The following is a 41,974-nucleotide window of genomic DNA, read 5'->3' on the forward strand; positions in this document are numbered from 1 at the left end:
TGGGAAGATGTTCTTCCTAATTTACGATATTTTGCCATTTTAATAGCCCTCCATTATTGTGGTTCATCCGGCAACGCTCTTTGGACTTAGATACCGAATGTGATGCGGGGAGACAGCTGTCTGCCCTGTTGATATTCCTCCACTCATGAATGACGACAGATTAACGCCCATCGGTCTTATATTCTCTGCCGATTAATGAGTTATTATAAAAGAATTATTCTACTCTTCGCCCTGGTTGAGCTGTAAGCCTAACTCTTTTAATTTTGCCAGTACTTCTTCTAAAGACTTGCGTCCAAGATTACGAACTTTCATCATGTCTTCCGGTGTTCTGTTTGTCAACTCTTCTACAGTGTTGATTCCAGCTCTCTTCAGGCAGTTGTAAGAACGAACGGATAATTCAAGTTCATCAATGTTCATTTCCAGAACTTTCTCTTTTGCGTTGTCTTCTTTCTCAATCATGACTTCTGCTGTCTTAGCATTCTCAGACAGGTCGATGAAGAGATTCAGATGCTCGCTTAATACTTTTGCTGCAAGGCTGACAGCCTCATCCGGCTCAAGTGTTCCGTTTGTATGAACATCTAATGTAAGTTTATCATAGTCAGTGATCTGACCTACACGTGTATTCTGAATTGTCAGGTTTACACGATCAACCGGTGTGTAGATTGCATCTACAGCGATAACGCCGATCGGTACATCTTCGCCTTTGTTTTTATCTGAGCTTACGTATCCACGTCCTTTTGTAATTGTCAGTTCCATGTATAACTTGGAATCTACACCACCGTTTAAGTGAGCAATTACAAGATCCGGGTTCATGATCTGGATATCCGGATCAGCCTGGATATCAGCTGCAGTAACAACGCCTTCACCTTCAAATTCAATGTAAGCAACTTTAGATTCATTTGTCGGACTGGTATTCTTTAAAGCCAAATTTTTGATGTTCATGATGATCTCAGTAACATCCTCTTTAACACCTGGGATTGAGCTGAACTCATGTAAAACACCATCAATCTTTACCTGACTAACTGCTGCTCCCGGCAATGAAGAAAGCATGATTCTTCTCAGGGAATTACCAAGAGTAATGCCGTAACCTCTTTCGAGCGGCTCTACGACAAATTTGCCATACTTTTTGTCTTCTGAAATTTCAGCAATCTCAATTTTTGGTTTTTCGAAATCGAACACTGTACGTCCCTCCTTAAATTTTATACTAATCAGTGCTTTTATTTTAAGACACAAAAATCATCCGCCTGCATGATGCCATGAAGCGTCTGATTTTTGTGCAAATTCGGCACTGCTCGTTGCCTACATGATTATTTAGAATATAACTCGACGATAAGCATCTCGTCTACCGGTACATCGATCATCTCGCGTGTCGGTAACTCTTTAACTTCGCCTTTCAGGTTCTCCTGATCAACATCAAGCCATTCCGGAACGAGACGACCTGCTGTTACCTCAAGGATATCTTTATATCTCTGAGAGCTTTTAGCGTTCTCTTTGATTTCGATTGTGTCACCAGCTTTTACTAAGTAAGACGGAATGTTTACGCATTTGCCGTTTACTAATACATGCTTGTGATCTACGATCTGTCTAGCTTCTTTTCTTGTTCTAGCTAATCCAAGACGGAATACTACGTTGTCAAGTCTGCTCTCAAGAATTGTCATGAGGTTTGCACCAGTCATGCCTTTCATTCTATCAGCTTTCTCATAGTAGTTGTGGAAAGGTTTCTCCAGAACTCCGTAGATGAATTTTGCTTTCTGTTTTTCTCTTAACTGAAGACCATACTCAGAGATCTTCTTGTTTGCTCTTTTTGACTGTCTATTTGATTTTTTATCAATTCCTAAATAAATCGGATCCATACCAAGGGATCTGCATCTTTTAAGAACAGGTACTCTATTTACTGCCATCTCAGACTACACCTCCTAATTAGACTCTTCTACGTTTTGGCGGACGACAACCGTTGTGAGGTACCGGAGTAACGTCTGTGATACTTGTTACTTCAAGGCCGCTTGCGGAAAGAGCACGGATAGCTGCTTCTCTTCCTGAACCCGGTCCTTTTACGAATACGTCTACTGTTTTAAGACCATGAATGAGCGCTGCTTTTGTAGCAGTCTCTGCTGCCATCTGTGCAGCATAAGGAGTAGATTTTCTTGAACCTCTAAATCCAAGACCACCGGCACTTGCCCATGATAAAGCATTGCCTTCAGCGTCTGTCAATGTAACGATTGTATTATTGAAAGAAGACTGAATATGTGCCTGTCCACGTTCAACGTTTTTCTTTACACGCTTTTTAGTCACTTTCTTTGTAACTTTCTTAGCCATAATTAAACTAACCTACTTTCTACAGATTTTTGTCAAAATGCATTGCGGTCTGTCTTCAGGACGACCTCTCTATCTCAATGCATTATTTTTTCTTGTTTGCTACTGTTCTCTTCGGACCTTTTCTTGTTCTAGCATTGGTCTTTGTTTTCTGACCACGAACCGGAAGTCCTTTTCTGTGACGGATACCACGATAGCATCCAATCTCCTGAAGTCTCTTGATGTTCATAGCAACTTCTCTTCTTAAGTCACCTTCTACTGTCTGAGACTCATCGATTACTGCACTGATTCTCTTAACATCATCATCTGTTAAGTCTTTGCAGCGGATATTAGGATCAACTTTTGCTTCTGCAAGAATACGATTGGAACTTGCAACGCCAATACCATAAATATAAGTCAAGCCAATCTCTACACGTTTTTCTCTTGGTAAATCTACACCTGCGATACGAGCCATGTGTGTTTACACCTCCATAATGATTTCGTTTTCTTAGTTACATTCCGATACATTTTATGCAGCTCCGGATTACCCGGCCTGAAATGTGTGCACAACCTGTATCAGCTGTTCATTAATGCTTCTATATTATAATAGAAACATTACAGTGTCGTTTTATCTTCCGCCATGAACAGCAAAATTCAGAGGGAATCTTGCTGCAGCCGCACATCCGGAAAATTTCAGGAGACGCTGTAATCCCTTCTGATTCAAACAGATCCTGTTCCAAATTGGTACTCTGTGGCAGAGTGCTCCACGGAGGAACGGATTAGCAGTTTCGCGTTGTCTCCAACCTGCTCTCATCATCTATTTAAAGAATGATTAACCCTGTCTCTGTTTGTGCTTCGGATTTTCACAGATAATTCTGATGCTTCCTTTTCTTTTAATTACTTTGCATTTTTCGCAAATAGGTTTAACTGATGATCTTACCTTCACAGCAAATCCTCCTTTCCTTAAACAAAAAAACTCCATACTATAAAGCTTTTTCGTTTTGTGAATAGAAGCCAGGAAATATACATAATATTCCCTTGGTTCTCCAAAAGCGTCATTAAGCATTATAGCATGGAGTATTCATGATTGCAAGATTTTTTTCTAAGATTTTTTCATTCTTTTTGTACGAAAATAAGTACTCTTACTTATCTCTCCAGGTAATTCTGCCCTTTGTCAGATCATACGGAGAAAGTGCTACTTTCACCTGATCACCCGGTAAAATACGGATAAAGTTAGTACGCAGTTTACCACTGATATGAGCAAGTACCTGATGACCATTCTCTAATTCTACCTGAAACATCGCATTCGGAAGTTTCTCTACAACGGTTCCGGTCATTTCAATTACATCTGCTTTTGACATTGATTTGCCTCCTGTTATTATTCTGCTGTAAATCTACTCGGCTCTGATTGATTTTATTCTGCCTCATTTAAATACTGTTTATACAGTTTGAGTGCCCGCTTAACGTTCAGATCGCTCCAGGACTCTTCTTTCTGAAATATCTCCTCTACCTCGGCAGGCAGTCTACGGATCAGCTGGATATGTCTACGGTTTTTGCGCTTTGGCTGCGCACACAGCTTCAGCGTACCATCCGCAACATAGACAAAATTGCCCTCTTCTCCGGTGATAACATAATAATGTCCCTTATCATGTCCCGCCATTGACAATGCCAGTTCTACATGCATCCCAGTCCTCCGTTCTGCATCAGAATGCGCTCATCCTCTGTCAGTGTTAGAATTTCCGGCTCACCGTCTGTGATCAGAATTGTATTCTCGTAATGAGCAGACAGAGAACCATCCTCTGTGATAACAGTCCAGTCATCATCCGTCCATTCTACATCATAACGTCCGGCATTTACCATTGGCTCAATAGCCAGTGTCATACCCGGACGCAGACGGATGCCTCTGCTTTTCTGGATAAAATTCGGAATCTGTGGATCTTCATGTAATTCACAGCCTACACCGTGTCCTACCAGATCTCTGACCACGCCGTATCCGAATTTCTCACAATATGCACCGATGGCATTGGAAATCTCATGTAAATGATTGCCAGCCTTGGCGTATTTGATTCCTTCAAAAAAGCTCTGTCTGGTACGTTCGATCAATAACCGCGCTTCTTCTGAAACTTCACCGATCGCATGAGTTCTTGCAGCATCTGAATGATAGCCTTTATAGATACATCCCATATCAAGACTTACAATATCACCGTCTTTGATGATTCTTTTTGCTGACGGGATACCATGTACTACCTCATTATTAATGGAAACACACACGGATCCCGGAAAGCCACCATAATTTTTAAAATTCGGTACACAGCCGCAGCTTCGGATCATATCTTCTGCAATGCTGTCTACTTCCAGGGTGGACATTCCTGCTTTCAGCTCTTTTCCAAGATCCTGATGAATCTTGGCAATGATATGGCAAGACTTGCGGATCAACTCAATTTCACGTTCAGATTTAATAGTTACTGACATCTCATCCTCCATTCTGGAGCCTTAAGCTTCTAACATTTTCACAATTTCCTCAAAAACAGTTTCCATCGGCTGCGTGCCGTCTACTGTCTTCAAGATCCCCTGATCACCATAATAGTCGATCAGCGGTTTTGTCTGTGCATGGTATACATCCAGACGTTTTTTTACGGTCTCCGGTTTGTCATCATCACGGAGAACTACAGGCTCACCGCAACGATCACAAATTCCAGGTTTCTTCGTTGGAATATTGACAATATGATATGTTGCACCACAATTTAAGCATGCTCGTCTACCGGACATTCTGGAAATAATGTTCTCATCCGGAACATCTACATTGACCGCATAGTCCATTTTCTCATTGCGCTCATTTAAGGCTTCTGTCAGACACTCTGCCTGCGGAATTGTTCTTGGAAAACCATCCAGGATGAATCCGTTTTTGCAGTCATCCTCGGAAATACGGTCAACAACCAGATCACATGTCAGTTCATCCGGAACAAGAAGTCCCTCATCCATGTATGTTTTGGCCTTTTTACCAAGTTCTGTACCATTTTTGATATTTGCACGGAAAATATCTCCTGTGGAAATATGCGGAATATCAAATTTGTCTGAAATTTTCTTTGCCTGTGTTCCTTTTCCGGCACCTGGTGCCCCTAGCATAATTATTTTCATCTTTTTCCTCCTCCGATTTCTGAGCCGTCCCTTATCGCTCTCTCTACATTTTACAGGATAGATTGCTTTTTGAAAATATATGTTTTTATAAAATTACTGTAAAACACAATTGGAGATACCTGTAGTTCAAGTATCTCCAACTGTACATTAATCGTTTAAAAATCCTTTATAATTCCGAACTAACATCCGGGATTCGATCTGCTTTAAGGTCTCGATGATAACACCAACGATGATGATCAGAGATGTTCCACCAAATGAGATAGATGCATTGAATGCTCCCTCAAAGAAGATTGGAATAACTGCAACAATTACCAGGCCTACGGCACCGATAAAGATGATGTAGTTTAAGATTTTTGTCAGATAGTCACTGGTCGGTTTACCTGGACGGATGCCCGGGATAAATCCTCCCTGTTTTTTCATATTGTCTGCAATTTCCAGCGGATTGAATGTAATAGATGTATAGAAATATGCAAATGCAATAACTAATACAATATATACAATTAATCCAATAGAGTAAATCGGTTCATTGAAATCGCACCAGTTGGACTGATTTAACATTTTAAGAATTGTACCGCCAATTCCGTTTCCACCTGATTTACCAAGCAGCTGCATGATGATCAGAGGGAACATGAACAGGGACTGTGCAAAGATGATTGGAATAACTCCGGCTGTATTCACTTTTAATGGAATATAGGAGGACTGTCCGCCAATCTGCTTTCTTCCCTGAACCTTTCTGGAATACTGTACCGGAATTCTCCGCTCAGCACCCTGTAAAGTTACAGTCAGTACGGTTACCGCAATGATAATTGCAACGATGATTGCAAGGTTCAGTACCTGGAATGCAATTTCTTTTCCTTTTACAAACTGTTCAAATAATAATGTAAGATCCTGCGGAATTCTGGAGATAATATTGATTGTCAATACAATGGAAATACCATTTCCTACACCATTCTCCGTAATTCTCTCACCAATCCACATAATAACTGTGGATCCAGCTGTTAATGTAACAACGGCTGTGATGATATTTAATGCATTATACTCCAGAAGCAGACCACTTTTACCGAATCCAATTGCCATAGCTAAGGATTCCATTAATGCAAGTGCAACTGTAAGATAACGCGTGATCGCAGTCATCTTTTTACGACCTTCTTCTCCGTCTTTCTGCAGTTCTTCCAGTTTTGGAATCGCAATTGTTAAAAGCTGGATAATGATAGAAGACGTAATGTATGGAGTAATATTTAATGCAAATACCGACATCTTCTCAAAAGAACCGCCGGTAATTGCATCAAAAAATCCGAAAGCGCTGCCTGAGTTTCCTGAAAACCATTCTGAGAAATAGTTTCCATTTACTCCCGGAATCGGAAGCTGTGTACCGATTCGTACCACAACTAACATGAGCAGGGTATAAATGATACGGCTTCTGATTTCCTTGAGTTTAAATGCGTTACGGACTGTTTCAAGCATTAGATCACCTCTGCATTTCCGCCAAGTGCCTCAATTTTTTCTTTTGCTGATGCACTGAAAGCGTTTGCCTGAACTGTAAGTTTCTTTGTCAGTTCACCGTTACCAAGGATTTTAACGCCATCTCTTGGGTTTTTAACGATTCCTGCCTCGATCAGAGTATCTACAGTTACAACTGTATCATTCTCAAATCTCTCAAGTGCGGAAACGTTTACAGAAACGATTTCTTTAGAGTTTCTGCAAGTGAATCCTCTTTTCGGGATTCTTCTGTATAATGGCATCTGACCACCTTCAAAGCCTGGTCTTGGAGCTCCGGAACGAGCTTTCTGTCCTTTATGGCCTTTACCTGCTGTCTTACCATTTCCTGAACCGTGTCCACGGCCTCTTCTGAAGTTATCGCTGTGTTTTGAACCTTCTGCTGGTTTTAAGTTTGATAAATCCATCGTGGCACCTCCTAACTATTAGATTTCTTCTACTTTTACTAAATGTCTAACCTGCTGAATCATACCACGAACTGCTGCGTTATCCGGCATTTCTACAGTTTTGTTTACTTTTCTTAAACCTAAAGCTTCAACTGTTTTAACATGTTTCGGAACTGCACCGATTGTAGATTTCACAAGTGTGATTTTTAATTTACCTGCCATCTTATATCCCTCCTTAACCCAGGATCTCTTCTACGGATTTACCGCGAAGTCTAGCTACTTCTTCCGGGGATTTTAACTGGCTGAGCGCATTGATTGTAGCAAGTACAACGTTCTGCTTGTTATTGGATCCCAGAGATTTTGTACGGATGTTTTTGATACCAGCGAGCTCGCACACGTTACGTGCCGGACCACCAGCGATAACTCCAGTACCTTCCGGAGATCTTTTTAATAATACAGATGCACCTGTATGTTTACCAGTTGTATCATGTGTAATACTGTTGTTCTCGTCTAATTTAACCTCGATGAGTTTCTTCATTGCATCTTCTTTTCCTTTGCGGATTGCTTCCGGAATTTCAGTTGCTTTTCCTAAACCTGCACCAACATGACCGTTGCCATCGCCGACTACGACTAAAGCTGTAAAACGCATGTTACGTCCACCTTTAACAACTTTGGTTACACGTTTAATTGATACCACTTTTTCATTTAATTCCAACTGGCTGGGATCAATGATTGTACGTTTCATGTATTGTTTCCTCCTTGTTAAAAGTTTAATCCAGCTTCACGTGCTGCGTCTGCTAATGCCTGAATTTTTCCCTGATAAATGAAACCACCTCTGTCAAATACAACAGTTGTGATGCCTTTCTCAAGTGCCTTCTTAGCGATTGCTGTACCAACCTGAGCTGCTGCATCTACGTTATTTGTTTTCTCACAAGCTGCTTTTACATCTTTGTCCATTGTAGAAGCTGCACAAAGTGTATTTCCAACTGTATCATCAATAATCTGGGCGTACATATGATTATTGCTTCTAAAAACAGCTAAACGTGGTCTTTCAGCAGTACCTGCTAAATGATTACGCACTCTTTTGTGCTTTTTAACGCGAACTTCTGTTCTTGATTTCTTACTAACCATTACCTGTCACACCTCCAATTATTTCTTACCAGTCTTACCAACTTTACGTCTGATAACTTCATCAGCATATTTGATACCTTTTCCTTTGTAAGGCTCAGGTCTTCTCTTATCTCTGATTTCTGCTGCGTACTGGCCAACTTTTTCTTTATCAATACCTTTTACAATGATTTTGTTTCCATCAACAACTGCTTCTAAGCCTTCTGGATCAACCATCTCTACCGGATGAGAATATCCAAGGTTTAATGTCAGTTTGTTTCCAGATTTGGATGCTCTGTAACCAACACCGTTAACTTCCAGTGTTTTCTCGTAACCAGCTGTTACACCGATTACCATGTTGTGGATCAGAGTTCTTGTTAAACCATGTAAAGATTTCATTTTCTTTAAATCATTTGGTCTGGTTACAATGATCTCAGAACCTTCCTGTTTGATATCCATCTCTGCAGGTAACACTCTCTCAAGTGTTCCTTTAGGACCTTTTACAGTCACCTGATTATTTTCTGCGATTGTTACGGTTACTCCGTCCGGAATCGCGATTGGCATTCTTCCTATACGTGACATGCCCGTACCTCCTATATTCTGTATTGGTCGGCATCTGCCGACATGCATTGTTACACAGTATGTTCCACTTTTGCAGTGGAATTATACTTTTGGATCGTTTTTATATCTGTACCACCTTACAGCATTGTCTGTAAAGAGGTCTCTTAGTTCCCCTTTCAGAGAGCTAAGGAAGTTCTGCAAGCCACTCTCTGGCTCCAGAACTCTTCTGCTCGCTAAGCTCAAGCTACACCTTTGGCTTGCTTTCGCTAATCTCCCAGAAGGGCCTCGCACTAACCTCAATCTGCGCCTATGGCTTGATTTCGCTAAGTGGCTTCCGGCCTACCATACAAATGCTAATACTTCTCCGCCAACCTGAAGTTTTCTAGCTTCTTTGTCAGTGATAACGCCCTGGTTTGTAGAAAGGATTGCTGTTCCTAAACCACCCAGAACTTTCGGGATCTCGTTTTTGCTTGCATATACACGCAGACCCGGTTTGGAGATTCTCTTGATACCTGTGATGATTTTTTCGTTTTTATCAGCACCGTATTTCAGTGTAACACGGATTGTTTTGAAATTACCATCTTCAATGATCTCGTATTTTGCAATATATCCTTCGTTGAATAAAATCTCTGCGATAGCATTTTTCATTTTGGATGAAGGAATATCTACTGTATCATGTTTAGCAGTATTTGCATTACGGATTCTTGTAAGCATATCTGCGATTGGATCACTCATTGTCATGTTGTGTTTCCTCCTGTATTTTTACTCAGCTGCTTTCGGTCTACCAGCTTGCTTTCTTAACGCCCGGAATCTCACCTTTGTAAGCTAATTCACGGAAACATACTCTGCAGATACCATATTTCTTTAATACAGAATGCGGACGTCCACAGATATTGCAGCGTGTATATGCTCTGGTAGAGAATTTAGGTGTACGCTGCTGTTTGATTTTCATTGATTTCTTAGCCATTAAAGTCCCCTCCTGTTATTTAGCGAATGGCATGTTGAACATTGTCAGTAATTCACGTGCTTCTTCATCTGTGTTAGCTGTTGTAACGAAGATGATATCCATACCTCTTACTTTGTCAACTTTATCATACTCAATTTCAGGGAAAATTAACTGCTCTTTGATACCAAGTGCATAGTTACCTCTGCCGTCAAATGCATTTGCATTTACACCACGGAAGTCACGTACACGCGGTAATGCAAGGTTTACAAGACGATCAAGGAACTCATACATTTTCTCGCCTCTTAAAGTAACTTTGCATCCAATCGGCATACCTTCTCTGATTTTGAAGTTAGCGATGGAATTTTTAGCTTTTGTTGTAATCGGTTTCTGTCCTGCGATGATCTCAAGATCTTTCATAGCGGATTCAAGAATCTTTGCATTCTCTTTTGCCTCACCAACACCCATGTTGATAACAATTTTGTCAAGTTTCGGCACTTCCATGATATTTTTATATCCAAATTTTTTGATCATAGCATCTACGATCTCATTCTGATATGTCTCTTTCAGTCTACTCAACTTGCTGGACCTCCTCTCTTTGATTAATCAATCACTTCGCCAGTTGATTTAGCGAAACGAACTTTTTTGTCGCCGTCCATCTTGAAGCCTACACGTGTAGCTGCTCCTTTGTGAACATACATAACGTTAGAAATATCAATCGGTCCTTCCTGCTGAACGATACCGCCTGCCTGGTTAGCCATACTTGGTTTTGTATGTTTTGTAACCATGTTGATACCTTCAACAGTAACTGTGTTTTTCTTAGCGTTAACAGCGATTACTTTGCCTTCTTTGTCTTTATCTTTTCCAGCGATTACTTTAACTGTATCACCTTTTTTAATTTTCAGCATTAATCGGTACCTCCTATAATACTTCCGGAGCGAGGGAAACAATCTTCATGAACTGTTTCTCACGAAGTTCTCTTGCAACCGGTCCAAAAATACGAGTTCCTCTTGGAGTTTTGTCATCTTTGATGATAACAGCAGCGTTCTCATCAAATCTGATGTAGGAACCGTCTTTACGACGTGCGCCTCTTTTTGTACGAACAACTACAGCTTTTACAACGTCGCCTTTTTTAACAACTCCGCCTGGTGTTGCATCTTTAACTGTAGCTACAATAACATCACCAATGTTAGCATATCTTCTTGTAGAACCGCCCATAACACGGATGCAAAGTAATTCTTTTGCTCCTGTATTATCAGCTACTCTAAGTCTGCTTTCCTGTTGAATCATGCTGGCAGCCTCCTTCTTATTTTGCTTTCTCCATAATCTCTACAAGTCTCCATCTTTTATCTTTAGATAAAGGTCTTGTTTCCATAACTCTGACTGTATCACCGATACCACATTCATTGTTCTCGTCATGAGCTTTTAATTTATAAGTTTTTTTCACGATTTTGTTGTAAAGAGGATGTCTTACATTATCCTGGATAGCTACAACGATTGTTTTGTCCATCTTGTCGCTTACAACTTTACCAACACGTGTTTTTCTAAGATTTCTTTCTTCCACGATGCGTTCTCCTTTCATGGGTTACTCGCCAGGGGAATTACTCCGCTTTCTCAGTGATAACGGTCTGAATTCTGGCAATATTTTTTCTAACTTCTTTGATTCTTCCAGTATTGTCCAACTGATTTGTTGCGTTCTGGAATCTAAGATTGAAAAGTTCTTTTTTTGCAGCTACTAACTGTTCCTGTAACTGAGCAGCGCTCTGTGTTCTTAACTCTTTTAAATATTCACTAGATTTCATTCTTATTCACCGCCTTCTAAGTCTGCACGGGAAACGATTTTGCACTTGCATGGTAATTTGTGAGTTGCAAGTCTTAATGCTTCACGAGCAATTTCTTCAGACACACCGGAAATCTCGAATAATACGCGACCCGGTTTAACTACAGCTACCCAATATTCCAAAGCACCTTTTCCGGAACCCATACGTGTCTCAGCCGGTTTAGCTGTAACTGGTTTATCCGGGAAAATTTTAATCCAAACTTTACCACCACGTTTGATGTAACGTGTCATGGCAACACGGGCTGCCTCAATCTGGTTAGATTTGATCCAGCATGGCTCGAGAGCAACGATACCGTATTCACCGTTTGTAATCTTATTGCCTCTTAACGCTTTACCAGCCATTGTGCCACGGAACTGTTTACGTCTTTTAACTCTTTTTGGCATTAACATTATTTATCGCTCCCTTCCACTGCCTTTTTCGGAAGTACTTCACCTTTGTAGATCCATACTTTAACGCCTACTTTACCGTAGGTTGTATCTGCTTCTGCGAAACCGTAGTCGATATCAGCTCTCAGTGTCTGAAGCGGAATAGTACCTTCGCTGTAGAACTCTGTACGAGCCATATCTGCTCCACCAAGACGTCCGGAAACGGATGTTTTGATACCTTTAACGCCAGCTTTCATACTTCTGCCCATGCAGGATTTCATAGCACGACGGAAAGATACACGGTTCTCAAGCTGTGCTGCAATATTCTCTGCAACGAGCTGAGCGTCTTTGTCCGGTCTCTTAACTTCTTTGATATCTACGATTAATTTCTTATCTGTATATTTCTGAAGCTCTTTTTTCACTTTCTCGATCTCAGCTCCGCCTTTACCGATTACAACACCCGGTTTAGCTGTGTAAACGATAACTTTAACGCGGTCAGAAGCTCTCTCGATCTCGATTTTAGCGATTCCTGCGCTGTATAATTTTTTCTTTAAAAATTTTCTGATATTGTAATCTTCAACTAAGAGATCTGCAAAATTGCCTTCTGCATACCATTTAGAACTCCAGTCTTTGATAACACCGACTCTCAAGCCATGAGGATTAACTTTCTGTCCCATGTTTTACCTCCTATCTTTCATTAAGCACGATTGTGATGTGGCTCATTCTCTTCTCGATTCTATAAGCTCTACCCTGTGCTCTCGGATGAATTCTCTTCATTGTAGGTCCTTTATTTGCGTAGCACTCTTCTACATAAAGGTCATCAACTTTCATTCCGTTGTTGTTCTCAGCATTAGCAATTGCTGATTTTAATAATTTTTCAATAACGCTTGATGCGTATCTTGGATTGTACATTACGATAGCTAAAGCTGTTTTTACATCTTTGCCACGGATTGCATCCAGTACGAAGCAAGCTTTCTGTACAGACATTCTAGCATATGATAATTTTGCTGAAGGTCTGGTATCTTTCTGTGCATTTCTCTCTCTTTTAATTTGGGATCTATGTCCTTTTGCCATGGATATAACCTCCTTCCAAAATTATCTTACTTTAGATTTCTTTTCGTCTTTTCCATGTCCTCTGTATGTTCTGGTTGCAACGAACTCACCGAGTTTGTGTCCAACCATATCTTCTGTAACATATACAGGCACATGTTTTCTTCCATCATGAACTGCGATTGTATGTCCAACCATCTGCGGGAAGATTGTGGAACGGCGGGACCAGGTTTTGATTACCTGTTTGTCTCCTGCAGCGTTCATAGCATCAATCTTTTTCAGTAAGCTTTCATCAGCAAATGGTCCTTTTTTTAATGAACGAGCCATATTAAACCTCCTATTTGATTGCTTTACCGTCTCTTCTTCTTACGATAAGTTTGTTAGACTGTTTGTTTTTCTTTCTTGTCTTCAAGCCAAGAGCAGGTTTGCCCCAAGGTGTACATGGACCTGGACGACCGATACTTGTCTTGCCTTCACCACCACCGTGTGGATGGTCATTCGGGTTCATAACAGAACCACGTACTGTTGGGCGGATACCCATGTGACGTTTACGTCCTGCTTTACCGATGTTGATCAGGCTGTGGTCACCGTTTCCGATAACACCTACTGTTGCACGGCAATTAATAGGAACCATTCTCATCTCTCCGGACGGAAGTCTTAAAGTAGCATATTTGCCCTCTTTTGCCATAAGCTGTGCGCTCATTCCTGCGGAACGAACCAGCTGTCCGCCTTTACCCGGATGTAACTCAATATTGTGAACCTGTGTACCAACTGGGATGTTTGCCAGCGGTAAGCAGTTACCTACGCGAACCTCTGCTTCCGGTCCGTTCATAACTTTCATACCATCTGTAAGTCCAGCCGGTGCAAGGATATATGCTTTCTGACCATCAGCGTAGCTGATCAGAGCGATATTAGCTGTTCTGTTCGGATCGTACTCGATACCGATAACAGTTGCCGGAATACCATCTTTATTTCTCTTGAAATCGATGATTCTGTATTTTTTCTTAGCTCCGCCTCCGCGGTGTCTAACAGTGATTTTACCCTGATTATTACGTCCAGAATTTTTATTTAAGGAAACCAGTAAGGATTTCTCAGGAGTCTTTTTTGTGATCTCAGAGAAGTCAGAACCAGTCATGTTTCTTCTGGAAGGTGTATATGGGTTATATGTTTTGATTCCCATAATGAATCTCCTTTCAATACTGTGTTTTATTATCGCACTTTACTGTGCTTAACCAACTGCTAAGTCGCTTTCGGTCTACAGACCTGCAAAGATCTCGATATCTTTGCTATCCTCTGTTAACTGAACGATAGCTTTTTTTGTTTTAGCAGTTTTACCAAAAGTCATTCCACGTCTTTTTGTTTTGCCTTCGCAATTCATTGTGTTAACTTTTGCAACTTTAACGCCGTCGAACATTTTCTCAACAGCTTCTTTGATCATAGCTTTGTTAGCTTCCGGATGAACCAGGAAAGTATATTTTTTCTCAGCCATGATATTCATGCTTTTCTCTGTAATAACCGGTTTGAGGATTACATCGTAGTACTGAACGTTTGCCATTATGCGTATACCTCCTCGATTTTCTCTACAGCTGCTTTTGTTGTGATTACGGTATCATATTTCAGAATATCGTATACGTTTAACAGTGTAGCCTGTGTTGTTTTTACATCCGGAACGTTTGCTGCGGATTTCTCAACAACTACATCTTTGTCTCCCATAACAACAAGTGCTTTGGAAACATTTAAGTTATTTAATACTTTAACAAAATCTTTTGTTTTGATTGCGTCTAATTTTAACTCATCTAAAACAACAAATTTCTGAGCCTCTACTCTGGATGTCAGAGCGGATTTTAAAGCTGCTCTTTTCTCTTTTTTGTTGATTTTGAAAGAGTAATCTCTCGGTACCGGAGCGAATACTACTCCACCACCTGTCCACTGCGGAGCTCTTGTTGAACCCTGTCTTGCATGACCGGTTCCTTTCTGTCTCCAAGGTTTTCTTCCACCGCCGCTAACTTCAGAACGTGTTTTTGCTTTCTGAGTTCCCTGACGATTATTTGCAAGCTGCTGTACAACTGCCATGTGTACTAAATGCTCGTTAACTTCTACACCGAAAACTGCGTCATTCAGTTCCATGGAGCCCACTTCGTTGCCTTCCATATTATAAACAGATACGTTAGCCATCTGTGTGTCCTCCTTTCCTAATCAAGTAAAACTTAAGCTTTTACTGTTTCCTTGATTGTTACTAAAGATTTCTTAGGTCCTGGTACGGAACCCTTCACTAAAAGTAAATTGTTCTCAGCATCTACACGAACAACTTCAAGGTTCTGAACTGTAACCTTTACGCTACCCATGTGTCCCGGCATTCCTTTTCCTTTGAATACTTTACTCGGAGAAGAACAAGCGCCGTTGGAACCCTGATGACGATGGAATTTAGAACCATGAGCCATAGGTCCTCTGTGCTGGCCAAATCTCTTAATTGCGCCCTGGAAACCTTTACCTTTGGAAATTGCTGTTGCATCGATCTTGTCGCCTTCTGCGAAGATATCAGCTTTGATTACATCTGCAAGGTTGTATTCCTCAGCATTGTCAAATTTGAACTCGCGAACGAATCTCTTACCGGATACGCCTGCTTTGTCAAAGTGACCTTTCTCTGCTTTGTTTACACCATGTCTGTTTCTGATTTCTTTTTTACCGTTGGCATCTTTGCTGACAACTTTCTCTTTTTTGTCAACGAAACCAACCTGTACAGCGCTGTATCCATCGTTATCAACAGTTTTGATCTGTGTAACGTAGCACGGACCAGCCTGTAATACAGTAACCGGAACTAAAACTCCGTCTGCGTTGAAGATTTGAGTCATTCCGACTTTTGTAGCTAAAATAGCTTTCTTCATCTCATTTACCTCCTGTTTACTCTACAGCGGAGCGCTTTATGCGCTCATCCTAGAACAGTGATATATAAGTGGAACATTGAATCCATTGTTGTTTTGCAACGTGGGTTAAAACGGATTCGAAGAATGCTGCTTCTATATATAACCCTTCAGGATTTTACCTTAATCATGTTGCTTCCTATTATATAAGGAAGACTTTTCATCAGATGAATTATTTGTTTTTCATCTTGATGTCGATGCTGACACCAGCCGGCATCTCTAATCTTGACAGTGCATCAACAGTTTTCTGTGTTGGTGCTACGATGTCGATCAGTCTTTTGTGTGTTCTCTGTTCGAACTGCTCTCTGGAATCTTTGTATTTGTGAACCGCTCTTAAGATTGTTACAACCTCTTTCTTAGTAGGAAGTGGTACCGGTCCGCTCACCTGTGATCCGTTTTTCTTTACAGTTTCGATAATTTTCTTTGCTGATGCATCCACCATCTCGTGGTCATAAGCCTTGAGAATGATTCTCATTACTTGACTTGCCATAAAAAAAGTCGCCTCCTTTTCGCACTTTTGATTAGTACGACAAGCGGTGACTGTACACTCTCCCGTGTGTGTCATTCAATTTCACACACGTTGTTTTCAACCATTTCATGGTCTTCAGTTTCAGTACAGTGACTTGTCGTCAGTTTCCTAACTTGACATTCGCTCCACGGAAAACCTGCCACTTGGGCAGCAACCTCGCGCTTCATTGCTATCATGTCACAGCAATTGCTAGTATAAGAGATTTTTTTCGGAATTGCAAGTAGTTTTTTCAATTTTTTTCAAAATATACGTGTTTTTCTTGTACTTTTATAAATACATTGGATTTTTGGGCTTTTTCAAGTGTTTTGACGACGGAGAGTTTGTTATATAGGCGGCAATGAAAGAAACATGCGACCAGACACGGATAATTTTCTGTTTCCGCTGCGCCGCTTATCTCCGCCTCCTCCCGCGAACTCGCCTCCAGCAAAACCGGCTGTCGGCTCAGACACACTTCCTGAGGCACGGGAATCCTTATTCTGCAGTAAAGTAAATTAATTGCTAAATACATTAGGTGCTATTCTCATTTATAGTTTCTTGACGAAAGACCTGGAAGCATCTATAATCATAGAGACATACAGTTATAAGTTATACAAGAAAGTGTGCTATCACACACTTACGCGTTTAAAATTATCAATCTTTCTTGCCCGCGCCGAGCACGCTTGCAAAGCAAGAATCTCTTCTCGTGCGAATGCGCATCATTTGCACAAAGTACACAAGTATAACATTATAATAGGTAGAAACAGAATTCATATCATGCGAAAGTAGAGGAAAATAGACAATGTGGATAGCAAAGAACTGGAAAGATTATCAGGTGATTGATTGTTCCCAGGGTGAGAAACTGGAGCGATGGGGAAAATACCTCCTCGTTCGTCCGGACCCGCAGGTCATCTGGGATACACCAAAGGTAGAAAAAGGATGGCACAAACATAATGCTCATTATCACAGAAGTAAAAAAGGCGGTGGTGAATGGGAATTTTTCGATCTGCCGGAACAGTGGACCATTCATTACAATGATCTGACCTTCAACTTAAAACCATTTAGCTTCAAGCATACAGGATTATTCCCGGAACAGGCTGCAAACTGGGACTGGTTCGGTGACAAGATCCGCAAAGCGGGCCGTCCGGTCAAAGTATTAAACCTGTTTGCCTATACCGGTGGTGCAACCCTTGCCGCTGCAGCTGCCGGCGCCCAGGTCACACATGTGGATGCTTCCAAAGGAATGGTTCAGTGGGCAAAGGAAAATGCTGCTTCTTCCGGCCTCTCTGACAAACCGATTCGTTGGCTTGTGGATGACTGCGTTAAATTTGTAGAGCGCGAAATCCGCCGTGGCAATCATTACGATGCCATTATCATGGATCCTCCATCTTACGGCAGAGGTCCGAAAGGCGAAATCTGGAAAATCGAAGAATCTGTTTACCCCCTGGTTAAACTGTGTACACAGATCCTTTCCGATGATCCGCTGTTCTTCCTGATCAACTCCTACACCACAGGACTTCAGCCTGCGGTACTGGCATATATGCTCGGAACCGTTATGAAAAAATATGACGGTATTGTAACTGCTGATGAAATCGGTCTTCCGGTGTCTTCAAACGGACTTGTACTTCCATGTGGAGCCTCCGGTCGTTGGGAATCTAGCAAATAATATCTTTCCTGTGTAAAGAACGAAACAGATTACCACCATGTTACATCTGCCACTGTGCAGCAAAATGTAAATAAAATGAGAAAGAAAAAACGATATCACAAGACGGTAGAGCAATTTTCGTCATCGGAGCGAGCATAGTTTCGCCTCCGCGAGTGTGTCTGAGCACGCTGATTTTGCGTGCGAGTTCGCGGGAGGAGGCGAAAATGGGCGGCGCAGCGCAGATAGAAAATTGTCCGTGTCTGTGATATCGTTTTTTCTTCATTTTTATTACATTTTGCGACCGTTTGATTATTTCTTTTAATCTTCCCGCAAGGATTTCTTATACTCCATTGGGCTCACATTATAAATCTGCTTAAAAGCATCTACAAAACGGCGAACATTATTATAACCAACCTTTTCTCCGATCTCATATGTTTTAAGATCCGTGGTCCGAAGCAGTTTGATAGCCTCTTCCATACGGATAGATGTCAGATATGCTTTATAATTCTGTCCGGTTTCCTTTTTAAACAGTGCACTGAAATAATTCTGGCTGACACAGGCCACATCTGCCAGCTCTTTGATAGACATATCTTCGGCATAATGCGCTTTGATATAATCTTTGACTTGCTCAATCATTACCTTATCTTTGGATTTTCCATTTTTATCCAGCAAAATCCAGAGATTCTGGTAATACTGCCGAATACATTCACGCAGGGCGCGGAATGTTTTCCGCTGTTCAGTATCTTTCTGCAGTTTCTCCTGCATCTCGTTATAATCACCCTCGACAAGCTGATACTGGAATAATTTTGTACCTATTTCAGCCACAAAATACAACACCCTGGAGAGTGCCGCATTTTTATTTCCATAATGAATGGCCTCTACCTTATCCATGATCTTGTCGATTTTTTCCAGATAGGAATCGTCATGCGCAATGATTGCATGGTAAGCCTCATCCACACTTTTTGCATAGTCTTCAAAGGATACGGTATAATCTTTATGGATTTCTCTGAAATCAATCAGCGGCTTTTCTTCAAAATAATACAGTTCAAATGCAAACTTTGCCGTTTTGTAAGCATTTTTCAGTTGCTTTGCATCGGTAGAATACATACCGATCCCGACTGATAAATCTGTATGTACCTGCGCTGACACCTGCTGTACTACCGGCATCACATATGTATCTACAAACGTGTCTTCCTCTCCACAGGGGAACACGCCCATCAGATGCAATGCACAGTCATCCTTACGAAGTACAAATGCTTTTCCCCGTAGCTTCTGACTGATCTGATTATAAATAGAAAAGCGCACCAGATTAAAACGTTCAAAGGAATCATGAGCCATATCTGATGCCACATCCGGGCGGATTCCAATGCAGATTCCAACAAAAAAATGGTTTGCAAAATCTATCTCTTCCGCCGCAAATAACTGGTACAATTCGTCATTTTCAAAGCCTTGTCCATCATTGATCTCCCGGAACAGTTTCTGCATTTCATCGTCTTCTTCTTTGAATATTTCAATCGTATTCTGCTCTTTCAGTTTTTGAATTGCTTTGCGCACTGCATCCTCAAGATCCTTGCGTGCTACTGGTTTCAGCAAATAATCCACAGCTCCGCTCTGCAGGGCTTCTTTTGCATATGTAAACTCCTGATATCCACTGATAAAAATAAACTTCGCATGCACATGTGCTTCATTACACCAGCGGAGTATATCAAGCCCCGTCATGTAAGGCATTTTAATATCTGTAATGACAATATCTGGTACTGTATCCTCTATTACTCTTTTGAGCTGCTGTCCGTCCCGTGCTTCCCCCACGAGTTCTATATCCAAGTTCTTCCAGTCAATCAGTTTCTTTAACCCCTGTAAGATAACTCCCTCGTCATCCGCGATCACTACTTTCCACATCTTCAGGCTCCTCCCAAATCGGCAAATGATAGGTTACAATCGTTCCAACGCCAAGGAAACTTTCAATCCTAAATCCATACTCTTTGCCGCAATTCAGCTTTATTCTGTCATAAACATTTTTCATACCAACACTCAGACGACCGTTTGCATCTGCTTTTCCGATTTCCGGATGATCCAGTGTCTCCTGCATGATCCGTACCTGCTCCTCATCCATTCCAACGCCATCGTCCATCACAACAATTTCCAAATAATTTTCTTTACGCTCTACACGAATAGCTACCGTTCCTTCGCCATCTTTTTCACGAAGTCCATGGCGGATCGCATTTTCCACCACTGGTTGAAGCAACAATTTTGGAATATAAAGTTGTGTATCTTCGTCTGACACCTGAATGCTTAATCCGATGCGGCCTTCATACCGTACTTTCATAATGACAAAGTACTCACGCAATGCCTGTAATTCATCCTGCAATACGATACAGTCGGTATGTTCTCCCATCACATACCGAAGCTGATGTGCCAGGCATTCCAACAGTTCCGCCGTCTTTTCATCGTTTTCTTCCAGTGCCGTCATCCGGATCACATCCAGAGTATTGTACAGATAATGCGGCTGAATCTGCATTTTCAGTGCATTCAGTTCTGCATCTTTCTGGCAGATTCTGGCTACATACACCTGATTGATATAATCATTCAGGCGCTCCACCATCTTGTTGAATCCATCTGCGATGATTTCCATTTCATCATGGGAATTAATCTCCAGACACACATCCATCTGACCATTCTCTACCTGCTTCATGGCTTCCTGCACCTTCCGGACCGGTTCAGTCATCCTGTTCGAAAATATAATATACAAAAGTATTAGGAAAATACAGGAAAACAGCAAAATTACAACCATCATCGTACGGTTACTGAAATAATATCCCATTGCTTCCGCATCACTCAATGCCAGTACTGCATATTCCTCCGTTCCTGTAATCTTTGCATAAAATATCCAGTTATCATCTATTTTTTCATACCCTTCGTCATCTGTCAAATGAGCCATCACTTTTTTGCCAAGGGGATTTCTTCCATCCAGATAATCCTTTCTGTCCTGGCTGTATACATAATGCGATTCTTTCGGATTACAAATATAAAGTTTCCCTTTTTCCAGTCCAATCTTCTTTACCAGATCATCCAAAACATCCACATTAACATCCGCAAACAATGTGCCCAGTGCTGTATTACATGCGCGATTCATAGATGTGGTGTCCATATAATTACGCACCAGAACGAAAATGAAATCATCTGTATTGATACAGATATTACTCTCTTCTGTCGTTCCTAATACTCTCAGATCCCGCAATCGATCCTTCGGAATAATACTCATCTGCGTATAATATTCTGCATCATTTCGCAGTGTTTTTTCCTGATTATAATATACACTGTATATATGTCCATTAAAATCCACAAAACGGGTAGATGCGATATGCTTACTCTGTGACATAACGCTGTTCAGAGCATTCACTACTTCCAATGCCCGCTCACCATCACTGCGTTCCGTATCCTTCAATACCGTAGCCAGACTTTCTCCCCGATCTGTCTCGTATTCGTATAAATCGGCCATAGCATCATCCGCAGATTCTATAATGTCACCGACATTTCGGGCAAAATACCCGTTGATCTGCGCATAGTTGCGGATCATTGTCTCTCTGACACTGTCTGTAAATCTGGAAAAAAACAGAATACTCAGCAGGAGCAGCGGAATCACGCCCAAAAATACATAAGCCACTGTCAGCTTTCCGAAGGTTGTATCAAATAATTTCTTTCTCATTATTTTTCCTCCTGGCTTAGCTCACTGTCTTCCCAAAGCTGCTGTAAACTGATGGCTGTCTCCTCCACAGATAGTTCTCCACCTAATTCCCCACGCAAAAGAAGCAGCATACTTTTTTCGAATTCTACCGGCGTATCCTTGTCTCCGATATAGGTTGCAATCTGTTCGTCGCTGCTGCGGAACGCCCGCTCTGTTTCTTCCTGAAATTTCACTCCGGTCGTAGCAATCCACTCCTTTGTCAACGGAAAACCACAAATAGATTCACAAACCAGCGTATAGTTTTCTTCTGAATAAAAATATTTCAGAAATGTCATGGCGGCCTCATACCTTTGCGGATCACTCTCACACTCTTTTGTCACAGACCAGAATGTATCCAGATTGTCGCCGGCATAGGTTGCTCCATTTTCATCCGGCACATAAAACCACCCAAGCTCCATATCTTCATTTAACTTCTGAATGGCAAAAGATGTCCATGGTCCGGTATACATCATCGCAATCTCGCCCTCTGCCATTTTATATGGCAGATTTCCATCTCTGGTTGTCTGCCAGTCTTTGTTAACATAATCTGCTTCGAACAGCCCACTTAAATCCGTCAGCATTTTCATTGGTTCCGCATCTGTCCATGACACCACTCCATCCGCACAATCACTGAGCCAGTTCCTGTTTTTTGCCAGCACATCCGTACGGAAAAAGTGATTTACCCAGTATTCCATATGCCACAGATCACTTCCAGCCACACCGATGGGTGTAATACCACGCCGTTTCAGTACTTTGCAGACATTCAGAAATTCTTCATAGGTTTGTGGCTCCTGCAGGTGATATCTTTCAAAAATTTCCTTGTTATAGATAATACCGGAAGTGGACTCTACCGCTCCCACTCCGTAGACTTTTCCATCTACATCGTAAGTATATTTTACCAGATCCGTCACCTCTTCCGAGATTTCACCAAGTGTATCACTGCTGGCATACATTCCAGGTGTCTTTAACTGTACAATATCACCAAGCTCATCTCTGGCAATTTTTTTAATCAGAATATCCTCGTATACTTTATCCAGATAGTTTACTTCATAATTCACTTTAATATTCGGATACAGTTCTTCAAAATTGCGCACCGTGGCCTCAATGGCCGAATTCCACTGTGGATTCTGGTATGCATATACCAGCTCTATTTCAACCCGATCCTCATCATCTTCTTTGTCTTTTTTAGCAGCTTCCCTGTTTCGCATACTGTCGTAAAACAATGTGCCACACAGGGCAGCAAGCACTGATACCAGAACAATGATCGTAACTATGATCAGTATTCGCTTGCGTCCCTCTTTCATCTCTTTTCCTCAGTCTTCCTGTTCCACTTTTTTCATGCGTATCATGTATCTTTCTTTGGGATCTATGCTGGAATGCCATTGCATCGTGCATAGATACGACTAAAAGCGGTTCCCCCAACACAGGGGCACCGCTTAAAATTTTACAACTCTCAATCAAACAATTTTTCTTATTTATTCTCAATAAACTCGATCAGAACACCGTTGCAGTCGCGAACAAACATAACGGAATTGCCTTCCATACATACTTCATGTGCAATATCAACACCATTCTCTACAAAGCCGGCTTTTAATGCTGCCATATCATCTGTCTCAAATGCGATATGTTTTGTTCCTACTGTCTGAAGGTCAGAGTTCGGTGTCAGACGATCTTCCGGAATTTTCTTCGGCTCATCATACTCAAATAACTCTAACTGAAATCCATCTTTCTCAAGGAACACAATGGTAGCTTTCAGTGGCGGTACATATCCATCCTCTTTCAATACTTCAAAACCAAGATTCTTTTTGTACCACTCAATAGACTCTTTCATGTTGTAAACACTGATTCCTGCATGCAATACTTTTTTTACATTTGTTGTCATTTCATCCACCTCATACATTTTTTATTAACTATTCAGAGCCCATTCGCAAAAGAGCTCGCTTGCGAGCGATACTTCTTGAACTTGCTTCAAGAAGGCTAAAATTACTACTTTTACTCATGTTGGCTTCTCGCCAAATAGGTTTCCGAGAAAAAATGTTCATTCATGCAGGCATGATTCGCATTTTTCCGTAAACCTGCCTGGCTCTGAATAGTTGCATATCCTATGGTTTTAGTATACTATATTTCTACTGGTTTGACCAGTCTTAACCCTGCATTTTCTTATGCTGTAACAATTAATTTTCCACCGCTTGCCAGTGCAAATTCGCCAGCCTCAGCACCTTTTGCTGTGATGGTTACACCTGCCGGTGCATCGATCTGTGCAGGCTCCACATCTGTCACAAATACTACATCAGAATCAGCGGTTGCTGTCCATTTGCTTCCTTTGTCAAATGCAACGTTTGCGTGCTGAATTGCACCTGTCAGCTGTGTGCTGTTGAGTATTACCCACATCTCTCTGGTTGTATCCTCATGGATCAAGTCACCTTTTACATCCATATCTGTCATCACAACATTTACACCAAATACATCTTTGGTAACTTTTGTTGCACACGGATCATCATTTACGATGGTATGAACCAGAACGCCTTTATCCGAAGAAATATTTACATCACACAGATCCAGCATCATGTTGTGGCTCTTAACCAGTACGCACTCTTTCTTTGTATGGATATCTCCACCGGTTACTGTAATGTCTGCAACTTCTTCCTGCCAGCCGTTTACGCAGTGAGTCAATGCAAAGTAAGATCCACATTCTGCAGTACAGTCATTAAATGTCATATCGGAATTTCCTGCAACAATGGCTGCCATACAAGACATGTCAAAATTACAGTCGTTGAAATAATCGTGGCATCCCGGATCGGAATATGCGCCGTAACCGCTCTTGGTACAAACGATATCACAGTCATTTGCTTCCAGGTATACATAACCTTCGGAGGACTCTGTGGAAAGAGCTGCCCATCCATCACAGATAATCTTTGAATTGTAGAAGTAACTGGAAGAATTTGACATCGTACAATGTGTACGTGTATTTCCATCCATCTCCAGTGCTGGTGGCGGAGTGGACATTAATGCGTCCGGTCTCTCGATATCATCACCATACGGAATACCGTGTGCACAGATGACGGAATCATATACTTTTAATACAGATCCTTCCTCTGCTGCTGTTGCGTAACGGGTTCTTCCGTTTGTATCAATGACTGCATTTTTAATCGTCAGTTTTGCATTGTATTTTGCTGCTGCACCACTGGCCGGTCCACCGATCCCCTGTCCGTCGCCGGCAAGGCTGATGTATGCAGTGTCAACTGTCACGTCTGTGCCTGCACCCTCCGCATAGATAGCGCCTTCTGTTCCTTCATATGCTACAACTTTCAGGTTTTCTACCTTATCATCAGATACTTTTCCGCCATATACTACGGATGGATTGGAAGTAGCTGCGTCGTATTTTCCATCTTTGATATGTACGGCTGCTACTGCGTCATCTGCCGGTGCGAACCAGTTAATCTTCGGTTTTCCCGGATTTAATACGGCATTTACACCCTCAATAATGTCTGCCATTGTCAGCATGTTTTTGCTTTCTTCCCGTGCAGGTTTGTTTTTCTGCACACCTTTGATTTTTACAAGATCCATACCATTTCTCCTTTTCTTCCACATCAGTGGATGATCATTATATTTTCTGTTCCTAACATCAACTTGTTTTTCTATTGCTCTTTCCGATTCACGCACATCCCCAGTATCTTACTAGGTTTTTCCTGTTTTTGAAAAATGACCCCTGCACATACATGCAGAAGTCATTTTTCCATAGGTTCATAGGTTTAGGCAATATAGGTAATCATATATATTATGTTCGGTATGTCTAATATGTATGATTATAAATCTTTTTTAACTAATTAGTCAGCGTACATACGGTCTGCTGCGTTGGCATCTTTCATCTTTAACATCGGGAATGTTGCGATAAGTCCGATGATGATGATTGCAATCAGGATACCGTAAGCCATTGTAGCTTTACCAGACTGAATTAATATTGTCATCATCATAGCTGCTACAGCTGATGGTACTAACTGGATAGCCATGATAATACGGTTTGCTGACTGATACTCTCTACGTCCATATACGTAGGATGTGATACAAGGATGCATTGTCGGAACACCACCTGTCATGCAGGCAACACCGAATCCCCATCCGATCATAAGACCAGTAGATGTACCATCCTGAAGCATCAGGCAAAGTACCGGGATAAACTCGCAAAGTCCTAAGATGATGGAAGCTTTAACGGAACCGAATTTATCATCAAGGAAACCGAATACATAAGACATCGGAATACCAAGTACGGCACCAACACCAAGCCATTTAACAGCCTGGCCAACCCACAGTTCCGGACCACCAAGTGTGATATAACGGATAGCCATGGAGCCCATACATGCATTGATAATGAACTGGAATGCACCAAAGGATACGATAAGTAACCAAGCTTTTTTCTGTTTCAGAACCTGACCAACTGTGAGGTTAACCTCATCATTTGTTTCAGATTTTGGAGCATGATCTGCACCATCCGGGTAGAGACCAGCTTCTTCCGGTGTATCTTTGATACCAAAGCCAACTACTAAGCAAATAACAACGATCAGAACAGCAATTCCAATATAGAACGGTCTATAATCACCGCCAAAGCTGTTTTTGATCAGGTTTGTCATAACACCAGTACCAACTACGGAGAAGATCGGGGATCCCATTGTTACAATACCCATGATCTGTCCACGATATTTGATGAACCAGTTAGCTACGAGCATAAAGCCTGCCATCTGAAGAATCATACATCCACATCTTACGATAAATAATGAGATGAAGAATAAAATATAGTTACCAGATGCTGCACCACCGTTGCAGTCAAGTCCGTTTGCAGCTGCAATACCAAGTGTTGCAATTGCTGTGATGATCATGACAACGATCAAAGGTTTTTTAACACCAAATTTGATGAATAATGTACCATATAAAAATGTTAATACGATACAAACAAAGTTACCAACTGTCATCGGAAGCTGTGTGGAAGATGCTAACCATCCACCGCCCTTCTCGGTAATGAATGTCTGAATGATATTGATCTGATCATTCTGAAGTCCTGAATACAGGAACATGAATACGATTCCGAGAATACATAACAGAACCGCATAGCCCATGAATTTTTTGTTTTTAGCCATTTTTCAATTCTCCTCCTTTAATCACGTTATGTCCCATTTGCCTGAGCCATTCTTGATGTTTGTATTGTGCCACATCTCTGACCTGTCTTAAAGGCAACTTTTTGTGAAAAAAGTGCTGTTTTTTTAGATTTATTTTAGAAAGTTTATAGTTTTTTTATTCTTCCCAGCAGATTAATCCACCTGTCATATCCGGATTTACATGTGGGAATACATAATCAGCATATGCCTCCGGAATCTGCTTGTATGAGAACTCATGGCTGATCAACGGAGTGATATCGAGTTTGCCATATTTGATCAGATTTAAGAATACCTGAATATCCTCATCACTGGTCCAGCAGTCAGAGTTTACATAACGATTCAGTTTTTTACCCATTACCGGCGGCCATGCACCCTCGATCAACAGATCTGCTCTTCTTAATTTATATGGTTTTGAATTAACATATGTACCGATCAGGCTTGCACCTTTCTGCATGATCGGATCATCGATTGGCGGCATAGCCTCTCCATGTACCTGAGAGATCATTACGATACGTCCACGCTCGGAAACAAGTTCAGCTGCCTGCATTAACGGTCCTCTTGCGCCGGTTGCCTCAAAAATAACCGGAAGTCCGCCACGGTTTAATTTCGCAACCTCACGTTCCAGTCCATCTGGATCTTCTTTTGAGTTGATAACAACATCTGCTCCCATTTTCTTTGCTGCTTCCAGACGATTATTATCCAGATCAGTAACGATAACCGGTACAGCACCTGCAATTCTTGCACACTGTGCTGTAATCGCTCCAACAAATCCCTGTCCAAGCACTGCACACGGCTCACCAAGCTGTAAATTAGAACGGCGAAGTGCATACATTCCTGTATGTCCAAGGTTCCAGAATGCTGCCTGTTTTAAGTCAACGCCTTCCGGACAAAGTGTACAGTTTAATTCAGATGTTACGACATACTGTGCATGTTCCACGGTTGCTACTACGTGATCGCCAACTTTTAAGTCCTCAACGCCTTCGCCAACTTCGATAACTTCTGCTGCCATTGCATATCCGATGCTTGTTGGAAGTGGTACGATGTGCTCACCGAGCAGTCCATTTTCTGTTCCCGGGCTCATTGCACTGTATTTTGCTTTCAGTAATACCTCTCCTTTACCCGGTGCCGGAATCTCTTTCTCCTTTAAGACTACTTTCCCCGGCTGAGCCTCTGCATAGATAGTTTTCATATTAATTCCCCTCCTGTTTTTGTGCGGGTTATTTTATGTTCAAGTTCAACACAAAAAAAGCCGCTGCCTATGAAGTTTATTATCTTGATGTGATAATTATTTCATAAGCAACGGCTTATCTCAATGTCGTTTTCTTTGAAAAAGCGGACGTTTTTTGTGTTTTAAATTCCAGTTTCATGATAGGAAAAATAGTGCTTTCAGTTGTTAACTTTCATACTTTCTATGAGACAAAATCATTCCATCTGTCCATATATTCTCCATGATAGTGTAACTCACCTGCGGTTTCTGCCGTTGGTGAATCCCATTCTTCATTTACACGCAACGTAATTTTCTTATTATTTTCTAATCTAAAATCTGCCGCTGAATAATGATGCCAACGAGCAACGGTTTTGACATATTTTTTCAAAAATTGTGCGTTTGTAACATGAAAAACAGCTGCTTCCTGCGCAAGTGCTCCCGGTTTTAATACTTCGCATTCTGTGAGTACAAATCCCTGATATGTAAGAGCGATCAAATCTCCCGGAAAAATCCTGTCGTAAACCGCCCATTCTTTGATATCCAATGTTTTCTTCTCATCACCGTAAAGTCTCACTACGATACACGGATATCCGGTTGCGCTTCCACCGCCGGAAATACGAATTTTCTTTTCCAGAATCATACCTTCAGTCACAACAGGTGTCTGCTTTCTCCAATCCCGGATTCGTAAGCTCATCAGTTGTATGCTAATGATGATACCGCTTCCGATGCAAATGCATACACACAGCACACATAATACCGACCTATTTTCAAATGCACCGATAATTCCACCAGTCAGACTTCCAAGAAACAGGATACTCAGTATAAGTACCATGATAGCCCGATCGTATTTTTTTCTTTTTGCATATTTTTTCCAGTGGTTCAATGCCACATCTTGCTGCTGATTATTCTGTTCTATTTTCTCAGCATCTGGCTCACCTTTCAGTAAGTTTTCCACACTGCATCCAAGACATTCTGATAGTAGCAACAAAATTCCAGTGTCTGGAAGTCCCCGCCCTGTTTCCCATTTTGAAACAGTCTTGGGTGATATATCCAACCTTTCGGCCAGCTGCTTTTGTGAAATGTCCAGTTGCTTTCTGCGATTCTGTATCAATTTTCCTGTCCGTTTTGCATCCATACTGCATGTCACCTTCTCCCTTTTGCTGCTCTCAGTGTACATGTTTTATGAATATTTCGTCAACCTACGCTTCGTAGGGTATTGAAAAAAGCCCAGACTGTCATCTCATTTCAAAGATTTCACAAATTCAATATTTCTTTTTAGCACCTCTTCATTAGTAATGTCCATCCAATTTTTCTTAGATTTGGTCATTTCTTTTATAAACAAACTATTACTAAACACTTTTTCAATTCGTTTTATGAGTTCGTCTATAGCATTAACAGGCAAAGAAGTATCATCATAAATATATCTCTGAATATATTGTAGTAATTTATTTTTATTCACATTTTCTGAGAGATAACATATATCGAATACATCTTTATACCTGGTTGATCTGGTTCCAAAGCGCAAGAAAGATTTTAATTTTTCCGTAATTATCTGCTCTCTGGAATTCATCAAAAGACTTGCTCCATCTTCCTGAAAGCCAATATCAAAGCAATATTCCTCCTGCCTAATGTCCAAATCTTTATGTACGCCTACATCTATCTTACTGTCCAAAATATTTCCATGTATATCTGTAATCTCAACGAAAACTCGTTTTCCTTGATAATCCCTATGTTTTAATTCTATAATTGGCTTTTCGATTTTAATTTGAATTCCTTCATCCAAATATAATTTATCAATAAAGTTTCTAATAGATTCATCTGATATTGAATACTTTATAAAATCCAAATCTATATCCTGTGTTGCTCTTCGCGCATTTTTTGATATATTACGCATTACAACGCCGCCTTTAATCGTCACATTTTTACTGAAATTTCCTTTTGCTATTCCATACAATATAATGTCCTGACAAACTCTTGCCTGTGCATTTGCCTCACTATATCCTTCACCTTTAACTTTTTGAATTTCCTCCAATAAGTTTATCATAAAACCTCCAACTGTATTGTATCCATTATTTTCTTCCCACTTTTTAGCATTGCTGTATAATCTTCAATCGCAAAAAAATCCAGTTCATCAACAATCCTTCTATAATTTCCAATAATTTCTTTATAATAATCAAATGGCATTTTTTTTCTAAAACGTATTAAGTCTACAAGTAAGCGTTCTTTACTATATATTGAAATTTGAATATTTTGATAATTCATTTCTCCTTTCCCAAACTCAAACAAGTAGTCATTTACAAAGGTTTGCCGCACCTGTTTTTCCTTTATTCTTGTATCTTCTCTTTTTGTTGCCAGCCAATATGAGTCTGGTATAACATCTGTAAGTCCATAATAATAATAAGCACTTTCTCCAGTAAATACAGCTCGTGGATATTTTGCAACAACAACTTCCAATTCAGAGCATAGATCTGTATCCGAGTATAATCCTTTTTCTTTTTGAAAAAGAAGTCCTTCTTCTATTTTCTTCTTTATCATATAATCAGATCCATACTGCTTGATACATTCTTTATAAGTCATAATCATATTTTCACACCTCCTTTTTTTGCAATTATACACCCCATCTTGTGTCATGTGTATTTTTACTTAAATTATACTTGTTCTACGCTTATTGTCAAGTAAAAATACACACACTTACATTTCATGTGTATTTTTACTTAAATTTGTTAAAAAATAAAGCCACGCTTTCGCTTTCACAACGAAACGTGACTTTATCTGCAAGTGCTTCCTACAACATATTTTTCTTTTTTAAGATCAGCAGGATCAAAATACAGATTACAAGGGTTCCGATACATATAATTCCAAAACCATACGGTGTATCGGACAGCGGCATCCATTTCCCACTGACGTTCATTCCGTACAATCCGGAAATGATCGTCGGAATCGCCATAACCAGTGTGATTGACGTCAGGTATTTCATGACATTATTCAATCGGTTATTGATAACTGATGATACCAACTCCCGGGTACCATTGATGATATCACGATAGATCATTGTCATCTCAATCGCCTGCTTGTTCTCGATGATGACATCATCCAGCAGCTCGGTATCTTCCGGATACTGCTCCAGTCGTTTGTATCTGGACAGACGTTCCAATACGACGCCATTTGCCCTTAAAGATGTGGCAAAGTATACCAGCGTGGATTCTAATTCGTGTAAATTTACAAGGTCTTCATCTTCGGTATTTCCACCGATATTTTCCTCAATGTCAGTTCTCTTTTTATCAATGATCCTCAGTGTACTCTGGTACATTGCTGAAGTACGGAACAGAATCTGATATACAAAACGCATTTTTTTCTTTGTAGAAAATTCACGGACTCTGCGCTCAATAAAATGCTGCAGGATCGGTGTCTCCTCGGTACACACTGTGATAATACATTCCTGTGTCAGAAGGATACCAAGCGGAATAGTCGTATAGTTTTTGGATTCATGACGAATCTCCGTTGCCGGAATATCTACCAGGATCAGGGTATATCCATCCTCCAGCTCAATACGGGAACTCTCTTCCTCATCCAGTGCAGCACGAACATCTACCATATCAATATCATATTGCTCCGCGACTTCCTGACTCTCCTCCATGGTTGGATTTGTCATCATGATCCAGACTCCCGGATCCATCTCTTCTACTTCATGAAGGACACGGTTGTCCGTTTTATACACGGTCATCATATGTGCCACACCTGCCTTTCTGATATATTCAAGATTTGTCTGCAAATCTTGCTGCGAACTGAACATCTGTAAAACTGATATTTTCCGCTGTTCAGTTCTGCAATCCTTACGGAGTATTCTTTTGCTTTGAAGAAGCAAAAGAATGCCTTAAAACTTATTGTACCAAGTTTTAAGGCATTTTGGTAGTGCTGAACGTGATTTTTACCAGTCTTTTTCACATTCTTTTCCTTTTTTTATAAGGACACACACTGATTTTTACTTCTTTTCTCTATTCTTCCGGTGTACCCATCGCAATTTTCTCCGGTGTGATCGGCAGTTCACGCACCCAGATACCGGTTGCATTAGCCACTGCATGTGCAAGTGCCGGGGATGGCGTATTGATAACGATCTCTCCGATGGATTTTGCACCAAAAGGACCGGACTTTTCATAACTGCTCTCGAACTCTACGCGAAGTTTACACAGATCCACCCGGGCCGGAATCTTATACTGCATCAGAGAATTGTTCATCATTCTTCCATAATCCGTATACTGTACATTCTCGTACAACGCCATGCCGATACCCTGTCCCAGTCCACCTTCTACCTGAACTCTTGCCAGATTCGGATTCAACGGTGTTCCACAGTCAACTACGGCAACATAATCGATCAATTCCAGTTCACCGGTTTCTTTATCAATTTCCACTTCTGCCATTCCAACCATAAATGGTGGCGGAGAAGTCGGTGAATAATGACTTTCGGTTACCTGAAGTGCATGATTATTGGCACACATGGAATGCACACCAATCTCTGCTGTTGTCACAGATTTTCCTGTGGAAACGCAGCTTACATGATCTCCTTCAAATCTGGTATCTTCCACTCCGCACTCCAGCATCTGTGCTGCGGTCGCTCTGATTTCTTCGATTAGATGAAGTGCTGTTTTTTCCACAGCTTTACCAGTGATGTATGCGGTACTGGAAGCATAGGATCCGGAATCGTAAGGAGACGTATCTGTATCTGCTCCGGACACTGCAATTTTGTCTATATCGCATTCCAGGCACTCTGCTGCCACCTGCGCCAGTGTTGTATCACATCCGGTTCCCATATCAGCAGCACCGATGGAAAGCAGATAACTTCCGTCTTCGTTCAGTTTAATGGTCGCAGATCCTACATCCACATTGGAAATACCAGATCCCTGCATGGACATGGCCATACCAACACTTCGTACTTTTCCATTTCCCATATCCCTGCACGGAAATTTTTCTTCCCAGCCGATCATTTCTGCCGCACGTTTCAGACAGCGGTCCAATGCACAGCTGTTGTTTGGCTCACCGTAATAAGCCGGCATGATATCGCCTTCCCGCACCATATTTATCTCACGCAATTTAACCGGATCCATATGCAGTTTCTGCGCCAGCTCGTTTACCGCTGATTCCAGCGCAAACTGTCCCTGCGTCGCACCATAGCCTCGATATGCACCGGCTGACATTACATTTGTATACACAACATCATAATCAAAACGGAAAGCTTCTGCTTTTGCATAAAGCGGAATGGATTTATGTCCGCTTAATCCTACGGTTGTCGGACCATGTTCTCCGTAAGCACCGGTATTTGACAGTGTATACATATCAATGGCACGAATGGTTCCGTCCTTCATGGCACCTACTTTTACGTGCACTTCCATCTCATGGCGTGGGGAGGAAGCGATCTGGGATTCCACTCTGGTAAAAATAATTTTGGACGGTTTCTTTGTCATCCAGGTTACAAAAGCCGGATAAACTTCAGAAACAGCGGTCTGTTTCGCTCCGAATCCACCGCCAACCCTGGGTTTTGACACACGGATCTGAGACTTCGGAATACCAAGGGCATTGGACACGATTCTTCGCACATGGAATACAATCTGTGTGGAACTGAAAATATTCAGTCTGCCGTAGGCATCAATGGAGCAGTATGTGCGGAAGGTCTCCATCATCGCCTGCTGATCCGCAACCGTATGATATGTGTGCTCTACAATGGTATCGCATTCCGCCATCACACCGTCCACATCGCCTTCTTCGGATCTCGCTGTAGCGCAAAGATTTCTCTTGTTGTCCGCACCAACCGGACAGAGAGATCTCCAGTTATCCTCCGGATGGATCAGGATCTCATTGTCTTTTGCCACATGAAAATCCAGAATAGCCGGAAGCACTTCATATTTTACTTTAATCAGACGCATGGCTTTTTCCACGCAGGCTTCATCTTCTCCGGCAATGATGGCCACCGGATCGCCTACAAAACGCACATGCTGATCCAGGATCAGACGGTCATACGGTGTTGCCTCCGGATAGGTCTGTCCTGCAGTGGTAAAACGCTGCTGCGGTACATCTTCCCAGGTATAAATTGCTTCAATTCCCGGTACTTTCTCCGCTGCTGCTTTATTGATTTCTTTTACGATTGCATTGGCATGGGGACTGCGCAGTAATTTGACAATCAAACAGTCCTTCGGAACCAGGTCGTCCATAAAAACCGGTTTTCCTGTCACCAGTGCCATGGCGTCTTTTTTTCGAATTGGCTGATTTACTGCTTTCATCTGCTGCCTCCATTCTTTTTGTATTCCAGAAACGCTTTGATTCCACGCATCTGTCCCTCGTATCCAGAACATCTACAGAGATTTCCTGCTAAATATTCTTTGATTTCTTCATCGGAAGGATCCGGATTTTCCCGGAATAAGGCAATCGCATTCATGATCATACCCGGATTGCAGAAACCACACTGCTCAGCACCCTGATCTGCGATAAAAGCACCAAATTCTTCCGCTTCTTTCTGAAGTCCCTCTAACGTATCTACTTTACATCCATTTACCCGTGCCACCAGCATAGAGCAGGAAAGCACTGGTTTTTCATTCACGAATACCGTGCAGAGTCCACAGTTGGATGTCTCACAGCCACGCTTTACGCTGTAGCAGCCGTGGTCACGCACAAAGTCGATGAGTAATGTATCCGGTTTTACAAGTGCTTCCACTTTTTTCCCATTTAATGTAATTGTCACAACCATGTTACTGCACCTCCTCTGTCACGGTCAGCAGCGCACGACGGATCAGCACCTTGGCAAGATGTGTCCGATATGCAGCACTGGCGCGCATGTTATCCTGCGTTGGAATCTGAACCGCAAGTTCTTCTGCGATCTTTGCAGCTGCATCCGCACCGTTTTTTCTGATTGCTTCTGTCTGCTCCTCAGAAACAGTCAAAAGCATGGCTTTCTGCGGTCTCGCACCGACTGCCACTCTGGTTCCTTTTTTGTCCAGACAGACGGCACATGTTAATAATGGAAAATCTGTTTTTGTATTTCTCTGAGACAGATAAACGCATTTTCCAGGTGTCTTTTTTACGATGAGACGAATCAACACATCGTTGTCGCGGGGAAGATTTAAAAAATCTGCCAGCGACAGAATTCCATTGTGATATAACTCTACATAAGCGTCCATCGCTAAAAAGCAGGTCAGCACATCAGAAAAGCCAAACCGTCCAAACAGACTTCCACCTAAGGTAGCAAGATTTCGAAACTGCACACCTACGATATGGCGGACACTCTCACGGACTGCTCCATTGCTCCACTGGTTTAAGCCTTCGTGTAACTCCAACTGACGCAGGGATGTCATACATCCGATGGAAAACTGCATCTCATCTTCCTCAATGGTATCAAGACCAAGACCAGACAGATCGATGGCAGTCTGTATCCTGTGATCTCCCATTTTCATCCAGAGCATTCCACCTATGATCTGATTGGTTCGCTTCTGATTTAATTCAAATGCCTGCTCCAGACTTTCTGCCTTCACATACTCTTTGATTTCCAGCATTCATGTTCTCCTTCTTTTACAATGATTTCAAAGTTTTCTCTTATACAAAGTTTTTGTTCTTATCACATATTTTCTGTCGTATTAACATCAGATATGCTTTTTACAGATATCATTCAGACAGCACTTGTCACAATATGGCTGTGTCCGTGCAGTACAGACTTCTCTGCCGTGCCATACCAGACGATGGCAGAAATCACTGCCTTCCTCCGGTGGTATGATCTTCCACAACTCCATCTCTACTTTTTTCGGCTCTTTGATTCCATCCACCAGTCCCATGCGGTTCACCAGACGGATGCAGTGCGTATCTGTTACAATGGCCGGTTCACCAAACACATCACCCATGATCAGATTTGCACTTTTCCTGCCGACACCCGGAAGTTTCAGCAGTGCGTTAAAATCCTTTGGCACTTTTCCACCGAACTCATTCCAAAGCATTTTCATACAGGCACTGATATCTCGTGCTTTGCTTTTTCCAAGTCCACAGGGACGGACAATTTCCTCAATGTCTGCCACATCGGCATCTGCCAGCGCTTCCACGCTTGGATATTTTTCAAACAGCTTCGGAACGATCATATTGACTCTTGCGTCCGTACACTGCGCAGCCAGACGTACACTGACCAGCAGTTTCCATGCCTGGTCGTAATCCAGCGTACAATCCGCATCCGGGTATTCTTTTTTCAGACGGTCTATGATTTCAAGCGCCCTTTGCTTTTTGGTCATAATTTTCCTCGTAATCTTTCCATTTTATCCGTCAAATAGCTGCATGATACTGCCTGCAAGCAGTCGTATCATGCAGCTATTGACAGATTTATTATAGCATATATTTTCTTAATGCTGTTGTAATTTCTTCGATTCTCTGCTCTGCGATCTCGCGCACAGTCATTCCTTTCAGGCTCTCAATGTAACCAAGTTCCTGACGATACAGCCAGTTTTTCTGTGCATCGTTTAATCGCTGGTAATGGTTTGCTTCCACCCAATTATCGTATGACAAAGGAGCCGGATAACCAAGTTTCTCATCCAGCAGTTCTTTCAGTTCGATCTGATCTGCACGCTCCAGCATGCCATTCCAGAATTCCAGAACTTCTTCTACGTGCTCATGGATCTCATAACGACGTGCACCACCATCATAAATGATACATTTTTCAAATAACGGATTGCACATAGACAGTGTCTGACGTCTGAATTCCGGTGCTATGATACCGCCCTTCCAGTAGAAATCTACGTCCGGAAGATTGATACCGGATACACCTTTATCCTGATAGGTCGCAAAAATACCTTCATAAAATACCGTGATAAATCCTTCAAAATCCGGCCAGTACTCACGGATTTCTTCGGTCAGGCGTTCTAAGATCTCAATGCCTTTTGTACCACCGATGGTAAAGATGATAATATTGCGCAGTTTTGCTCCGTGTGCACGGTAAAAATCTGTCACGTAACGCAGACAATGGATCAATGTCTCACCGGTAGCAATGATATCACCGATCAGTAAGGTGCTTCCCGGAACCATAGTCAGCTTGCTGTATTTGATTTCAAGGCCTGCAATCTCATCCTCATGGAACACACGCTCACTGGACAGAAAACTAATGTCATGCACGCGAATATGCTCACGATAACAGCTCTCCTCCAGCGGATAGTTCAATGCGCCACGTAAAATAGACAGAATATTGGCCGTTGTCACCTTTTTCTGCTCTTTGAAATAATATAACATCTGGGAAGTGGACGGAATCAGACAATAATAAGTCTCATATCCGACGATCTCCGGATTATTTAATAATTTCCGAGTCTCCGCTTCTGATACAATATAATATTCATTTTTAAAGTCTCCGCCCTCCAGTTGATAGCAGGATACCCCCTGATCTACAAATGTTGGGACAATCTGTACATTCTTCCAGCTCATCCTTCGTCTCTCCTGTTTTTGCATATAGATTTATTATACAATGGTTCGACAAATCCTGCCATGAAATTTTTTACAGAATCTCGGCTTTATTCATATACAAAATGCACAACAAAGCCGCCGGTTGATTCTTATTCCCAACTATGGTTCTTCGCCGTGCATTCTGTTTTCTTCATAAAAGGTGTTCTCCATGGGCTGCAACATCTGAATGCATAAAGAAAAAACCGGCAACTATTACAGAATTTCCTCTGTAGTAATTGTCGGCTTTTTTACTGCACATTATTTCTTTCCAAAACGAAAGAAACCTTTCTTTTCTTTTTTCTCATACGGCTCAGATTTATAGGATAATACTTTATATCCGATATCTTTTACCTGTTTTTTCACCCATGGAATATCAAGTTCCGCATCACTGATGATGACGGTCTCTCCGGCACTTGCTGAAGAAGAGACTTTATTTACTTTAAAATTGTTGCGGATGACTTCATTCATATGAGCTTCACACATGCTGCATGACATACCATCAATTTTTAATACAGTCTTTACCATACTGATTCCTTCTTTCTCAAATGATTACTCTTCAATCAGCATTATTGTATACCCCTACGGGGTACTCTGTCAATCAGTTTGGTTAGTATATACTACTGCATTATTGATATTTTTTCTCAATAAATTTTCTATAACTTGGTCGTCCACTGGCTCATATTCCATATCTCGTCTACCACATCCTGATAAAATTCCGGCTCATGGCAGATCAGCAGAATACTTCCGCGATACTCCCGCAATGCAGTCTTTAACGCATCCTTTGCATCTACATCTAAATGGTTTGTCGGCTCGTCCAGAAGCAGAAAATTCGTATCACGGTTCAGTAATTTGCACAGACGTACTTTGGCCTGTTCGCCGCCGCTCAATACACGCACCTGGCTCTCAATATGCTTTGTTGTCAGTCCGCATTTTGCCAGAGCGGAACGCACTTCATACTGGGAAAATGCTGGAAACTCCTCCCAGATTTCTTCAATACAGCTGTTTCGGTTATCCGGGCTTACTTCCTGTTCAAAATAGCCAAGCTGCAGTTTTTCGCCCAGTTCACATTCACCGGAAATAGATGGTATCAATCCCAAAATACTCTTCAACAGCGTTGTTTTTCCGATTCCGTTTGTACCAACCAGCGCAATCTTCTGACCACGCTCCATGGAAAAATTCAGCGGTTTGGACAACGGTTCATCATAACCGATCACCAGATCATGCGTCTCAAACAGCATTTTCCCCGGCGTCTGTCCATACTGGAAATGGAATTCCGGCTTCGGGCGCTCCGCTGCCAGTTCGATGACATCCATTTTATCCAGTTTTTTCTGACGGGACATCGCCATATTTCTGGTAGAAACTCTGGCTTTATTTCTTGCCACAAAGTCTTTTAACTCGCTGATTTCCTGCTGCTGTCTGCGGTAGGCTGCCTCAAGCTGCGCTTTTTTCATGGCGTACACTTCCTGGAAATGCTCATAATCACCAACATAGCGGTTCAGTTCCTGATTTTCCATATGATAAATAATGTTTACCACTTCATTCAGAAATGGAATATCATGCGAGATCAGAATAAATGCATTTTCATAATCCAGCAGATAACGTTTCAGCCATGCGATATGCTCTTCATCCAGATAATTTGTCGGCTCGTCCAGCAATAAAATATCCGGTTTTTCAAGCAGTAATTTTGCCAGTAAAACCTTTGTTCTCTGACCGCCACTCAAATCTGTAACATCACGATCCAGACCAAGATCCAGCAGGCCTAATGCACGGGCAACTTCATCTACTTTCGCATCGATCATATAAAAATCATGCTGATCCAGCAATTCCTGATAGGTCCCCGTCTCTTCCAGCAGACGTTCCATCTCCTCCGGTGTGGCCTCCGCCATCTGCTCAAACATCCGATTCATCTCTGTCTCCATCTCAAACAGCCATGAAAATGCAGAACGCAGTACATCACCGATGGTCATTCCTTCTTCCAGCACCGCATGCTGATCCAGATACCCGGCACGGACATTTTTTGCCCATTCGACTTTTCCTTCATCCGGCATCAGGCGTCCGGTTACAATACTCATAAATGTGGATTTTCCCTCACCGTTTGCACCGATCAGACCGATATGCTCGCCCTTCAGCAAACGAAAGGATACATCTTCAAAAATCGCACGGTCGCCAAAACCATGCGTCAGGTGTTCTACATTTAAAATACTCATTTATCTACGTGTTCTCCTTTATTTTATGATTCACTCAATTTTTTCTGATAGCAAAATTTTTACACCATGCTATCATACCAGAATCTTGTGAACTACCCATTGTCTAAAGCCAATGGGCTTCCTGCTTCACAGACCTCGTAACCTACTATCTCCACAGGCGTTTATTCGGGCAGTCCCTGCCCTATGATATGTTTTTTCTTAAGCTATCGTTCTTAATCCTTCTGCCAGGATATTCTTTGCAGCGTTAATGTCTCTATCATGTTTTGTACCACAAACCGGACATATCCATTCCCTCACTGACAGATTTTTTACCTCTGCTTTTTGGTATCCGCAATCGAAACACAACTGACTGCTGGCATAAAATGAATCTATCTTTATATAATCTCTGCCATTCCACTTTGCTTTATACTCCAACTGCTTTGTCAGCTCATACCATGATGCATCACTTATGGACCTGGCCAGATGATGGTTTTTTACCATATTCTTTATCCGCAGATTTTCTGAAACAATCACTTGGTTTTCGCTGACCATCTCATGAGATATCTTATGTAGATAATCTTTTCTGGTATTTGTTATTTTTTCATGACATATTGCTATCTTTTTTCTGGTTTTGTAGTAATTTTGGCTTCTCTTTTCTTTATGAGCTAACTGCCTTTGTAATTTTACCAGCTTCTTTTCATATCTTTTGATTGTTTTGGGATTTTCGTATTTCTTACCATCAGAAGTAATACATAAATCTTTGATTCCCAAATCCAGTCCCACATTCTCCTTTGTATGAGGCAACTCCTCATACTCTGTTTCCACCAATAATGAGACATAATACTTTCCACTTGGCTTCTGTGATACGGTTGCAGACTTTATCTGCCCGCTGAATTTTCTATGCAGCTTTGCTTTTACTTTCTTTAATTTCGGCAGTTTTACTTTGTTCTCTTCGAAATCTGCTTCTATATTTCCATTCGTAAAATTTGTTGTATATGATCTATGACGGTCGTGCTTACTCTTAAATTTCGGATATCCTGCATGTTCTTTAAAAAATTTCTGATATGCAGAATCCATGCTATAAATAGCATTGGTCAGAGCAAATTTATCCACTTCTTTCAGCCATTCATATTCCCTCTTTAACTGTCTGTTACAGTAATTGTTGCAGTCGGTTTTACTAACAGTTTTTTTCTCTTTTTCATATGTCTCTTTCCGATATGCCAGTGTTTGATTATACACGAAGCGACAACAGCCAAATGTTTTTGCTATCTGTACTTTCTGCACAGTATTGGGATATATTCGGTATTTATATGCTTTTAACATTTGCTGTCACCTCCTTAACCTTGGTTCTCTATATACTTTTTTAGCATTTCTTCTGATACATTTCCTACACTACACGCAAAATATCCATCTGTCCAAAAGGTATGTTCTTTCCAGAATTGTTTTCGTAAATATTGGGGATATCTTTTCCATATATGGTATGTTGTGTAGCTCTTCATCAGGTTTACAATCTTACTATCAGACATTGTCGGTTCTGCCTCTATCATGTAATGAATATGGTCTTTATCTGTTTCCATATATCTGATAATAACACTGTGTCTTTGACATAATCTCATATGAAAACTGTTTTATATCATCTGATATCTGCCTCGAAAACAGCAACTTTTTCCTATATTTGCAAACAAAAATAATGTGATATTGTAATAAATATTTGTGCCTGTTTTTAGATTCCCATGCCATAAGTATACAATAATTTCTGATTTTAGGCTACCTTAACCCACCGTCTGAAGCCAGTGGGATTGCGGTAGCCTTATTTCAAAAGGAAAAGCGAAATTTAGTGCCAGATTCCCCGCCGCTTTCGGATCGTATAATACATGCTATTTTCCATTGCCATAACTTTTTCCAACGGAACACTCTTGAACACCTGCATCTTCATCTTGAACTTGATCCAGAAGAAGGAGTAAACAGCCAATACCGCAAAGGTAATTCCCGTTACCAGCCAG

General features: G+C 41.4%; 52 protein-coding genes and 1 pseudogene. 1 reads left to right on the top strand and 52 read right to left on the bottom strand.

Translation table 11 applies throughout. The features are described from left to right. Window positions 1-219 precede the first annotated feature (219 nt). The 32 genes from Q0I54_RS06770 to Q0I54_RS06925 form a co-directional block, all read right to left on the bottom strand. A complete protein-coding gene (locus tag Q0I54_RS06770) occupies window positions 220-1,179 on the bottom strand; it encodes a DNA-directed RNA polymerase subunit alpha (RefSeq protein ID WP_109216017.1) in 960 nt (319 codons plus the stop codon). Window positions 1,180-1,307: 128 nt separating this feature from the next. Then, on the bottom strand, window positions 1,308-1,901 hold the full coding sequence (gene rpsD, locus Q0I54_RS06775; protein ID WP_109216016.1) for a 30S ribosomal protein S4: 594 nt from the start codon (window positions 1,899-1,901) through the stop codon (window positions 1,308-1,310). Between the two features lie 19 nt (window positions 1,902-1,920). Beyond that, window positions 1,921-2,316: a 30S ribosomal protein S11 gene (rpsK, locus tag Q0I54_RS06780; RefSeq protein ID WP_109216015.1), complete on the bottom strand. Its 396-nt coding sequence runs from the start codon at window positions 2,314-2,316 to the stop codon at window positions 1,921-1,923. 82 nt (window positions 2,317-2,398) lie between these two features. Beyond that, entirely contained in the window at window positions 2,399-2,767 is a 369-nt protein-coding gene (gene rpsM / locus Q0I54_RS06785) for a 30S ribosomal protein S13 (RefSeq protein WP_288773949.1), read from the bottom strand. 357 nt (window positions 2,768-3,124) lie between these two features. After that, window positions 3,125-3,238 (bottom strand): 50S ribosomal protein L36, encoded by a 114-nt coding sequence (rpmJ, locus tag Q0I54_RS06790; RefSeq protein WP_003022746.1) that lies wholly within the window; start codon window positions 3,236-3,238, stop codon window positions 3,125-3,127. Window positions 3,239-3,434: 196 nt separating this feature from the next. Beyond that, a complete protein-coding gene (infA, locus tag Q0I54_RS06795) occupies window positions 3,435-3,653 on the bottom strand; it encodes a translation initiation factor IF-1 (protein WP_021739335.1) in 219 nt (72 codons plus the stop codon). A 53-nt stretch (window positions 3,654-3,706) separates the two neighbouring features. Continuing rightward, window positions 3,707-3,976 (bottom strand): KOW domain-containing RNA-binding protein, encoded by a 270-nt coding sequence (locus Q0I54_RS06800; protein ID WP_296117486.1) that lies wholly within the window; start codon window positions 3,974-3,976, stop codon window positions 3,707-3,709. After that, window positions 3,967-4,764 carry a type I methionyl aminopeptidase gene (gene map / locus Q0I54_RS06805; protein WP_296117488.1) on the bottom strand — a complete coding sequence of 266 codons (798 nt, stop codon included), beginning with the start codon at window positions 4,762-4,764 and terminating at the stop codon, window positions 3,967-3,969. The genes Q0I54_RS06800 and map overlap by 10 nt, the downstream gene beginning before the upstream one ends. Before the next feature lie 21 nt (window positions 4,765-4,785). Next, a complete protein-coding gene (locus tag Q0I54_RS06810) occupies window positions 4,786-5,430 on the bottom strand; it encodes an adenylate kinase (protein WP_296117491.1) in 645 nt (214 codons plus the stop codon). A 147-nt stretch (window positions 5,431-5,577) separates the two neighbouring features. Further along, window positions 5,578-6,894, bottom strand: a complete 1,317-nt coding sequence (gene secY / locus Q0I54_RS06815; protein ID WP_296117493.1) for a preprotein translocase subunit SecY — start codon at window positions 6,892-6,894, stop codon at window positions 5,578-5,580. Continuing rightward, a complete protein-coding gene (gene rplO, locus Q0I54_RS06820; protein ID WP_296117494.1) occupies window positions 6,894-7,334 on the bottom strand; it encodes a 50S ribosomal protein L15 in 441 nt (146 codons plus the stop codon). Before rplO ends, secY begins: the two co-directional genes overlap by 1 nt. Before the next feature lie 18 nt (window positions 7,335-7,352). Next, the gene (gene rpmD / locus Q0I54_RS06825; RefSeq protein WP_296117495.1) at window positions 7,353-7,535 is read right to left on the bottom strand and encodes a 50S ribosomal protein L30; all 183 of its coding nucleotides are present in this window, start codon (window positions 7,533-7,535) and stop codon (window positions 7,353-7,355) included. A 13-nt stretch (window positions 7,536-7,548) separates the two neighbouring features. Next, window positions 7,549-8,058: a 30S ribosomal protein S5 gene (rpsE, locus tag Q0I54_RS06830; RefSeq protein WP_296117496.1), complete on the bottom strand. Its 510-nt coding sequence runs from the start codon at window positions 8,056-8,058 to the stop codon at window positions 7,549-7,551. Window positions 8,059-8,075: 17 nt separating this feature from the next. Continuing rightward, on the bottom strand, window positions 8,076-8,444 hold the full coding sequence (gene rplR, locus Q0I54_RS06835; RefSeq protein ID WP_296117498.1) for a 50S ribosomal protein L18: 369 nt from the start codon (window positions 8,442-8,444) through the stop codon (window positions 8,076-8,078). A gap of 18 nt (window positions 8,445-8,462) precedes the next feature. After that, entirely contained in the window at window positions 8,463-9,002 is a 540-nt protein-coding gene (rplF, locus tag Q0I54_RS06840; protein ID WP_296117500.1) for a 50S ribosomal protein L6, read from the bottom strand. A 318-nt stretch (window positions 9,003-9,320) separates the two neighbouring features. Next, window positions 9,321-9,722 (bottom strand): 30S ribosomal protein S8, encoded by a 402-nt coding sequence (gene rpsH / locus Q0I54_RS06845; RefSeq protein WP_109216004.1) that lies wholly within the window; start codon window positions 9,720-9,722, stop codon window positions 9,321-9,323. 40 nt (window positions 9,723-9,762) lie between these two features. Then, the gene (locus Q0I54_RS06850) at window positions 9,763-9,948 is read right to left on the bottom strand and encodes a type Z 30S ribosomal protein S14 (protein WP_296117502.1); all 186 of its coding nucleotides are present in this window, start codon (window positions 9,946-9,948) and stop codon (window positions 9,763-9,765) included. A 15-nt stretch (window positions 9,949-9,963) separates the two neighbouring features. Then, complete coding sequence (rplE, locus tag Q0I54_RS06855) at window positions 9,964-10,503, bottom strand: 50S ribosomal protein L5 (RefSeq protein WP_296117503.1); 540 nt, start codon at window positions 10,501-10,503, stop codon at window positions 9,964-9,966. Between the two features lie 23 nt (window positions 10,504-10,526). Next, window positions 10,527-10,832 (bottom strand): 50S ribosomal protein L24, encoded by a 306-nt coding sequence (rplX, locus tag Q0I54_RS06860; protein WP_109216002.1) that lies wholly within the window; start codon window positions 10,830-10,832, stop codon window positions 10,527-10,529. 13 nt (window positions 10,833-10,845) lie between these two features. Next, window positions 10,846-11,214, bottom strand: a complete 369-nt coding sequence (gene rplN / locus Q0I54_RS06865) for a 50S ribosomal protein L14 (protein ID WP_296117504.1) — start codon at window positions 11,212-11,214, stop codon at window positions 10,846-10,848. Between the two features lie 16 nt (window positions 11,215-11,230). After that, a complete protein-coding gene (gene rpsQ / locus Q0I54_RS06870; protein WP_081695246.1) occupies window positions 11,231-11,488 on the bottom strand; it encodes a 30S ribosomal protein S17 in 258 nt (85 codons plus the stop codon). A gap of 37 nt (window positions 11,489-11,525) precedes the next feature. Continuing rightward, window positions 11,526-11,726 carry a 50S ribosomal protein L29 gene (gene rpmC, locus Q0I54_RS06875; protein WP_021739351.1) on the bottom strand — a complete coding sequence of 67 codons (201 nt, stop codon included), beginning with the start codon at window positions 11,724-11,726 and terminating at the stop codon, window positions 11,526-11,528. Between the two features lie 2 nt (window positions 11,727-11,728). Beyond that, a complete protein-coding gene (gene rplP, locus Q0I54_RS06880) occupies window positions 11,729-12,154 on the bottom strand; it encodes a 50S ribosomal protein L16 (RefSeq protein WP_296117505.1) in 426 nt (141 codons plus the stop codon). Beyond that, window positions 12,154-12,807: a 30S ribosomal protein S3 gene (gene rpsC, locus Q0I54_RS06885; protein WP_109216001.1), complete on the bottom strand. Its 654-nt coding sequence runs from the start codon at window positions 12,805-12,807 to the stop codon at window positions 12,154-12,156. The genes rplP and rpsC overlap by 1 nt, the downstream gene beginning before the upstream one ends. A gap of 10 nt (window positions 12,808-12,817) precedes the next feature. Next, window positions 12,818-13,204, bottom strand: a complete 387-nt coding sequence (rplV, locus tag Q0I54_RS06890; RefSeq protein ID WP_021739354.1) for a 50S ribosomal protein L22 — start codon at window positions 13,202-13,204, stop codon at window positions 12,818-12,820. Between the two features lie 21 nt (window positions 13,205-13,225). Next, window positions 13,226-13,507, bottom strand: a complete 282-nt coding sequence (rpsS, locus tag Q0I54_RS06895; protein WP_021739355.1) for a 30S ribosomal protein S19 — start codon at window positions 13,505-13,507, stop codon at window positions 13,226-13,228. 10 nt (window positions 13,508-13,517) lie between these two features. Then, entirely contained in the window at window positions 13,518-14,360 is an 843-nt protein-coding gene (gene rplB, locus Q0I54_RS06900) for a 50S ribosomal protein L2 (RefSeq protein ID WP_296117506.1), read from the bottom strand. Between the two features lie 75 nt (window positions 14,361-14,435). Next, entirely contained in the window at window positions 14,436-14,735 is a 300-nt protein-coding gene (gene rplW, locus Q0I54_RS06905; RefSeq protein WP_109215999.1) for a 50S ribosomal protein L23, read from the bottom strand. Continuing rightward, on the bottom strand, window positions 14,735-15,355 hold the full coding sequence (gene rplD, locus Q0I54_RS06910; RefSeq protein ID WP_296117507.1) for a 50S ribosomal protein L4: 621 nt from the start codon (window positions 15,353-15,355) through the stop codon (window positions 14,735-14,737). Before rplD ends, rplW begins: the two co-directional genes overlap by 1 nt. 32 nt (window positions 15,356-15,387) lie before the next feature. After that, window positions 15,388-16,065, bottom strand: a complete 678-nt coding sequence (rplC, locus tag Q0I54_RS06915) for a 50S ribosomal protein L3 (protein WP_288773940.1) — start codon at window positions 16,063-16,065, stop codon at window positions 15,388-15,390. A 208-nt stretch (window positions 16,066-16,273) separates the two neighbouring features. After that, the gene (rpsJ, locus tag Q0I54_RS06920) at window positions 16,274-16,591 is read right to left on the bottom strand and encodes a 30S ribosomal protein S10 (protein WP_022035229.1); all 318 of its coding nucleotides are present in this window, start codon (window positions 16,589-16,591) and stop codon (window positions 16,274-16,276) included. A 268-nt stretch (window positions 16,592-16,859) separates the two neighbouring features. After that, the gene (locus Q0I54_RS06925; RefSeq protein ID WP_296117508.1) at window positions 16,860-17,138 is read right to left on the bottom strand and encodes a hypothetical protein; all 279 of its coding nucleotides are present in this window, start codon (window positions 17,136-17,138) and stop codon (window positions 16,860-16,862) included. Window positions 17,139-17,408: 270 nt separating this feature from the next. On the opposite strand from Q0I54_RS06925, the gene Q0I54_RS06930 reads away from it, so the two are divergent. After that, the gene (locus Q0I54_RS06930; RefSeq protein ID WP_296117509.1) at window positions 17,409-18,272 is read left to right on the top strand and encodes a class I SAM-dependent methyltransferase; all 864 of its coding nucleotides are present in this window, start codon (window positions 17,409-17,411) and stop codon (window positions 18,270-18,272) included. 297 nt (window positions 18,273-18,569) lie between these two features. On the opposite strand, the gene Q0I54_RS06935 is transcribed toward Q0I54_RS06930, so the two are convergent. The 20 genes and pseudogenes from Q0I54_RS06935 to tnpA all read right to left on the bottom strand — a co-directional run bounded on the left by Q0I54_RS06935 (window position 18,570) and on the right by tnpA (window position 41,711). Further along, window positions 18,570-20,150, bottom strand: a complete 1,581-nt coding sequence (locus Q0I54_RS06935; protein WP_296117510.1) for a response regulator — start codon at window positions 20,148-20,150, stop codon at window positions 18,570-18,572. After that, entirely contained in the window at window positions 20,125-21,957 is a 1,833-nt protein-coding gene (locus Q0I54_RS06940; RefSeq protein ID WP_296117511.1) for a sensor histidine kinase, read from the bottom strand. Before Q0I54_RS06940 ends, Q0I54_RS06935 begins: the two co-directional genes overlap by 26 nt. Then, on the bottom strand, window positions 21,957-23,279 hold the full coding sequence (locus Q0I54_RS06945) for an ABC transporter substrate-binding protein (RefSeq protein WP_296117512.1): 1,323 nt from the start codon (window positions 23,277-23,279) through the stop codon (window positions 21,957-21,959). Before Q0I54_RS06945 ends, Q0I54_RS06940 begins: the two co-directional genes overlap by 1 nt. A gap of 167 nt (window positions 23,280-23,446) precedes the next feature. Continuing rightward, complete coding sequence (locus tag Q0I54_RS06950; RefSeq protein WP_296117513.1) at window positions 23,447-23,857, bottom strand: VOC family protein; 411 nt, start codon at window positions 23,855-23,857, stop codon at window positions 23,447-23,449. A gap of 278 nt (window positions 23,858-24,135) precedes the next feature. Continuing rightward, window positions 24,136-25,542: a hypothetical protein gene (locus Q0I54_RS06955; RefSeq protein ID WP_296117514.1), complete on the bottom strand. Its 1,407-nt coding sequence runs from the start codon at window positions 25,540-25,542 to the stop codon at window positions 24,136-24,138. A gap of 260 nt (window positions 25,543-25,802) precedes the next feature. Further along, window positions 25,803-27,107, bottom strand: a complete 1,305-nt coding sequence (locus tag Q0I54_RS06960; RefSeq protein WP_296117515.1) for an MFS transporter — start codon at window positions 27,105-27,107, stop codon at window positions 25,803-25,805. Between the two features lie 154 nt (window positions 27,108-27,261). Further along, a complete protein-coding gene (locus tag Q0I54_RS06965; RefSeq protein WP_296117516.1) occupies window positions 27,262-28,314 on the bottom strand; it encodes a zinc-binding alcohol dehydrogenase in 1,053 nt (350 codons plus the stop codon). Between the two features lie 220 nt (window positions 28,315-28,534). After that, window positions 28,535-29,467 carry a helix-turn-helix domain-containing protein gene (locus Q0I54_RS06970; RefSeq protein ID WP_296117517.1) on the bottom strand — a complete coding sequence of 311 codons (933 nt, stop codon included), beginning with the start codon at window positions 29,465-29,467 and terminating at the stop codon, window positions 28,535-28,537. Window positions 29,468-29,572: 105 nt separating this feature from the next. Beyond that, window positions 29,573-30,376 (bottom strand): nucleotidyl transferase AbiEii/AbiGii toxin family protein, encoded by an 804-nt coding sequence (locus tag Q0I54_RS06975; RefSeq protein ID WP_296117518.1) that lies wholly within the window; start codon window positions 30,374-30,376, stop codon window positions 29,573-29,575. Further along, window positions 30,373-30,915 carry a hypothetical protein gene (locus Q0I54_RS06980; RefSeq protein ID WP_296117520.1) on the bottom strand — a complete coding sequence of 181 codons (543 nt, stop codon included), beginning with the start codon at window positions 30,913-30,915 and terminating at the stop codon, window positions 30,373-30,375. The genes Q0I54_RS06975 and Q0I54_RS06980 overlap by 4 nt, the downstream gene beginning before the upstream one ends. Before the next feature lie 202 nt (window positions 30,916-31,117). After that, window positions 31,118-32,059, bottom strand: coding sequence for a magnesium transporter CorA family protein (locus Q0I54_RS06985; RefSeq protein WP_296117521.1), 942 nt, complete (start codon window positions 32,057-32,059; stop codon window positions 31,118-31,120). Window positions 32,060-32,327: 268 nt separating this feature from the next. After that, window positions 32,328-34,604, bottom strand: coding sequence for a xanthine dehydrogenase family protein molybdopterin-binding subunit (locus Q0I54_RS06990; RefSeq protein WP_296117523.1), 2,277 nt, complete (start codon window positions 34,602-34,604; stop codon window positions 32,328-32,330). Next, on the bottom strand, window positions 34,601-35,068 hold the full coding sequence (locus Q0I54_RS06995; protein ID WP_177973994.1) for a (2Fe-2S)-binding protein: 468 nt from the start codon (window positions 35,066-35,068) through the stop codon (window positions 34,601-34,603). Before Q0I54_RS06995 ends, Q0I54_RS06990 begins: the two co-directional genes overlap by 4 nt. Window position 35,069: 1 nt before the next feature. Beyond that, window positions 35,070-35,870, bottom strand: coding sequence for a xanthine dehydrogenase family protein subunit M (locus tag Q0I54_RS07000; RefSeq protein WP_296117526.1), 801 nt, complete (start codon window positions 35,868-35,870; stop codon window positions 35,070-35,072). 87 nt (window positions 35,871-35,957) lie between these two features. Then, complete coding sequence (nth, locus tag Q0I54_RS07005; protein WP_296117528.1) at window positions 35,958-36,590, bottom strand: endonuclease III; 633 nt, start codon at window positions 36,588-36,590, stop codon at window positions 35,958-35,960. A gap of 91 nt (window positions 36,591-36,681) precedes the next feature. Continuing rightward, entirely contained in the window at window positions 36,682-37,767 is a 1,086-nt protein-coding gene (locus Q0I54_RS07010) for a phosphoribosyltransferase (protein ID WP_296117530.1), read from the bottom strand. Between the two features lie 276 nt (window positions 37,768-38,043). Then, window positions 38,044-38,310 (bottom strand): heavy-metal-associated domain-containing protein, encoded by a 267-nt coding sequence (locus Q0I54_RS07015; RefSeq protein WP_296117531.1) that lies wholly within the window; start codon window positions 38,308-38,310, stop codon window positions 38,044-38,046. Between the two features lie 128 nt (window positions 38,311-38,438). Then, window positions 38,439-39,992 carry an ABC-F family ATP-binding cassette domain-containing protein gene (locus tag Q0I54_RS07020; protein ID WP_296117534.1) on the bottom strand — a complete coding sequence of 518 codons (1,554 nt, stop codon included), beginning with the start codon at window positions 39,990-39,992 and terminating at the stop codon, window positions 38,439-38,441. A 198-nt stretch (window positions 39,993-40,190) separates the two neighbouring features. After that, a complete protein-coding gene (gene tnpB, locus Q0I54_RS07025; protein ID WP_296117536.1) occupies window positions 40,191-41,294 on the bottom strand; it encodes an IS200/IS605 family element RNA-guided endonuclease TnpB in 1,104 nt (367 codons plus the stop codon). Between the two features lie 14 nt (window positions 41,295-41,308). After that, window positions 41,309-41,711, bottom strand: a pseudogene (gene tnpA / locus Q0I54_RS07030) (IS200/IS605 family transposase). Window positions 41,712-41,974 lie beyond the last annotated feature (263 nt).

Origin of the sequence: uncultured Eubacterium sp., assembly GCF_934295145.1 — a bacterium.
GTDB lineage: Bacteria > Bacillota > Clostridia > Lachnospirales > Lachnospiraceae > Eubacterium_I.

Bases quoted from the DNA above. Each gene is read 5' to 3' on its own strand.
- rplV (WP_021739354.1), bottom strand. From the start codon at position 13,204: ATGGCAAAAGGACATAGATCCCAAATTAAAAGAGAGAGAAATGCACAG.
- map (WP_296117488.1), bottom strand. From the start codon at position 4,764: ATGTCAGTAACTATTAAATCTGAACGTGAAATTGAGTTGATCCGCAAG.
- Q0I54_RS06970 (WP_296117517.1), bottom strand. From the start codon at position 29,467: ATGGATGCAAAACGGACAGGAAAATTGATACAGAATCGCAGAAAGCAA.
- Q0I54_RS06800 (WP_296117486.1), bottom strand. From the start codon at position 3,976: ATGCATGTAGAACTGGCATTGTCAATGGCGGGACATGATAAGGGACAT.
- rpsM (WP_288773949.1), bottom strand. From the start codon at position 2,767: ATGGCTCGTATCGCAGGTGTAGATTTACCAAGAGAAAAACGTGTAGAG.
- Q0I54_RS06850 (WP_296117502.1), bottom strand. From the start codon at position 9,948: ATGGCTAAGAAATCAATGAAAATCAAACAGCAGCGTACACCTAAATTC.
- rplW (WP_109215999.1), bottom strand. From the start codon at position 14,735: ATGGCAAACGTTCAGTACTACGATGTAATCCTCAAACCGGTTATTACA.
- secY (WP_296117493.1), bottom strand. From the start codon at position 6,894: ATGCTTGAAACAGTCCGTAACGCATTTAAACTCAAGGAAATCAGAAGC.
- rplF (WP_296117500.1), bottom strand. From the start codon at position 9,002: ATGTCACGTATAGGAAGAATGCCAATCGCGATTCCGGACGGAGTAACC.
- rpsH (WP_109216004.1), bottom strand. From the start codon at position 9,722: ATGACAATGAGTGATCCAATCGCAGATATGCTTACAAGAATCCGTAAT.
- Q0I54_RS06975 (WP_296117518.1), bottom strand. From the start codon at position 30,376: ATGATAAACTTATTGGAGGAAATTCAAAAAGTTAAAGGTGAAGGATAT.
- rplO (WP_296117494.1), bottom strand. From the start codon at position 7,334: ATGGATTTATCAAACTTAAAACCAGCAGAAGGTTCAAAACACAGCGAT.
- rpsD (WP_109216016.1), bottom strand. From the start codon at position 1,901: ATGGCAGTAAATAGAGTACCTGTTCTTAAAAGATGCAGATCCCTTGGT.
- rpsS (WP_021739355.1), bottom strand. From the start codon at position 13,507: ATGGCTCGTTCATTAAAAAAAGGACCATTTGCTGATGAAAGCTTACTG.
- Q0I54_RS06985 (WP_296117521.1), bottom strand. From the start codon at position 32,059: ATGATGACCGTGTATAAAACGGACAACCGTGTCCTTCATGAAGTAGAA.
- Q0I54_RS06965 (WP_296117516.1), bottom strand. From the start codon at position 28,314: ATGAAAACTATCTATGCAGAGGCTCAGCCGGGGAAAGTAGTCTTAAAG.
- Q0I54_RS06945 (WP_296117512.1), bottom strand. From the start codon at position 23,279: ATGAAAGAGGGACGCAAGCGAATACTGATCATAGTTACGATCATTGTT.
- Q0I54_RS06955 (WP_296117514.1), bottom strand. From the start codon at position 25,542: ATGGATCTTGTAAAAATCAAAGGTGTGCAGAAAAACAAACCTGCACGG.
- Q0I54_RS07010 (WP_296117530.1), bottom strand. From the start codon at position 37,767: ATGAGCTGGAAGAATGTACAGATTGTCCCAACATTTGTAGATCAGGGG.
- rplN (WP_296117504.1), bottom strand. From the start codon at position 11,214: ATGATTCAACAGGAAAGCAGACTTAGAGTAGCTGATAATACAGGAGCA.
- Q0I54_RS07000 (WP_296117526.1), bottom strand. From the start codon at position 35,870: ATGCTGGAAATCAAAGAGTATGTGAAGGCAGAAAGTCTGGAGCAGGCA.
- Q0I54_RS07015 (WP_296117531.1), bottom strand. From the start codon at position 38,310: ATGGTAAAGACTGTATTAAAAATTGATGGTATGTCATGCAGCATGTGT.
- Q0I54_RS06950 (WP_296117513.1), bottom strand. From the start codon at position 23,857: ATGACAACAAATGTAAAAAAAGTATTGCATGCAGGAATCAGTGTTTAC.
- Q0I54_RS06930 (WP_296117509.1), top strand. From the start codon at position 17,409: ATGTGGATAGCAAAGAACTGGAAAGATTATCAGGTGATTGATTGTTCC.
- rpsJ (WP_022035229.1), bottom strand. From the start codon at position 16,591: ATGGCAAGTCAAGTAATGAGAATCATTCTCAAGGCTTATGACCACGAG.
- Q0I54_RS06810 (WP_296117491.1), bottom strand. From the start codon at position 5,430: ATGAAAATAATTATGCTAGGGGCACCAGGTGCCGGAAAAGGAACACAG.
- rpsE (WP_296117496.1), bottom strand. From the start codon at position 8,058: ATGAAACGTACAATCATTGATCCCAGCCAGTTGGAATTAAATGAAAAA.
- rpsK (WP_109216015.1), bottom strand. From the start codon at position 2,316: ATGGCTAAGAAAGTTACAAAGAAAGTGACTAAAAAGCGTGTAAAGAAA.
- nth (WP_296117528.1), bottom strand. From the start codon at position 36,590: ATGACCAAAAAGCAAAGGGCGCTTGAAATCATAGACCGTCTGAAAAAA.
- Q0I54_RS06925 (WP_296117508.1), bottom strand. From the start codon at position 17,138: ATGTATTTAGCAATTAATTTACTTTACTGCAGAATAAGGATTCCCGTG.
- rpsC (WP_109216001.1), bottom strand. From the start codon at position 12,807: ATGGGACAGAAAGTTAATCCTCATGGCTTGAGAGTCGGTGTTATCAAA.
- rplX (WP_109216002.1), bottom strand. From the start codon at position 10,832: ATGCTGAAAATTAAAAAAGGTGATACAGTTAAAGTAATCGCTGGAAAA.
- Q0I54_RS06960 (WP_296117515.1), bottom strand. From the start codon at position 27,107: ATGGCTAAAAACAAAAAATTCATGGGCTATGCGGTTCTGTTATGTATT.
- infA (WP_021739335.1), bottom strand. From the start codon at position 3,653: ATGTCAAAAGCAGATGTAATTGAAATGACCGGAACCGTTGTAGAGAAA.
- rplP (WP_296117505.1), bottom strand. From the start codon at position 12,154: ATGTTAATGCCAAAAAGAGTTAAAAGACGTAAACAGTTCCGTGGCACA.
- Q0I54_RS06980 (WP_296117520.1), bottom strand. From the start codon at position 30,915: ATGATTATGACTTATAAAGAATGTATCAAGCAGTATGGATCTGATTAT.
- rplC (WP_288773940.1), bottom strand. From the start codon at position 16,065: ATGAAGAAAGCTATTTTAGCTACAAAAGTCGGAATGACTCAAATCTTC.
- rpmC (WP_021739351.1), bottom strand. From the start codon at position 11,726: ATGAAATCTAGTGAATATTTAAAAGAGTTAAGAACACAGAGCGCTGCT.
- Q0I54_RS06995 (WP_177973994.1), bottom strand. From the start codon at position 35,068: ATGGTTGTGACAATTACATTAAATGGGAAAAAAGTGGAAGCACTTGTA.
- Q0I54_RS07020 (WP_296117534.1), bottom strand. From the start codon at position 39,992: ATGAGTATTTTAAATGTAGAACACCTGACGCATGGTTTTGGCGACCGT.
- Q0I54_RS06990 (WP_296117523.1), bottom strand. From the start codon at position 34,604: ATGAAAGCAGTAAATCAGCCAATTCGAAAAAAAGACGCCATGGCACTG.
- Q0I54_RS06940 (WP_296117511.1), bottom strand. From the start codon at position 21,957: ATGAGAAAGAAATTATTTGATACAACCTTCGGAAAGCTGACAGTGGCT.
- rplD (WP_296117507.1), bottom strand. From the start codon at position 15,355: ATGGCTAACGTATCTGTTTATAATATGGAAGGCAACGAAGTGGGCTCC.
- rpmD (WP_296117495.1), bottom strand. From the start codon at position 7,535: ATGGCAGGTAAATTAAAAATCACACTTGTGAAATCTACAATCGGTGCA.
- Q0I54_RS06935 (WP_296117510.1), bottom strand. From the start codon at position 20,150: ATGTGGAAAGTAGTGATCGCGGATGACGAGGGAGTTATCTTACAGGGG.
- rplB (WP_296117506.1), bottom strand. From the start codon at position 14,360: ATGGGAATCAAAACATATAACCCATATACACCTTCCAGAAGAAACATG.
- rplR (WP_296117498.1), bottom strand. From the start codon at position 8,444: ATGGTTAGTAAGAAATCAAGAACAGAAGTTCGCGTTAAAAAGCACAAA.
- tnpB (WP_296117536.1), bottom strand. From the start codon at position 41,294: ATGTTAAAAGCATATAAATACCGAATATATCCCAATACTGTGCAGAAA.